The 42,971-nt window shown below is 45.9% G+C and carries 48 protein-coding genes and 2 pseudogenes; 14 read left to right on the top strand and 36 right to left on the bottom strand.

Going from position 1 to position 42,971, the window contains the following annotated elements; all coding sequences use genetic code 11:
* The 10 genes from H6A13_RS07470 to H6A13_RS07515 form a co-directional block, all read right to left on the bottom strand.
* On the bottom strand, positions 1-1,983 hold a 1,983-nt coding region (locus tag H6A13_RS07470), incomplete at its 3' end, for an ABC transporter permease (protein ID WP_204908994.1).
* Position 1,984: 1 nt separating this feature from the next.
* Complete coding sequence (locus tag H6A13_RS07475) at positions 1,985-2,671, bottom strand: ABC transporter ATP-binding protein (RefSeq protein ID WP_204908995.1); 687 nt, start codon at positions 2,669-2,671, stop codon at positions 1,985-1,987.
* A gap of 99 nt (positions 2,672-2,770) precedes the next feature.
* A complete protein-coding gene (locus H6A13_RS07480; RefSeq protein ID WP_204908996.1) occupies positions 2,771-3,700 on the bottom strand; it encodes a sensor histidine kinase in 930 nt (309 codons plus the stop codon).
* Complete coding sequence (locus tag H6A13_RS07485) at positions 3,693-4,373, bottom strand: response regulator transcription factor (RefSeq protein ID WP_204908997.1); 681 nt, start codon at positions 4,371-4,373, stop codon at positions 3,693-3,695. The genes H6A13_RS07480 and H6A13_RS07485 overlap by 8 nt, the downstream gene beginning before the upstream one ends.
* A gap of 28 nt (positions 4,374-4,401) precedes the next feature.
* Complete coding sequence (locus H6A13_RS07490; protein WP_204908998.1) at positions 4,402-5,289, bottom strand: XRE family transcriptional regulator; 888 nt, start codon at positions 5,287-5,289, stop codon at positions 4,402-4,404.
* Positions 5,290-5,377: 88 nt separating this feature from the next.
* The gene (locus H6A13_RS07495; RefSeq protein ID WP_204908999.1) at positions 5,378-7,000 is read right to left on the bottom strand and encodes a recombinase family protein; all 1,623 of its coding nucleotides are present in this window, start codon (positions 6,998-7,000) and stop codon (positions 5,378-5,380) included.
* 100 nt (positions 7,001-7,100) lie between these two features.
* Complete coding sequence (locus tag H6A13_RS07500) at positions 7,101-7,295, bottom strand: hypothetical protein (RefSeq protein ID WP_002334813.1); 195 nt, start codon at positions 7,293-7,295, stop codon at positions 7,101-7,103.
* Positions 7,296-7,367: 72 nt separating this feature from the next.
* A complete protein-coding gene (gene mobV, locus H6A13_RS07505; protein WP_204909000.1) occupies positions 7,368-8,312 on the bottom strand; it encodes a MobV family relaxase in 945 nt (314 codons plus the stop codon).
* A 182-nt stretch (positions 8,313-8,494) separates the two neighbouring features.
* A complete protein-coding gene (locus H6A13_RS07510; protein WP_204909001.1) occupies positions 8,495-8,890 on the bottom strand; it encodes a replication initiator protein A in 396 nt (131 codons plus the stop codon).
* Positions 8,891-9,001: 111 nt separating this feature from the next.
* On the bottom strand, positions 9,002-9,415 hold the full coding sequence (locus H6A13_RS07515) for a cysteine-rich VLP domain-containing protein (RefSeq protein ID WP_204909002.1): 414 nt from the start codon (positions 9,413-9,415) through the stop codon (positions 9,002-9,004).
* A gap of 338 nt (positions 9,416-9,753) precedes the next feature.
* On the opposite strand from H6A13_RS07515, the gene H6A13_RS07520 reads away from it, so the two are divergent.
* The 4 genes from H6A13_RS07520 to H6A13_RS07535 all read left to right on the top strand — a co-directional run bounded on the left by H6A13_RS07520 (position 9,754) and on the right by H6A13_RS07535 (position 12,892).
* The gene (locus H6A13_RS07520) at positions 9,754-10,551 is read left to right on the top strand and encodes a helix-turn-helix domain-containing protein (RefSeq protein ID WP_002578724.1); all 798 of its coding nucleotides are present in this window, start codon (positions 9,754-9,756) and stop codon (positions 10,549-10,551) included.
* Positions 10,552-10,575: 24 nt separating this feature from the next.
* Entirely contained in the window at positions 10,576-11,346 is a 771-nt protein-coding gene (locus H6A13_RS07525; protein ID WP_002578723.1) for a nucleoside phosphorylase, read from the top strand.
* Between the two features lie 24 nt (positions 11,347-11,370).
* Positions 11,371-12,147, top strand: coding sequence for an aminoglycoside nucleotidyltransferase ANT(9) (gene ant(9), locus H6A13_RS07530; RefSeq protein ID WP_204909003.1), 777 nt, complete (start codon positions 11,371-11,373; stop codon positions 12,145-12,147).
* Between the two features lie 199 nt (positions 12,148-12,346).
* A complete protein-coding gene (locus H6A13_RS07535) occupies positions 12,347-12,892 on the top strand; it encodes a P-loop nucleotide/nucleoside kinase family protein (RefSeq protein ID WP_002578721.1) in 546 nt (181 codons plus the stop codon).
* A gap of 739 nt (positions 12,893-13,631) precedes the next feature.
* Here the strand turns inward: H6A13_RS07535 and H6A13_RS07540 are convergent.
* The 4 genes and pseudogenes from H6A13_RS07540 to H6A13_RS07555 all read right to left on the bottom strand — a co-directional run.
* Positions 13,632-13,745 (bottom strand): annotated as a pseudogene (locus H6A13_RS07540) (helix-turn-helix transcriptional regulator); the annotation flags it as partial.
* Between the two features lie 110 nt (positions 13,746-13,855).
* A complete protein-coding gene (yaaA, locus tag H6A13_RS07545; protein WP_204909004.1) occupies positions 13,856-14,596 on the bottom strand; it encodes a peroxide stress protein YaaA in 741 nt (246 codons plus the stop codon).
* 23 nt (positions 14,597-14,619) lie between these two features.
* Positions 14,620-15,429, bottom strand: a complete 810-nt coding sequence (locus H6A13_RS07550) for a HipA domain-containing protein (RefSeq protein WP_204909005.1) — start codon at positions 15,427-15,429, stop codon at positions 14,620-14,622.
* A 5-nt stretch (positions 15,430-15,434) separates the two neighbouring features.
* On the bottom strand, positions 15,435-15,974 hold the full coding sequence (locus tag H6A13_RS07555) for a helix-turn-helix domain-containing protein (protein ID WP_204909006.1): 540 nt from the start codon (positions 15,972-15,974) through the stop codon (positions 15,435-15,437).
* 386 nt (positions 15,975-16,360) lie between these two features.
* Between H6A13_RS07555 and H6A13_RS07560 the strand changes: the two genes are divergently transcribed.
* Positions 16,361-17,635, top strand: coding sequence for an ATP-binding protein (locus H6A13_RS07560; protein ID WP_204909007.1), 1,275 nt, complete (start codon positions 16,361-16,363; stop codon positions 17,633-17,635).
* Between the two features lie 54 nt (positions 17,636-17,689).
* On the opposite strand, the gene H6A13_RS07565 is transcribed toward H6A13_RS07560, so the two are convergent.
* From H6A13_RS07565 to H6A13_RS07580, 4 genes are read right to left on the bottom strand one after another with little or no spacing between them, the layout of a single operon-like run.
* Positions 17,690-18,784 (bottom strand): aldo/keto reductase, encoded by a 1,095-nt coding sequence (locus H6A13_RS07565; protein WP_204909008.1) that lies wholly within the window; start codon positions 18,782-18,784, stop codon positions 17,690-17,692.
* A gap of 39 nt (positions 18,785-18,823) precedes the next feature.
* Entirely contained in the window at positions 18,824-19,321 is a 498-nt protein-coding gene (locus H6A13_RS07570) for a cyclophilin-like fold protein (protein ID WP_243424754.1), read from the bottom strand.
* Positions 19,321-20,172 carry a DUF3737 family protein gene (locus tag H6A13_RS07575; protein ID WP_204909009.1) on the bottom strand — a complete coding sequence of 284 codons (852 nt, stop codon included), beginning with the start codon at positions 20,170-20,172 and terminating at the stop codon, positions 19,321-19,323. Before H6A13_RS07575 ends, H6A13_RS07570 begins: the two co-directional genes overlap by 1 nt.
* Positions 20,173-20,186: 14 nt before the next feature.
* Positions 20,187-20,444 carry a hypothetical protein gene (locus tag H6A13_RS07580; RefSeq protein WP_243424755.1) on the bottom strand — a complete coding sequence of 86 codons (258 nt, stop codon included), beginning with the start codon at positions 20,442-20,444 and terminating at the stop codon, positions 20,187-20,189.
* A gap of 153 nt (positions 20,445-20,597) precedes the next feature.
* On the opposite strand from H6A13_RS07580, the gene H6A13_RS07585 reads away from it, so the two are divergent.
* Positions 20,598-21,491 carry a LysR family transcriptional regulator gene (locus H6A13_RS07585; RefSeq protein ID WP_204909010.1) on the top strand — a complete coding sequence of 298 codons (894 nt, stop codon included), beginning with the start codon at positions 20,598-20,600 and terminating at the stop codon, positions 21,489-21,491.
* Between the two features lie 539 nt (positions 21,492-22,030).
* Here H6A13_RS07585 and H6A13_RS07590 read toward each other — a convergent pair.
* The 15 genes and pseudogenes from H6A13_RS07590 to H6A13_RS07660 form a co-directional block, all read right to left on the bottom strand.
* Positions 22,031-22,837 (bottom strand): class I SAM-dependent methyltransferase, encoded by an 807-nt coding sequence (locus H6A13_RS07590; RefSeq protein WP_204909011.1) that lies wholly within the window; start codon positions 22,835-22,837, stop codon positions 22,031-22,033.
* Between the two features lie 24 nt (positions 22,838-22,861).
* Complete coding sequence (locus H6A13_RS07595) at positions 22,862-23,677, bottom strand: class I SAM-dependent methyltransferase (protein ID WP_204909012.1); 816 nt, start codon at positions 23,675-23,677, stop codon at positions 22,862-22,864.
* 13 nt (positions 23,678-23,690) lie between these two features.
* Entirely contained in the window at positions 23,691-24,209 is a 519-nt protein-coding gene (locus H6A13_RS07600) for a hypothetical protein (protein WP_204909013.1), read from the bottom strand.
* A complete protein-coding gene (locus H6A13_RS07605; RefSeq protein ID WP_204909014.1) occupies positions 24,206-25,060 on the bottom strand; it encodes a class I SAM-dependent methyltransferase in 855 nt (284 codons plus the stop codon). The genes H6A13_RS07600 and H6A13_RS07605 overlap by 4 nt, the downstream gene beginning before the upstream one ends.
* Positions 25,061-25,230: 170 nt before the next feature.
* Positions 25,231-25,443 (bottom strand): annotated as a pseudogene (locus H6A13_RS07610) (ABC transporter ATP-binding protein); the annotation flags it as partial.
* Positions 25,374-25,703, bottom strand: a complete 330-nt coding sequence (locus tag H6A13_RS07615) for a hypothetical protein (protein WP_243424756.1) — start codon at positions 25,701-25,703, stop codon at positions 25,374-25,376. The pseudogene H6A13_RS07610 and the gene H6A13_RS07615, both read right to left, overlap by 70 nt.
* Entirely contained in the window at positions 25,696-25,887 is a 192-nt protein-coding gene (locus H6A13_RS07620; RefSeq protein ID WP_204909015.1) for a hypothetical protein, read from the bottom strand. Before H6A13_RS07620 ends, H6A13_RS07615 begins: the two co-directional genes overlap by 8 nt.
* Before the next feature lie 863 nt (positions 25,888-26,750).
* Positions 26,751-28,220: an ISLre2 family transposase gene (locus H6A13_RS07625; RefSeq protein ID WP_204909016.1), complete on the bottom strand. Its 1,470-nt coding sequence runs from the start codon at positions 28,218-28,220 to the stop codon at positions 26,751-26,753.
* 122 nt (positions 28,221-28,342) lie between these two features.
* Positions 28,343-28,519: a hypothetical protein gene (locus H6A13_RS07630; RefSeq protein ID WP_204909017.1), complete on the bottom strand. Its 177-nt coding sequence runs from the start codon at positions 28,517-28,519 to the stop codon at positions 28,343-28,345.
* 75 nt (positions 28,520-28,594) lie between these two features.
* Complete coding sequence (locus H6A13_RS07635) at positions 28,595-29,992, bottom strand: AlbA family DNA-binding domain-containing protein (protein ID WP_204909018.1); 1,398 nt, start codon at positions 29,990-29,992, stop codon at positions 28,595-28,597.
* 74 nt (positions 29,993-30,066) lie between these two features.
* Entirely contained in the window at positions 30,067-30,525 is a 459-nt protein-coding gene (locus H6A13_RS07640; protein WP_204909019.1) for an ATP-binding protein, read from the bottom strand.
* Between the two features lie 8 nt (positions 30,526-30,533).
* Positions 30,534-30,974, bottom strand: a complete 441-nt coding sequence (locus H6A13_RS07645; RefSeq protein ID WP_204909020.1) for a DUF4869 domain-containing protein — start codon at positions 30,972-30,974, stop codon at positions 30,534-30,536.
* 109 nt (positions 30,975-31,083) lie between these two features.
* Positions 31,084-32,484 (bottom strand): tyrosine-type recombinase/integrase, encoded by a 1,401-nt coding sequence (locus H6A13_RS07650; protein WP_204909021.1) that lies wholly within the window; start codon positions 32,482-32,484, stop codon positions 31,084-31,086.
* Complete coding sequence (locus tag H6A13_RS07655) at positions 32,450-33,445, bottom strand: helix-turn-helix domain-containing protein (protein ID WP_243424757.1); 996 nt, start codon at positions 33,443-33,445, stop codon at positions 32,450-32,452. Before H6A13_RS07655 ends, H6A13_RS07650 begins: the two co-directional genes overlap by 35 nt.
* 83 nt (positions 33,446-33,528) lie before the next feature.
* Positions 33,529-33,750, bottom strand: coding sequence for a helix-turn-helix domain-containing protein (locus tag H6A13_RS07660; RefSeq protein ID WP_338043035.1), 222 nt, complete (start codon positions 33,748-33,750; stop codon positions 33,529-33,531).
* Positions 33,751-34,195: 445 nt separating this feature from the next.
* On the opposite strand from H6A13_RS07660, the gene H6A13_RS07665 reads away from it, so the two are divergent.
* From H6A13_RS07665 to H6A13_RS07700, 8 genes are all read left to right on the top strand, one after another.
* Positions 34,196-34,591, top strand: coding sequence for a plasmid mobilization protein (locus H6A13_RS07665; RefSeq protein ID WP_204909022.1), 396 nt, complete (start codon positions 34,196-34,198; stop codon positions 34,589-34,591).
* Complete coding sequence (locus tag H6A13_RS07670) at positions 34,560-36,215, top strand: relaxase/mobilization nuclease domain-containing protein (RefSeq protein ID WP_243424758.1); 1,656 nt, start codon at positions 34,560-34,562, stop codon at positions 36,213-36,215. The genes H6A13_RS07665 and H6A13_RS07670 overlap by 32 nt, the downstream gene beginning before the upstream one ends.
* Positions 36,212-36,538, top strand: a complete 327-nt coding sequence (locus H6A13_RS07675) for a hypothetical protein (protein ID WP_138303697.1) — start codon at positions 36,212-36,214, stop codon at positions 36,536-36,538. The genes H6A13_RS07670 and H6A13_RS07675 overlap by 4 nt, the downstream gene beginning before the upstream one ends.
* On the top strand, positions 36,525-37,292 hold the full coding sequence (locus H6A13_RS07680; protein WP_204909023.1) for an FAD-dependent thymidylate synthase: 768 nt from the start codon (positions 36,525-36,527) through the stop codon (positions 37,290-37,292). The genes H6A13_RS07675 and H6A13_RS07680 overlap by 14 nt, the downstream gene beginning before the upstream one ends.
* Positions 37,289-37,702 (top strand): dUTP diphosphatase, encoded by a 414-nt coding sequence (locus H6A13_RS07685; protein ID WP_204909024.1) that lies wholly within the window; start codon positions 37,289-37,291, stop codon positions 37,700-37,702. Before H6A13_RS07680 ends, H6A13_RS07685 begins: the two co-directional genes overlap by 4 nt.
* Before the next feature lie 81 nt (positions 37,703-37,783).
* Entirely contained in the window at positions 37,784-37,993 is a 210-nt protein-coding gene (locus tag H6A13_RS07690; RefSeq protein WP_204909025.1) for a helix-turn-helix domain-containing protein, read from the top strand.
* A 35-nt stretch (positions 37,994-38,028) separates the two neighbouring features.
* Positions 38,029-39,276, top strand: coding sequence for an IS256 family transposase (locus H6A13_RS07695; RefSeq protein WP_204909026.1), 1,248 nt, complete (start codon positions 38,029-38,031; stop codon positions 39,274-39,276).
* 271 nt (positions 39,277-39,547) lie between these two features.
* On the top strand, positions 39,548-39,970 hold the full coding sequence (locus H6A13_RS07700) for a transposase (protein ID WP_476703426.1): 423 nt from the start codon (positions 39,548-39,550) through the stop codon (positions 39,968-39,970).
* A gap of 520 nt (positions 39,971-40,490) precedes the next feature.
* Here H6A13_RS07700 and H6A13_RS07705 read toward each other — a convergent pair.
* From H6A13_RS07705 to phnD, 3 genes are all read right to left on the bottom strand, one after another.
* Entirely contained in the window at positions 40,491-41,495 is a 1,005-nt protein-coding gene (locus H6A13_RS07705; RefSeq protein ID WP_204909027.1) for an NAD(P)-dependent oxidoreductase, read from the bottom strand.
* A gap of 26 nt (positions 41,496-41,521) precedes the next feature.
* Positions 41,522-42,313, bottom strand: coding sequence for a phosphonate ABC transporter, permease protein PhnE (gene phnE, locus H6A13_RS07710; protein ID WP_204909028.1), 792 nt, complete (start codon positions 42,311-42,313; stop codon positions 41,522-41,524).
* Positions 42,314-42,971, bottom strand: a 658-nt coding sequence (gene phnD, locus H6A13_RS07715; protein ID WP_204909029.1) for a phosphate/phosphite/phosphonate ABC transporter substrate-binding protein, incomplete at its 5' end; no start/stop codon positions are given. It abuts the gene before it with no gap.

Raw genomic sequence — 42,971 nt, forward strand, 5'->3', positions numbered from 1 at the left:
GTATTCCACGTCATGGCTTTTTTCTATATGATACTGGACATATTCCTCCGGCGTGGCGTCTGTCACCGGCTCCCCGGTCCGGGAGTCCGCATAGTACCCCTCGTCCACATAGGTCACCGTCAGTTTGTCTCCCGGCTTTGGATAATGCTCCGTCATCTGGGGCGTCCCGTAATCATCGGTCTCCACCGGAAGAGCGATGGCTCTGCCCTCCGGGTCCCGCAGGGGTTCCAGGCTCCCTTCCAGGACCGTCAGCTTGTCCAGCAGGGCGTCGTCCATGCCCTCAGGCTGAAGCGATGCCTGGATCTTGTCTCCCCGTTTTTCCCGGATCTGAAGTTCCTGGTTGACCTGCTCTTCAGGCCCTGCAAATGGCAGGCTGCGGAACTGTTCTTCGTCAAGCCACACATTGGGCTTGACTCCAGGCACCGCCCAGGCCTGACCTGCGTCCGCTTCTTCCGTATTCTCCCGGATCTGCTCCACCGTCTCTCCTGTGAGGCCAGATTCCGGCCCATTTGCCTGGAACCGGAAGTAGTCCGTGTTCCCCACGATAAAATCCGCGCAGGTCTTCTGCTCCAGATACTTCTCCATGCTGAATCCGCCGGTAAACTGGAAGGTAAGGGCCAGCAGCACCACCGACAGAGACAGGGAGATCACCACCAGTGCGGTGCGCTTTTTATTCCTTCCCAGGTTGGCAAAAGCCATCCCGCCGATCCCGGCCCGGCTGCTTCTTCGCTCCTTCCGGGAAGAAATGCCGGTTTCCGTATATTTTACCGCCTCCACGGGAGAGACTTTCGCCGCCATCCGGCCCGGCCGCCCGCAGGAGAGCAGCACCGTCGCCACCGCGAACAGCGCAGACGCCGCGAAGATCAGGGGCGAACTGCTGACCTCTGTCCGGATCGTCTCCAGGCTGGTCCTGGCAAGGACTACCGGCACCAGGCCGGATCCCACCAGCCAGCCGGCGATCAGCCCCAGCGGACAGCCGATCCCGCACAGCAGAAGGGCCTGCTGCCGGATGATCCGCCGAAGCTGCCTGGGCGTCACCCCGATGGTCTTCAGAAGGCCATAGTAGCGGATATCCCCTGTCACGGAGATCTGGAAAATGTTGTAGATGATCAGATATCCGGTGAAGATCACCAGAAGGAGGAATGCCGCCATGGCAGCCAGAAGGCCGGGATCCAGTTCCGCTGCTGCCTGGGCCGTGGTATAGCCCCAGTTTACCCCGTAGTTCAGATAGGTATCCGCTCCCGGATCATCTCTCTGGTATCCCAGATCCTCTTCAATCTCTTCCATGGTGCCGTCAATATCCAGGCTGGAGGAGAGCATTACATTTAAGTCCCTCCGGAAGGGCTCCAGGCCCTCCCCTGTCATGTCCCGCTCCAGTTCTTCCATATAGGCTCTGGAAACATTGATGTAATGCACCGGCATGACAGGATCGTACTCCCACCATCCCACAAGAGTGAAGGTGTCCGTCCGCACTCCCCCGTTCTGCTTCTTGTCGGACACCTGGTAGGTGAGGGTGACCTCGGCTCCCAGTTCCGGCGTCACGCCCAGCAGTTCAAGCGCCGCGTCGTCCAGGATGATCTCCTTTTTCCCTTCCGGCTCCCGGCCTTCTTTCAGATCAATATAGCTCCACTTTGTATCATTTTCGTCCATGTAGCTGACTTCCGCCGGGACTCTGGCAAAGACGCCCTCCGCGATGATCCCCGCCACGATCCGCTCCCCGGCGGCTTTTACTTTCTTATGCCCTTTGATCTCCTCTGCCTGTTTATCCGTCACGTCCTTAAAGGTGCCGTGGGCATACCCGCCGATCTGTCGGAAGGTGTAAGTCTGATAGCTCTCATTTAACGACATCACAATGGTGAAAAGAGAGGTAAAGAGGACCGTGGTCAGCACGATGGCCACCACTGCGATCAGGTTCCGCTTCCCGGAGGCCCGAAAGGACTTGAGGCTCAGGTTCCAGATGGTTTTCCTGTTTTTGACCCGCATGCTACGCTTCCCTCCTTCCTCTGGAAGAAAGGATCCGCCCGTCCTCGATCCGTATGATCCGGTCCGCCATCTGGGCAATCTCCTCGTTGTGGGTGATCATGACGATGGTCTGCCCGAACTTCTGGCCGGACAGTTTCAAAAGTCCCAGCACATCCTGGGATGTGCGGCTGTCCAGGTTGCCGGTGGGCTCGTCGCACAGAAGGATCGAAGGCCGGGAGGCCAGGGCTCTTGCGATGGCCGCGCGCTGCTGCTGTCCGCCGGAGAGCTGCCCCGGGAGGCTTCTGGCTTTCTGCAGGATTCCCAGCGTATCCAGGATCTCCTCGATAAACGCCCGGTCCGCCTTTTTCCCGTCCAGTTCCACCGGGAGCGCTACATTTTCATAAACGCTCAGCACCGGCACCAGATTGTAGGACTGGAACACAAAGCCGATCTTCCGGCGCCGGAAAATGGTCAGGGCCTCCTCCTTCAGAGAAAAGATGTCTTTTCCGTCCACATACACCTTTCCTTTGTCCGGCCGGTCCAGGCCGCCCAGCATGTGGAGGAGTGTGGACTTTCCGGAGCCGGAAGTGCCCACCACGGCTGCGAACTGCCCCTGCTCCACAGACAGGCTGACCCCGTCAAGGGCCCGCACCTGATTTTCCCCTTTCCCGTATATTTTTGTAAGATTGACTGCTTTCAGAACTTCCATAACCTGCTCCCCTTTCAACTGAAAAAATCTGTATGAATGTACCGTTCATACAGATTATCTCATGGTATTCTTTCCAGAATCTTTCAGCGCCAAAAACAATTATGACAGTTCTGAAAGATTTCCCTTTCCCTGATTTGGCAGGAAAATGGAAAACACCGATCCCTGCCCTTTCCGGGAAGACACTTTGATATATCCTCCCTCTCCCGCCAGGATCTCCCGCGCCAGATAGAGGCCGACCCCCACGCCCTCCTGCTCCGCCGTTTCTTCTCCCCGGCGGAACCGGCCGAAGAGTTCCGGGATGTCTTCCTCGGCAATTCCCGGGCCGGTATCTTCTACCTCAATGGCCGTAAAAAGTTCGTACCGCCGGGTGCGCACTTCGATCCCGCCCCGGCTGGTATATTTGACCGCGTTGTCCAGGATATTGCCCACAGCTTCTGCCGTCCACTTCCGGTCAAACCAGGCCGTGGCAGGCCCGGAACAGTCGGTCAGCTTCAGACCTTTCCTCTCTGCCTTTTCCCGGTAGGCGCCTGTGACCTCTGCCAGCAGTTCCTTCACATCCTGCTCTTTGGGGTGCAGGGTGATGATCCCTGTCTCCAGCCGGGACATTTTGATCAGCGCCCCGATCAGGAAATGCAGTTTCTCCGCCTGCTTCCCGAGGGCGGTCAGATACTCCCGGTTCTCCGGACTTAACTCCCGCTCTTCCAGAAGCTCTGTATAAAGCAGCAGATTGGCAATGGGCGTCTTGGTCTGATGGGAAATGTCCGCGATCAGGGTCTTGATCTTCTCCTTCTCCTCCGCAGCCGCCTCTCTGGATCGCTCTACGGCGCTTAAGTAATCCGCCATCTCGCTTTCCAGCGCAGAACACACGCTCTCGTCAAACCTGGTCTCGCGGAACTGCCCGCTCCTTGCCGCCTCCAGCATCCGCCGGAGCCGCTCCGCGGTCCGTCTCTCTTTTCGATATGAATATATGGCAAACAGGACGCTGCCCAGAATGCAGGCTGCTGCCAGGATCATCATTCCTCTATCCATGCTGCTTCACCCACCGGTATCCGGTCCCGTAGACCGTCTCGATCCACTCCCCTGCCGCCAGCTTGTCCCGCAGCCGTTTCACCGTAACGGACAGGGCGTTCTCGTCCACATACTCCGCGCCGTCGGTCCAGATCCGGTCGATCAGCGTCTCCCGCTTTACGATCCGGCCCTCGTTCTCCACCAGGATCCGGAGCAACTTCTGCTCATTTTTACTTAGTTCCACCGGAGTCCCCTCCACCAGATACTCCATCCGGTCAAAGAGGAACCGGTATCTGCCGGATTCCCACCGGACATCCTGCCGGCTTTCCGTCTCCTTTTTCCGCCTCAGCTGCGTATTGACCCGGGCCCGCAGCACAGCCAGGCTGAAGGGCTTGGTGATGTAGTCGTCGGCTCCCGCCTCCAGCCCTGCCACGATGTCTGTCTCCATATCATTGGCTGTAAGAAGGATGACCGGAGCCGCCCCCTTTCCTTTGATTTCCCCCAGGAAATCAAACCCGCTTCCGTCCGGCAGGTTCACGTCCAGGATTACAAGATCCGGCTGCGCCTCCCTAAGGAGCCGGCGGGCTTCCCGGATCTTCCCGCAGCTTTGCAGTGTGCGGTCTTCACTTTTTAGCGCCCGGCAAAGGCCCAAAGCCAGAGCCGCGTCGTCTTCAATGATGAGAATGGTCTCCATAGGTTACTCCTCTTCTGATCATACGAAATTATAAGGCTTCCAATTGCGCCAGCAGTTCTTCCAATTCCGAACCTTCCCGAAGAAATGCGTATTCTTCGTTATTTGCTATCTCATCGGCAAATGTTTTTGCCAGCCTGCCTGAAAGCCAGGTGGAATCATTGCCATCTGCATTACGATATAAGGGGGACCTTTGTATTTTCCACTCTTTTTTCATGGACGGCAGCATTTTTTGAAGGATCGACAGACTCTCGTCTTTATCTTTTTTAACCAGGGCAAGCTGCAAATGAGCATTGTAGCACATCCATTCCGGGAAATAAAACTGACGGTTCAGAGATTCCTGCAAATCTGCCAGAAATTCTGCGTCCTTCTCCCGTTTTTCTTGTAATGCGATTTCCAGCATATTGATCAGATCCCTTTGAAGCTCAGCCACACCTTTTATGACGCGATGCTCCCAGATTTTTTCCGCGTCCTGATATCGTTCCTGGCGCTGATAAAGGATCCCTAACTGTTCTTCTTTATCTATTGCAGAAAAGGGCAGGGCATTGATCAGTTCCTCTGCCTTTGCAAAATCTCCCCGGTTGCGCGCATAGGAAATCAGCATACTGGTTGCGGTATCCCGGATCTCCGGAATTTCACTTGCGGCCAAACGCCTGTAAAAGGTTTCATATACTTCCTGATAGCGCTCACCGGAAGATACGTTATAAAGAGCAAGCGCTCCCTCCAAATAGAGAATCGCCGAATAGATCAGTCTGTCGCACGTAGGATATTCCCGTATTTTGTCCATTGCCTTCTGAAAAGCAGCCTCATAGCTCTGCTCCTGAACCGTCTTATCGAGGTCATTGACAAAATTTTCAATCTCTATCTCGGTCAGATCCTCCTGGAAAGAAAGCAGCGTGTTCAGATCGGTTTTCAGCAAACGCGCCAGAGCCGGCAGAAGGGTAATATCCGGATACGCAGCGCCCGTTTCCCTTAGTTAAAGATATTGTTGGGTATTTCAAGATGTGTCATTCGATTTTACCGATAAAGCGGTAGAAGATTTCTACCTCCTGTTCCCGGCTTCCGTCCTCACTTTTGACCGCTTCATGGACAAGGATTTTTTCAATCAGCGTATTCAGAAGTTCAGCCGTCAATTCTGTGGGATTGACATACTGTTTCATCAGACCTATCCACTTTTCAGCGTCAACCGCTGTCTGGGCGGCGGCCTCCATCGCTTTGTGAAGCCGTTCAATTTTTGCGTCCAATTCTCGCTGTTCGCCCTGATACTTTTCGGACAGCATATTGAAATTGTATTCTGTAATGCGTCCGGCAGACCAGTCCTCATACATTTTTGCAAACAGGGTGTCTACTTCTGCTTTGCGCTTCTCCGCCTTTTTCAGTTCGGCTGTCTGCCGCTTCCTTGCGGTATTGCGTTCCTTGTCGCTGGCGTTAAGTAGCCGTTTCAGAAGTTTGTCCCCGTCCTGCTGTGCCAGCACAGACCAGTATTGCAGACGGGAAAGGACATAGGCATAAAGCACATCATAGCGGATATAGTGCATGGAACACTGGTGCAATCCTTGCCCGTACTTGCTACAATGATAATGGCCGTAAGGCTTGCTGTTCTGCCTGTTCTCCCCATAGGCCAGCGACCAGCCGCAGTCCGCACATTTTACCAGCCCGGAAAATATCTGTGTTGTGCCGTTCTTCTGCCGTCTGCGCCTGTTGCAAATCTGCTCCTGTACTTGCCGGAACACATCTTCGGAAATAATCGCTTCGTGGGTGTTCTCCACACGATACCATTCCTCTTTTGGCTTGCGTACTTTCTTCTTGTTTTTGAATGAAATGTTGGTCTGCTTATTGTGGACGCTGTGTCCGATATAGGTTTCCTCTTTCAGAATACTTTTTACCTGCGCTATCGTCCACGCATAGGCTTTTTCCTCCGGCGCTCCGGCATAGATATTTGCGAAAGTGCCGTATCTCTGGAAATTCAGCCAGCCGGGAGTAGGTACTTTTTCTTCGACCAAAATCCGTGTAATGCTGGCGGCTCCCCGGCCATGAACGGCAAGGTCAAAAATCTTTTCGATAATCCACCTTGTTTCCGGGTCAATCAGAAGATGGCCTTTCTTATCCGGGTCTTTGACATAGCCAAGCGGAGCATAGGCTCCATAGTGTGCGCCATTTGCGAACCGTGTCCGCATGGCCGCCTTTACCTTTTTGCTGGTCTGGCGAGCGTGCATTTCATTCAGAATGTTGAGGAATGGGGCAAGCTCATTCTCTCCGTTGATGGTGTCCACATTGTCATTGACAGCGATATAGCGGACTCCTTTGCTGGGAAAGTAGATTTCCGTGTACTGGCCGGTCAGAATGTAGTTTCTGCCTAAGCGGGATAAATCCTTCGTAACAACGCAGTTGATTTTCCCGTCCTCAATGTCATCAATCATTCTCTGAAAATCCGGCCTGTCAAAGTTCGTTCCAGACCATCCATCGTCGATATATTCATCTATGACATTCAGGCTATGCTCGGCGGCATATTGCCGGAGCATCATGCGTTGTGTCTGAATACTCCCGCTTTCTCCTTGCAGTTCATCGTCCCGGCTCAATCTCATATAAAGCGCCGTGTTGTAAATCGTAGTATTGTAAGGTTGTTTCACCGTTAAAAATCCTCCTTCTAAAGAAACAACCCACGCTTACAATACTTTTGCTCTATGGCAATTATATCATAAGCGTGGGCGTGTTATCAATGATGGGCTATCAGGTTGAAGCGGCTTTTTCTGCGGTATGCCGCACCACATCTACAATCAGATCACCGAGGGGCTTCCCGCCTGCGGCGAAGTGTTCGGAGATTTTTATACGGTTGTTCCCACATACAAAATACTGCGTGCCGTTCTCTGCTTGTATGACCTGCCCTGTCCGGGGTGTAAAAATATCGCTTTCGCTTTTTGCCATCTAGTGTCCTCCATATTCAGTTTTCAAGGTACAATGCCGCACAAAGGCGGCGAAAATTTCTGCTTATATCTATCACCTTTCCTTTACCGTGTGCCGCTGCTGACGTTTCAGTTCCGCCAGTATATCCGGCGGGATACGGTCAACCAGCCGCTGTAAATTGTCCAGTTCGCTTTTCAGCTTTGCCCGTTCCATCGTATCTTTCATCTTGCCGCTTTCACTGGCCTTTGCCCTTGCTTCCAGCTTTTGATTTTCTTCCAAAAGGTCTTTGATCGTGACCTTGTACTTTTTCAGCTGCCCGGAGAAGTTCTCCATCTGCGGAAACCACTTTTTCAACAGGGAGAGGGCTTCCTCTTTTTTCTTTCCGGCGTTCAGCGGGTTAATGCCGTCAAGGGCGGCTTCAATGGCTCTGGCCTGTTTGGAGAGGGAAACCGCCTGTTTGAAAAGCCGGGTGGGGATATGCTTCCGGCCTGTCTTGCTGGCACTCTCCCCACGCTCCAAGTCGGGATATTTCTCCACCATATAGGCGTGAAAATCATCCTGCCACTTCGTCAGGTTTGCCCGGTTGCCGATAATCTCCTTTGCACACAGGCGGTTGTCCTTTGTCAGCGGAACAAAGGTCAAATGCAGGTGGGGCGTTTTCTCGTCCATGTGTACCACCGCCGACACGATATTTTCCTGTCCTACCCGTCCAATGAGGAAGTCCGCCGCCCTTTGGAAGAACGCCTGTATCTCCTTTGGGGATTTCCCCTTGAAAAACTCCGGGCTGGCGGTTATCAGCGTATCGACAAACCGTGTGCTGTCTTTCCTTGTCCGGCATCCGGCCTGCTCGATACGGCTCTGAATGAAGTGGTAATAGCGTCCCTCCGGCTTGACGATATGGAAATTGTATTTGCTCCGGCTTGTGTCAATGTCGGGGTTACTGGCGTATTGTTCTTTCTGTCTTTCGTGATGGGCTTCCAGCGGCCTTGCCGGGTTGCCCTTGTGCTTCTCAAACCGCAAAATTGCGTGTTGTGCCATTCTGCTCCTTTCCTCATTTCTTTCCTATCCGGGGTTTTCCACAGGGAAAATCCCGCAGAAAATAGCTCGGATAGGATTGGAATGGATAGAATATAAATCAATCTTTTTATCTTTGTATTTCTATATACCGTCCGGTTTTCGTACGTCTCAGGAGTGATTTCCGTACTTCATGGGTACGGTTTTCAGTCCTCCGGCGTACCAGAACCGGATTTCTTGAAGTCGGTGTTTGGAACCGCTTCATAGGATTTTGGGAAAATGCGGTTGGGTTTTCCACAGCCCTGCTTCTGGATCTCCACCAGTCCGGCGTATCGCAGTTCCCGCAGGGTATTCATCGCTTTCTGCCGCCCACAATGGAGCAGTGTGACCACTTCACAGATAGGGTAATACAGGAAAATCCGTCCGCAGTCATCCGCCCACCCATTCTTGCGGGATAACTCTGTCCGGCGCAGGATAAAGGCGTACAGAACCTTTGCCTCGTTAGACAGGGGCTTGAATGTGGGGGCTTCAAAGAGGAAATTCGGGAGCCGGGTGAAGCTGAACGCCTTTTCCGGCTGATGGATATAGATGGTATTTGTCATAGTTCGTTTTGTGGACGGTTAGAAGCCCGTTTTCCGGGGCGGGCGATACTTTATACCACCTGCCCCGGTTTGGGGCTTGCAAAGCCTGATAAATCAAGGCTTTTTTCGCTCCTAACTGTCCACAGCAGACCTCCTTTTCCGTTCACTTTCTGTTTTCTGCCGCCTGTGAACTCTGGCGGCACAGCCGGGGCAGTATTTTGCCCGGTTGGATTTGGGGACGAACACACCGCCGCAGACCGCACAGCGTTTCAAGTCCTTATCCCGGAAAATCTCCGCTTCCAGCGTCCCGTCCAGCGGCAAGACCGCCCAGCGGAACCACTTACAGCAGACCGAGAAAGAAACCGTCTGCGGGCAGGTGCAGGTGTCCCCATCATCAAGGACAATGCAGTTGCCGTCCTCACAGCAACAGCACTCCCGGCGTATCAGGCTGGCCGCCTGTTTCTTCTGGGCCGGTGTCATGCGGTAAAGGGAACCGTCCGGCCTGCGCTCCAGCGGCGGCAAGTCTTTATAGGGGTTATCTCTCATGCGTTCCCTCCATTTTGCTTTCCGTTGCCGTTCTCCCCGAAAAGGTTTCCTGCCCCATTCCTGCGGTGTGTTCCGGCGTTGGCACGCTCCCCGCAGCTTCGGGACATTTTGTCCCGAAGTCCGGTTCCTTGCGGTGCTTCCCCAGCCGGGGTATTCCTTTTCGGACGGTCATTCTGTTTTCAAGGTGCTGTCCATCGATGAACTACCCTAAGTCTACACGAAAAAAATGCAATCCCCGGAATTTTGCGAGAATTGCATTTTGATGAAGTTTACACTTTGGAAATTGCATTTTTGCAATCATCCTGTATAATGGAAGTATGCGGAGGAGGTGCGTGTCTATGGCTTTACCCGGAACACCCGGACAGCGGATTTCCGATTTATGCAACGGAAACCATATCACACAAAAGGAACTTGCGGAGAAGATAGGCGTTTCCGCTTCCCAGTTGAGCCGCATTGTCAGCGGCGAAACGAGAACGGTCAGCAGTGATATTCTCATAGGTGTGGCAAAGGAATTTAAGGTATCGACAGACTACATACTGGGCTTGTCTACCGTGAGCGTCCGCAAAAGCTACGATATTTCTGAATTAGGCTTGTCCGAGGGAGCCGTGAGGGGGCTCGTGACGGGTGCTGTTGATGTGCAAATCCTCAACCGCCTGTTGGAACACAGGAATTTTCCTAAGCTGATAGATTTGATACGGATTTATTTTCAGGACACAGCGGCAAAAGGCATAACAGCAAGAAACCAGCTTATCGAGATAGCAACGGCTTCCCTGTCCGACCTGATGAAAGAACACCCGGAACACCGGGCGGAAGCAAAGCAGGATTTACAGCTTTTGAACGCCCAGAAGATGGGGGAACATGAGGCGGAGATTGAGAAAATCAAAAATGTGTTCCTTGCTATCCTGCGGGATATTAAGAAAGACATTGACAACGGGGAACAGCCGGGAGAAGCTGTGACCGCCGCGATGTTCCAAGCCATGCGGGACGCATTGGCGGAACAGAAGCAAAACCCGCTTTCCATTGACGATGTAGCGGCGATGGTTGCCGGACAGATCGGACAGCTTACGCCGATGGATGAAGAAACTGCCGACCTGTTCAAGCAGTTGGCAAAAAAGATGATGAAAGGAATAGAATAATAGCCTGTTATTCGAGATAATAATATGCCATTAGTAAAGCATGACTACCCTGTTTTAGAGTACGATACCGCATCAAAAGCTGTTTTTCAGCCGGGAAATGGGAAAAAATGTTTTCCTGCAAAAGCAGTGTTTGCTTTTTTAGGAGACGAGGTTGAAAATTATGCACATACCCATGATGGAATACAGATAGATGAATTTGAAAGTGCAACAAGACGATATCCTATTTATGAATGTCTTTATAATCAGGAGAAAATATGTCTATGTCCGGCTCCTGTGGGAAGTGCTGCTGCCGTCCAAGTTTTAGAATATTTAATTGCAGGGGGTGTAACAAAGATTATTTCCGTCGGCTCCTGCGGCGTATTGGAAGACATCCCGGAAAATAGATTTTTGATACCTGTTTCTGCATTGAGAGATGAGGGAACATCTTACCATTATCTTCCTCCCTCCCGAGAAGTAGAGATTTCAAAGGCTGGTATAAATGCGATTGAATCTGCTTTAAGCCAAAAGAATATACCATATTGGGAAGTTAAAACATGGACAACAGACGGTTTTTATCGAGAAACAGTAGAAATGGTTCAGTATCGGAAAGAAGAGGGATGTCAAGTAGTAGAAATGGAATGTTCCGCATTGGCGGCGTGTGCAAAATTTAGAAAAGTTACATGGGCTATGCTGCTTTTTTCAGCCGATACTCTTGCAGACCCTCATAAATACCAAGAAAGAGAATGGGGAAAAACAAGTATATCCATAGCCTTAGAATTAGCCTTAGACGCTGTTTTATCAGTTGTTGAGGAGTAAAAATAAATACATATAGGAGTTACAATGAATATAAATGAATTTCCACAACAAGTAAATCAAGTTATTTCAATAGCAGAAACCATATTACAAGGTCAAATATTGGGGATATATTTATATGGTTCAGCAACAATGAATGGGCTGCGTCCAGATAGTGATATAGATATACTGATAATTACTAAACAAGAATTGAGTAATTCAATCAGAGCAGATCTAACAAAGCAATTATTGAAAATTTCTGGCTCCGTAGGCTGTATTGAAAAAAGACCTTTAGAGGTAACTATTATCAATCAATCTGATATTGTTCCGTTGCAATTTCCGCCAAAATGTCAGTATATGTATGGTGAATGGCTAAGGGGAGAGATGGAAGCAGGAGAATATCCGCAAGCCTGCAATGACCCAGATATAATGATTTTATTATGGCAAGCAAGAAAAAATAGCATAACTTTGAAGGGGGCGGAAAGCAAAGAGCTTATTCCCGCTATCCCATTTCACGAAATTAAAAAAGCAATTCGGTTTTCTTTACCTGGTTTGATTTCCAGCTTTAAGGGTGATGAAAGAAATGTGTTATTAACCTTATCACGAATGTGGTTTACTTTAGTAACAGAAGAAATCACGACAAAAGATGTTGCCGCAAAATGGGTAATTTTAAAATTGCCGGAGAGATTTCCCCCCCTGCTAACAACGGCAAAGGAAGCTTATTTGGGAAATTTGTCTGATGAATGGGAGACAGTAGAAAAGGAAGCGATGGTACTTGTAGAATATATGAAAAAACAAATTGAGGAATTACTTAGAACAGAGTAGCAAAGTTAGCGGGGCCAATCAACGGTCAAGATGAACGGCGCATAAATGCGCCGCCGTTGACAGTCCCGCCCGTCTTTGCTGATGGGCAATCAAGGCGGGAAAGCCCTAAAATGGCTTCCCGCCCATTTCAATCTTGAGAGAAGAAACGCTCCAAAATCAGAAAGAGAGCGGTAAATCTGAATTGCGAGGGAGAATGTAGATGAATCAAGGAAGAATTATTGTGATTACAGGTTCGCCGGGAACAGGAAAGACAACAACTGCGTCGATTGTCGCAAAAGAATCGAACATGGATAAATCTGTGCATATGCACACAGACGACTTTTTTCATTATTTAAGCAAAGGAGCAATACCGCCGCATTTACCAGAGTCCAACGAACAAAATTTAGTTGTCATTGAAGCCTTTTTAGAAGCTGCAAAGCGCTATGCCCGCGGCGGATATGATGTAATTGTAGATGGAATTGTCGGGCCGTGGTTTTTAGAACCATGGAGAGCCCTTGTTCGAGAAGATTATGAAGTACACTATATTGTTTTAAGAGCCAGTAAAGAAGAAACTATGAAACGAGCTGTGGAACGTTCAAAATTAGACAGAAAAACAAATGTTGAATTAGTAGAAACAATGTGGGAGCAATTTTGTAATTTGGGGATATATGAATCGAATGTTATAGAAACGACAACCTATTCTATCCAAGAGGCTGTTTTTGCAGTAAAAGAAAAAATTTCAAGTGGAGCCGCATTGCTATCTTAAACGATTTCTAAAAATCGAAATTTCATTTATCAGAGAAATAGCAAAGCCAGTCAACGGTCAAGATGAACGGCGCATTTCATGCGCCGCCGTTGACCGTCCCGTCTGTCTTTGCTGATGGGCAATCAAGGCGGGAAAGCCCTAAAATGGCTTCCCGCCCATTTCAATTATGAGAAAAGAAACACTCCAAAATCAGAAAGAGAGCGGCCAAGCACTTTGAGGGATTGGTCGCCTTGTTCACCCATTCAGCGGGACGGCGGGTGGCGGTCAAGGCCGGGTGTAAGCCCGTTCATTTCAGCCTTGACGGTTGCCCGCTGTCCTGTTACTTTTCCGGGAGTGTAGCCACAACTTCGGGACACTTTGTCCACAAGTCGGAGCGTAGGACGAGGGACGGGGGCTTTCATATACGCCCAGTCTGCTGTTGAAACCAGACCTGTGCTTACGGCTCTACGCCACGCAAGCACAGCCCTGTTTTCCTGCCGCTTCAAATGCCCTTGCCCTCCCCGGCGGCAACGGCATTTTCACGGCAACGCCGACAGAGCGTATAACACACTACACTTTGCTTCGCAAAGTCGTGTGCCAAATGGGGGCGTTGCCCCCTTTGGAAACCCCCACAAGAAAAGGCGGTACGCTACCCCTCCACGGGGCGCATACCGCCTTTTCTTGTTATCCAGCCCTCCGGCTGTATCGGTTGAGCAAAAGTCAGCGTGGGATTGATGTGGTATCTTTATCTAAGTGAACCCCCTTTCTCCCACTTACTGACAGCCGGTGTGGATACCCCTAAAAAATCTGCGATCTGCTCCTGCGTCAAAGATAAGGCTTTTCTCTTCTCCCGAATAATCTCATTGATTTTCATAACGGACACCTCCTTGTATTTCTACTCTCATGATAACAGAGTGAAATATAAGGAACAATAACGCCGTTGTTAAATGAATGGTTGAAAAAATAAACCAGGGATTAAAATGACTATTTGATAAATATAAATGTCCTCTCGTCAGACAGCTCCGCCCGGTATGTATATCCCAATCGGTCAAACCGCTTCATCTCCTCCGGATCCCGGATCCGATTCTCCGCCATATACCGCACCATCTCGCCTCTGGCCATCTTGGCATACACGCCTTTCTGCACGATCTTCTCCCCGGAAAATTCACCGAAGACGCAGGTGATATACACATCCTCCGGCTGCAGATATTTCTCAACACAGCGGGAATATTCTTTTGACGCCAGATTGATGAGGATCCGGCTCTCGTCCAGGACCTCCCGGTACAGGTGCTCGCCCCAGTACTCATACAGATCCTTCTTTCCGCCGATCTTTGCCTTGGCCTGCATTTCTAGGCGGTAGGGCGTCACACCGTCCAGCGGTTTCACCACGCCGTAAAATGCCGACAGGATCCGCAGATGTTCCTGCACATACTGAAGCTGCCCGGACTCGAATACGGCGGGCGCCATATACTGATATGCGATCCCTTCATAGGAGAGGATGGCCGGAGTCAGCCCGTGACAGAGATCCATGTGTTTCAGCCTGTCATAATTCTGCTCTGCGATCCTGTCGTTGCAGGCCCACAGCTTCTTCGCCTCCCCATAGGACAAGCCCTGCAGGAACTGAAGGATCTCTTCTGTCTGCTCCATAAAAACCGGCAGGCCCTCTGGCGCCAGGTCGTCCGTATTCACATTCATTTTCTTTGCCGGTGATAAGAGGATCTTCATGACTGCCTGCTTCCTTTCCTGTTTTACCGAAATAGATACTGATATGTGCGACGCTGCTGCAACAGGATGTCCCGTACCCGTATTTTAATTTCTGCCGGATAATAAGGTTCTTTCTCCAACAGCATTTCAATCTCTTTTATGCTGTAAGAAAACTTCAGGGACTGCCCATACAAAGCTTCCACAGCTTCCAACTGCTCCATAAAATTTCTGCTCAGTGTTTTGGCTCTGACCTGCGGGATAAGCGTGATAATATCCTCCCCCATCGGATAATCCATCTGTGTATCCGACAGAAGCGCGCAACCGTTATCAAACACCGGGCAGTAATGATAATGACCGTCTCTATCAAGCAGCACGGCAATATTATGCATATGTCTGTCCTCGTTCAGGAACAGCGCATCTATTGTCAACAGACGGCTTAGATAAAAACCAAAGTCTTTCAGGCCCGTCATCTGCTCCACCTGCTCTGTCAGAAAACGCGTCCTTTCCTCTACACCCTGTATCTGGAAAATGCTCACATACAGACTCCGCCCATACAGATTCTTGAACAATCTCTCCAACGTGATAAGCTGCCAGCCATCCGGGAGAAAATTTCTGCTGCGACAGCCCCTGTATATTGCTTGCTTATACCTAATTTCTTCCGTTTCATACAGAATATAATCATTTTCCTCCATATTGGAGTATCGCAGAAGCTTTGAGACTACATATTCCGCCAGGCCTTCATAACCGGTATAGTCTGCCTTGTACCATACCCCTTCCGATTCCCACTTCAACTGATTCCCTTTTGACGACTGATGCGCCGCAGTCCTCAAATCCTTTTCTTCCAGACGGATCATTTTCCTCACCTCTCGATCTCAATCCAAAAATCATCTTCTGCCATTTCCCCTTTGGTTTTCTGGATGATCATAAGCGGATCATAAAATGGAAGATTCAGCTCCTCAAGCAGGATTTTCATCTTGTCTCTCGTCCGCGGGAAACATCTTGATTCCAGAAATTCTTCATACTCTTCATATGTGGGGTGTTCATTTTTCCCAAACGCCCGGTACAAGGGATCTGTTACATAGTTTTTGATTTTTACCCGCTGTTCCCTGTCATTCACATCTATGATGGTGCACAGCCGGTTCTGATTCAAATATCTGAGCCGAAGAGGGAACTCTCTTTCCGGGATCTCCAGCTCTTCCAAAAGCCACGGGCGCTCCCGCAGGATGCAGAGCATGGCGGCAGCAGCTCCCGACACTGTCCCCCCGCTGCTTTCCCAGTGTTCCACCGTTTTAACAGAAACATTCATCAGCCCGGCCAGTTCTTTTTGCTTCATCTTCAATTGTCCGCGTATTAGTTTCACTTCCGAAGCACATACTGTTTTCTGTAAAGCAAATTCCATTGTCCCACCCCCTGTCTTTATGATTATAAATCGATTTCTTTCTTATAGAATATCATAAATTATACTAAAATCAAGGGGTATATAACAAAAATACTACTGATTTATAGTAGTAGTCTTTTTCTGCCGCGGTATCGTTTGTATCTTCTCACTCTTCTTACCTCCCTTGACCTGCTTCTATCTAATAAGACAATTCAGTTCGGTAAAAAGTTAGTTTTTCATGGAATAATTGCGGCAAATGTTTTGGCTAAACTAAAATCACAATTTAGTTTAGCCAGAGATACCATTGACAATCCGAAAAAAGTCTGGCTATAATAAAATCACAATTTAGTTTGGACGGATATTCTGAATAAAATTGACTTATACTATAACCGAAGGGAGAGATTGTCATGGCATATATCAAACGAGCTGCGGAAGATACGATTGCACGGGTGTCCAAAATGTTTCCTGTGCTGCTGGTAACTGGCCCCAGACAGGTTGGGAAAACGACCTTATTGCAAAGAATGGCAGAGGCACAGCAAAGTGAAGGCATAGAGCGTAAATATGTGACTCTGGATGATCCTGATGTCCGCTACCTGGCAAAACACGATCCTGCCCTGTTTTTACAGAGGTATTCTCCACCGGTACTGATTGATGAGATCCAGTATGCAACAGAGCTGCTGCCCTACATCAAAATGAGTGTTGACCGTTCTAAGAAAAAAGGTGATTTCTGGATCACAGGCTCGCAGGTTTTCCGCCTTATGAAAAATGTCAGCGAAAGTCTGGCCGGACGGGTTGGAATCGTGAACCTGCTGGGATTATCCGATGCGGAAATCTATCATGAACCGAGCGAGCCTTTCCAAACAGAAGCCGGGTATTTGATGGAGCGTTTGCCCGTAAAAAGAAAAAGAGATTTAAATGAGATCTACCGCCGGATATTCAAAGGTTCTATGCCGGAACTCTATGCAGATGAAAATGTGGACTGGGAGACTTATTACCGCTCCTATGTTGACACCTATCTGCAAAGGGATATTCGGGATCTGGCACAGGTCGCGGACGAAATGCAGTTTTACAATTTTATGACGATTGTTGCTGCACAGACCTCAAAGCCTGTTGTCTATGAGGAACTGGCGAATGCCGCAGGCGTTTCAGCTCCAACGGCAAAAAAATGGCTCTCTATTTTGGTGTCGTCTCATATCATTGCGCTTGTACAGCCTTATCACAACAATGCGCTCAAACGGGTGGTAAAGATGCCACTGCTCCATTTCCTGGACACCGGCCTGGCAGCGTACCTTTTAAAATGGGGCAATCCCGAAGCACTGGAGAGAGGCGCCATGTCCGGGGCATTCTTTGAGAGCTATGTTTTTTCAGAGATTTATAAGAGTTATCTTAACGCAGGAAAAGAGCCGCCTGTTTTCTATTACAGGGATAAAGACAAGAAAGAAATCGACCTGCTGCTATATCAAAATGGTATGCTTTCCCCGATAGAGATCAAAAAATCGGCGTCACCGGGCAAAACCGCGATTAAAAACTTCAAGGTATTGGAACCCGTTACCAGAGAACCGGCTTTCGGAGGATTGGGTTCTTTGAAGGTCGAGATTGGAACCGGAAGTGTGGTCTGTATGGCAAATGATCTGCTGCCTGTGGACGAAAAGAACTGGTATGTACCCGTTTGGCTCATTTAATCCGTATTTTGCAGAAAAAACGAGAACCGAACAGCTCTCGTTTTTTCACTATTTTTACTCTCCAAAATAAGCGGAAATCTCCTTCATTCGCCGGCTTTGGCTAACATGGAAGGGACAGCGGGCGTCACAGTGGCCGCAGGAAACGCAATGCGATGCCTTACGCCCCAGATGGGCGTAGTGATCCCGGGCCAGCCCGTCACCGGCCTTTGCCAGATCGTAATACTTGTTGATAAGCCCCACATCCAGACCGGCAGGGCAGGGCTGACAGTGGTTGCAGTACACACATACGCCGTTTGACTCGGCAGGCGTGAAACTGCCAAGGATGGAATAATCCTTTTCCGCTTCTGTGGCGGTGAGAAACCCGAGAATCCGCTTCAGATCTTCCCGGTTCCGCACACCGGGCAGTACCGTCAATACACCTGGACGATCCAAGGCGTACTGCATACACTGGTACTCCGTCAGGGCCTGGCCGAAAGGCGATGTTTTTGCGTCCAGCAACTGCCCGGCGCTAAACGCCTTCATCACCGAAATGCCCACGCCCTCCGCTTCGCACCGGCGGTAAAGCGCAGCCCGTTCATCCCCGCTGCCGATGGCATACTCCCCGTGGCGGTAGTCGTAGGCGGGGTTGATGCTGAACATCAGCATATCCAGGATGTGCATATCCAAAACTTTCTCTGCCACAACAGGCGTGTGAGAGGAAAGCCCGATGTGCCGGATAACGCCCTGCCGCTTCAACTCCTCTATGTAGGCGATGGTTCCATGCGCCTCTGCCTTTTCCAGGTCGGAAAGTTCATCAATACAGTGGATAAAACCAAAGTCAATATAATCCGTCTTAAGAGCTTTCAACTGCCAGTCGACAGAACGCCTGATCTCATCCAGGTCCAGTGTCCAGCCGTATTTGCCGCCGCGGTAATCCGCACCGAAATGGATCTGATAATACACCTTATGCCGGCAGCCGGATACCACCCGGCCATAGGCGGGAAAGGGCGTGGCATCCCCGGCGGCCATGTCAAAATAGTTGACGCCGTTTTCCAGCGCCATGGCGATCGTCTTTTCCGCTTCCTCTCCGCCCGAAGCGCCAAGAGAGCTGTTTCCCATGCCGATGATACTGATCTGTTCCTCCCCGTGGGGCAATTTTCGATACTCCATAAAATCCTCCTTGCTTGCCTTTTATTCTCTCAATAAGTCCTAGTCCTCCACTGATAAGGTTACCGTCACATCGCCGCTGCCCAGCGCTTCCTCCCAGCCGGTGAGGTCATCGATACGACCGATCCTTGTATAACTCCAGGAGTTGGAACCATAGAACATAACGATCTGATTTCCCTGATATAGCACAATATCTCCGGTCTGGGTCGTGGTCTGGCTGTTGCTTGCAGGAAGGCTCTGGCCCAGCGGCCCCACCTTTTCAAAACCCGCATAATCACTGAGCTGTAAGGTAACAGGGCCGTTCTCCATCATCTGGACAAGAGCGCTAACCGCGCTGTTTTGTTCCAATGTGGCAATAAAATCCTGGCCGTTTACATTGACGTTCATTTTCATTTCGCCGTTTTCCTCCTCAACCCACTCACTTTTTTTATTCTCTGCTTCCTGCGATGGCGCTGATGATTCCTGGCTCCCGCATCCGTCCATCAGTACGGATGTGCTAAGTAATAGAAACAACAGGAAAAAAACCTTTTTCTTCATCATCAGAAGCCCGCCTTTGGCTGTATCTGCACGGTGCCTGTCCCCTCTTCGATATCGCGGATGATCTCACCCACTGCCGGGACAGTGATCCGGCTGCCGCGAAGTGGATTTTTAACGCTGAGAACCGGCGTGGTGACCGTTGCTTCCACTTCGCTCCGCTCAAAGGCCAGGTCGCAGCCTTCCATTTCACAGTGAATGAGCTTCAGTCCCTTGCAGTAGCACAGGGGCTGTGTCCCGATAATCTTACAGTTTTCAAAAGTAATATTCTCGCTGTACCAGGCCAGATACTCACCTTTTACTACGCTGTCACGCACTGTGATGTTTTTCCCGTGCCAGAAGGCGTCTTTCGTATCAAAGGTGCAGTTCTCAAATACAGCATCCACGATATACTGGAAGGAATATTTGCCTTTCATCCGCACATTGTTAAAATGCAGATTGGAAGAACGCATCATAAAATATTCGCTTTCGACGTCGCAGTCCTCCATTTCAACATTCCTGGCCGACCATCCGAACTCCGGGGAGATCACATCGCAGCCACGCATCAGAATGTCCGAACACTCACGCAGGGCCTTGATCCCGTGAAGCTTTGTATTCTCGATGGTCATGTGGTCAGAGTACCACAAGGCCGCCCGGCAGGCCTGCGTCATCCTGGAATCTCGGATGACAAGGCCATGGTCATGCCAGAAGGGATAACGCAAATTGAAGAACCCGTGTTCCACCTGCACGCCGCTGCACTCCTTAAAGGCGCTCTCGCCATCAGCCGGGCCGTCAAGGGAGCAGTTTTTTACCAAAATATCGTGGCTGCCGTAAAAGGCACGTTCCGCGTCAAAGGTCTGATCCTGAATCACTTTCATATGAAAACCTCCTGTTATTCCTCTTTCTTTGTCTCCATCTGATAGATAAGATAGTCCAGGCAGTCGATCCGCCTTTGATTGCGATGGAGCTTCTCCAGCAAATGCTTCCTGTGACCGGAGAGAAGCCTGCGCTGCTGTTCCCCATCCCCGCTGTCCTGAAGCGCCATAAACATTTCTGCCATTTCATCGGTACAGCCGGCATCCTTCAGATTCTGCAAGACAGTATAGGCATACGGATTTTCATTTTGAGCCATGGATTGTTTTTTCTGCATTCTCACTCACCACCACAGATCAGCACAAACTGAATTTCTATAAATCAAGTATAGACGCCAGAAGATTATATATCAAATACTTATTCTTTATCATGTTCCATAATTGACAGTTATACTATTGTCCGCTATACTGACTGTCAGGAGGCGGTTTCGATGGAATTTCGTTTATTGGAATACTTTCTGGCAGTGGCCAGAGAACAGAATATCACTGCTGCGGCAGAGTCTTTGCACATCTCTCAGCCGGCTTTATCCACGCAGCTTAAAGCGCTGGAAACAGAGCTGGGCAAGCAGCTCCTCATTCGCGGTGTAAAAGGCTCCCGCAAAGTTGTTTTGACAGAAGAAGGGATGATCCTGCGCAAGCGGGCGGATGAAATGATCTCGCTGATGCGCCGCACAGAAGAAGAAATCACCGGCTCCGACGAAAACATTGCAGGGAATGTTTTTATCGGAGCCGGTGAAACGGAAACAGTTCGTTTGTTTGCGCAAGTTGCTAAAAAACTGCAGCAGAGATATCCGGATATCCGGTATCACATCTCCAGCGGCAATGCGGAGCATGTATTGGAATATCTGGATAAAGGACTGATCGATTTCGGACTGCTTTTTAAGGAGATCGATCCGCAGAAATATGAGGCCATCCCGATCTCTGTCAAAGACACCTGGGGCGTTTTGATGCGCAAAGATTCTCCGCTGGCAGAAAAGGAAACGATCTGCCCGGAAGATCTGTGGGATAAACCGCTGATCGTCTCCCACCAAAAAGGGGATGACTCCTATCTGAATCAATGGCTTCAGCGGAAAGAATCCGAACTGCATATTGTGGCTACCTACAATCTGCTTTTTAACGCCTCGCTGCTGGTAGAGGAAGGACTCGGATACGCTCTGTGTTTTGATAAGCTCATCAACACGCGGGGAAGCAGCCTTTGTTTCCGCCCGCTTTCACCCCGGCTGGAAGCGCGGGGATTCATCGTCTGGAAAAAATATCAGGTGTTTTCCAAGGCGGTAAATCTTTTTTTGCAATCTCTGCGGGAACTGCTTGAAGTGAAAAAATAATCCTTTTACACAGTTATTTCCATTCTATTCCTTTTATCACATTTAAGATCATTTCCCGGTTCTTTTCATGCAGATAAACTTCGTTCAATTTTGACTTGCTGTATTGCAGATAGGTATTCCTGGTCTTTTCTGTCAAAAGATGTGAGAAAAATCTTTCCCAGCTAAAATACGTTCTACTGTCAATATAGACTTCCGGATTCTCTAATATATCCTGAATTAGAATAGATCCGATACAGTTGCTGATATGCTTTTTTTGTATCGTGATATTTCCCGGAACAGTGAATTCCGTATATTTCTTCCACGCTGTATGGCAGAGTGTATAAATTTTCCCTGGTGATCAAAACAAAATAGTTATTTGAATTTCGGATCTTCTCCGCAAATCTTTCTGTCGTGATAAAGACATTTTCTTCGTCTATGAAAAAGATTGTTCCTTTCCCATTTTAAATATAATATAGCCCTTTAAGTTAGTATAATCCGACCGGAAAGTTGTACCACACCTTGGAAAATAATCAAATCTCTCAGGCAGATTTCATTGAATTTTACAATTTCAACTGTATCATCTTCACCATACAGAGCCGATCTGAAACCGCCATGCTGAGCCTTGTAGACAAGTTCAGACCATTTCTGGGGATGTGACGATAGTAAGGTTCCTCCGCAATCACCTTCGCATTACCCCCGATCTTTGCTGCCAGTTCTTTTGCTGAATCCACATAAAAGAACATCTGCGCATCGGCATGGCCTACCTGCTTCATATACTTCTTTTGCATCATAGCCATGCCTTTTTTGTTCACGGTGTCAAAAACAACTTCCATATTTCCAAATTGTCCCATCGTACGCAGAAGGGCAACGACCTTATTTTCTTCAAAATAATGAAACAGCCCGCCTGCAGTAACGAGAATAGGAGCATCGGGAAATTCTGTACGAACTTGTCTGATCCAGTCTTCGGAAAAGGCATCTCCTGCAAGATAGGTTTCTCGTTCCAATTCCGGGAGCAGTTCCCGCCGGTAGTCAATGACATGAGGCAGATCCACGGCATACCAGTGTGTCTTTCCGTTATCACATCGGTGATATGTTGTCTCCAGACCACAGCCCAGCTGGACAATCACACCGTCCGGTCTGCGTTCCAGAAAAGACCGAATAAACCGATCCATATTGGCAGACCGGGAAGCAGAGGCCAAGAGAGTATACTGGTTCTGCATATTCTTTTCAATCAAGTCTGAAGGCAGCTTCTTTTTCAATTCCAATGCTTTTTTATCATATAAAATTTGCGGACAATACTCACTGGCATAGATTCTGCCCAGCATAGGGACAAACAGGGTATCTTCTACAACGCCTAATTTCTGCATAACCAGTCCTCCTTTATAGTGAGATTATTTCCGGCCTACCAGGAGTCTGGAAGATCCCAGCATCATCATAGCTGCTCGGCGGTGTGAGCCGAACGCCTCTTGTGCAGTATCAATGAGACGAACATCCTGATACCCCATATCCCGCAGTTTCTGCGCAAAATCTTCCATGTCACCGTACATCTTTGGTTTCATATCATCGTTGAGTGCAAAGACGCCGCCTTTTTTCAATACCCGCAGGCTTTCCAGCAGCAGTTTCTGCATATCAGCACCCATAACATTGTGATAGACATAGTTGCTGATGACTACATCAAAGCTCTCATCGGGAAAATCCAGCTGCTTTGCATCACCGTGCTGAAATACACAGCGGGAAGCCACGCCCTCACTGGCAGCATTCTTCTCGCAGAGTGCTTTGCTGTAATTGTACACAGCGCCCCAGTAATCAACACCGATCACTTTTGCTTTCGGCCATGTCAGAGCCGCACGGATTGTCAGTGCTCCGGAGCCACAGCCTACTTCCAAAATCTTTCCCTGCCCATCATAGTCCAGATGGGAGAGAACAACCCTATGAACCTGTTCCATGATTCCGCCGCCGCCAAAGGCATACTGGCGCCTGATCCATGTGATCCAGACCAGCAGGGCCATCAGCGCCGCCGCAACAACAGAGAACAGAACACCGAGAACCGTGATGTGGAACACCGAAAAAGAGAGTACGGCCAAAACCACGGCCAGAGCCGTGATGCCGCCGATAATATAGAACACGGGATTGGACATCCAGCTTCCGTAGTCTTCCCCGTGAGTTCCAAGTCGAATATTCTCCTGTTTTAATTCTTTCTTGTTCATTACATTATCTCCTCTATATTAATAATCTCATCAACAATACTCCTATCCCTGCCTGCACCGCCGCCATCAAGGGACACAGGAGCAATGGCCATTGCAACAGATGCTCCGGCAATGCGTAGCTTTTCATCCACACTTTGAACCCATAGCCAGGGTCCCCTTCCGTACCAGGAATTACAAAACGGCGTTTCGCCCTTTTCTGGATGAGAAAGATATCCAGAAAAAACAGGTCGCACAGGTTTATCATCATCCACTGGATATATCCTGTCAGCGCCATCTGCCAAAACCCATGAGTGCCCCCTTCCACCATACTGACTGCCCCGTAGAGCAAGAGGGGCAGAAGCTCCCCAAAAAAGATCCATAGCCAGTAAAAGCGATTCTCCGCTTTTGAGGGCGGTTCCGGCGCACTCCTGATAATGGCAGGCGGGTAGCTGGGAAACATCAGTCTGGGATTGTACAGTGCTACGGCAGCAGCAAACAAATTAAAATAGGCTGCCATGGCAAATCCGTCTAATATCGTTCGCATCCAGTTCATCCAGATTCCTCCTTAAAACGCACTCGCACAATCTGCAAATGCAGCGGTCCGTCGGCGATTTTAGCCAGAAGGCGGTGAATGGATCTTACCCCCGATCCCTCCAGTTTCTGATAGCCCTGCATATACCCGCAGCTGGAAACAGAGAGCAATGGTGACCAGCTCTCCAGCTCTCCTTTGGCATCCTTTACGGAGAAATATGCACCGACATCCTTGATCCCCGCCTGTTTTACCCAGGTTTTCAGCATTAGTTTGACAGCGGTTTTGCCTGCTGCATCAAAAACCAGACGTCCTCCCGGAAAGTGTTCGGCCATTGCCTTAACCAACTGCTTCATCTGGTTTGTAGTAAAATAGTAGAATACACCGGCGGCAAACAGTACTGCACCATTCTCAGGATCAAACCGTACAGCTTTCATCCAGCTCAGATCTGTTAAATCACAAGCCAGATTTTCTTCCCGCTCTCCGGCAGGAAGCAATTGATTCCGCAGCGCAATCACATCCGGCAGGTCAATATTCCAGATATGGCACTGACCGTTGTCGCACACTCGTCCAGTGTTGTCCAGTCCACAACCAAGATTAATGACGGCAGCTTTTGGATGTTGATGGAGATAGTCCCGTATCTCCCACGCAAGGTCATTTTGGCGCATGGCTACTTCCAATGCACCAAAGCTATGCATGATACTTTCCGATTGTTTTTCTAATGCAGAAAAGTCATAATCCACTTTTTTAATCAACTCCCCGGCTGTTTGATCCTGAAACAATCCGGGAAATTTCCGAGAACAAAGCCATCGGGCGTATAGTGGAATGATCAATGTTTCCTGTAATGAATTCTTTTTGATTGTTGATTTGTTCATAATCTGCCTCTTCGGGTTAGTTATCGCTAACCTTTTTTTATTTATTTTAACAGATTTAAAAATCTTTTTCTACTCAAATTGCTCTTTCAATTCCTATAAGATATTTTTCAGAGGCTTCTTCACTCAAGTTTCCAGCTCTGGCTTTCTGTCTGCAGTTTTACCATATGAGTATACCCCTGATTGGAAAGCCTGTCACTGCCTTGCTGGATCGGATGATCGAGAATCTCATTCATTCGGGCAATGTTGGTTCGTGTACTGATGACTGCCGCAAGATTCTGGAGCGCGCCCTGCAGAGGGTCATATAAACGGGGTACTACCAGAAGGAACATAAAGAATGTAAGCACGGAGAGGCTTCCTTGCATGAGTAGAACAGCTCCCACCAGCGCAAAGCATCGTAGAGTCCTGCAATATAAGAGTGCGTAGCATATTCACAATCTTCTTTGTCCCGGCACTCCAAAAGGCGGTTACAGACTTTCCGTTGTTCTTCTGTCAAATCCAGCTGGAGATACTCCATTTCCGCAATGCCTTCATTTTCAGAGTCTTTCTGATAAGTCATGTCTGCTTCCAATAGTGAACGGATTGTTTTCTCCCTCAATGTTTCAACAGCTACTTTGAGTAATTCTTTTAGGTCTATTTCATTCATCCTTTCCTCCCACAATTGTTTTTATTTTCTTTAGAGGAGCATTGATTACCTTGAAAATCAGTTCATCCACGCAATCCGTATATCTGCCTTGTTGGATCAACAGATTTTTCAATTCTACAAGGCTTTGAAGCAAAAGGCTTCTATCATGGCTATCCACATAAACATGAAATGTTTTTTCTCTCATACGATGCACCTCCTTACAGCATCATTATACGAGAAGCGGAGTACCCCCTCAAATATGCCAGCAAAAGGACGAAATAAACTTCAAAAAAATGCCTTTTACTCGGTAACATTCGCCCATTCGATTAGCAAGGTTTTTTGCATGATTTTTCGGCAAATTAGCAGGAGAGGCAGTTTGATTAGCAAAAATCGAAAATTTTCTGCTAATCATTAGCAAGCTAATCGGTGACAAAAATCAATCGTTCGAGTTCACCATGGTCACTTCCGATTAGCAAAAATGCTTCCTGCTAATCGCTGTTTGTTATGTGTTCGATTTTTCTTGGGAAAAAGAAAACGCCGAAAACCTTGAAAAATCAACGTTTTCGGCGGAATTTTTGGCGTCGCTAAGAGGATTTGAACCTCCGACCTACCGCTTAGGAGGTCTCCTGACCACTGTCAATCCAAGTCATGTTCAGTTCACGCAAGGCTCGTAATAAAAGGTCTTTTACTACAGTTCAAATCGTTTCTGGTCAATTGCTGTCAGCCACTGTAAACCCGGAACAACCGGTAGATATTAGCCGGATATTGGCTGCGGCTAATAAAAGGTGTTCGGCTTACTGTCAACGGCTTCCTAAAGGATCGGCTACCATGCCCGTCTTAGCAGGAATGATATACAATATTCAATTGATCAGATTTACTATCTATACTATACCGTGTAATGGTCAGTTTGTCTACGTTTTTTCGACTACTTGACAGCGTAAATTTACCTTCGGAATTGATGGGGTAGAAATCACCCATGACGCGCTGATAAAGCATCAGGCTATAGTTCTTTTTTACTCTACATCCTTTTTTGTTATCTTGCAACCTCATTCCATTGATTTTTCATTTTCATAATCCCCATATATGTGCATTGAAATACAGCTTCTTTTTTGTTTCAAGCGATATGCTGTGGCTGATGCTCTCCATGTATTTCCCCACTTGCCTGTGTCTGTTCTTTTCTGAATTGAGGATCTCCCGTGTTGTGATATATGTTTCTTCTGCCCCGGCAGCTTTTGGCAGTGCTCTTTCCTGATACCTCACCAGCTCTAACATATCTCCGCCATTCAGATGATAAGCCCTTAACCGTGCCATTTTTTCTGCACCACAAATACTCCAGCCCATCGGCCTGGAACTCATTCGGGAAGCCAGCACATGGCTTACATGTCCTTCCGTACTGCTCCCAATCACTCCTTCTTTATGTCTCAGCCGCAGCCTGGCTGCTGTCCAGTTTGAAAGAATGTATTCTGCTGCTTTGTCTATACGCCTGATGTTCTCCTCCTTTTTCAGATATCCTTTCAAACAGTCTGCTAATTCTTTAAACTCCTTTTTGGTCCCTCTCCGGATCGTCCGGCGCAGCTTATCTGCCGCATCCCATCGGCTGTCTTTCATATGGCTTGTAAGTCTGGTAAGATATTTTTCCAGATGGAACTCGTCCAGCACATGGACTATCCCTGCGATCCGTTTCATGCCGCTCCTGATCCATCCGCCGCCATCAGAGTTCAGATAAATCTTTTTTACTTTTTTCAGATCATACCTTCTCTCCAGGTACTCATAGACTTCATCCCAGAACTCCTCATTCCCTTTCCCCGTATCCACACTGCAAAAGTAATGCGGGTTTACCAGCCTGTGGCGCTTACTTTTTGGCGCCTCTTTTTCAATCCCTTCGTAAACATAGATCAGTTTTGCAAGCAGGCAGTTATTCTTCTGACGGTTTTCATTTTCCATCAGATCTCCCTTTTCCTTACGAAACTGCAGTGAGATATGGTCTTCATCCGCGTCAATATACAGATACTCCACTTCCTTTTTCCTGCATGGTTTCTCCTTTTCGGGTGGAAACTCAAGCTGATGGATCTTATTTTTCACCGTCTGCCTGCTTACCTCTGCTGTCAGACTGCAGCTTTCCCCTCCGCGCCGGTAAGATGTCTGTACTGCTTCCTGAAACAGAAGGGCTTGAGCATCTTCTGTCATCCGCTCATGTTTCCCCAGACCAAGGATCCTGTCGATCAGATAGGAGCTTTCTCCTGTATGCTTGTTTGTAAACAGAGTCTTTTTAAAAGCTACCGTTCCCAATGAGGTGATCAGCTGTTTCCGGATGTGAGCCTCTACTACCCAGTCACGTCTTCGTATCGGACTTTCAATCAGCATCCGGTTCATCATTTCCAGAGAATCCTGTATCATCTTCAGCCCCAGCTGATGCAGTTCCGCTGTTAAACCAAGGACATACTCAGCCAGCTGATCTGGATGTTTCAGGAACTGATCTTCAAGTTTTTCAAATCTGTTGATGCATTCTTCTTCAAAATATCTTATACTGTTAAGCATAGAGGACACCTTCCTTTGTTTGTATTTTGGTTGTCAGCCTTAAATACTTTATCACAAAGGGGTGTCCTCTACCTTATTTTCCGAATAAAACTTTACGCTAGCTCGACTACTTCATTTTTGTCTTACAAATTGATATTTCCCATAATCTCTTTTCTTCCAAAAATCTTATCAAATCCCATTTTCTCAAACAGTAGATTTACTTTTTCTTTGGTGACCTGGTTCGCATTCAGTTTATCAATAGCATTATGAATTGAAATATTTTCCAAACTAATTAACGCTTTTTCCGGATCAATTAACACCTCTTTTTCCAGAACATTATAATTCATATTATAAAGAATAACAAAAAAGAGGTTGGAGTTGATCTAAAAAGCGGTCTAGCACTTCTCCTCTGAAATCTCCCAATGGCCATTTGATCCCCGTCCAATATAATTTACATGATCCATTTTTTTCAAATGGCGGTTTATCGTTCTGACATTAACGCCTGCCCTTTCTGCCATTTTTCTTGTACTGATCCTGCTGTCTTTTCTGATTAAACTTAAAATCTGATCATCTAAGTTGTCTTTGGTGACATTCGTGGTGACATCACTGGTGACATTTGTGGTGACATCCTGAGAGACATCATAATTCAGATTTGGCATCACCACTGTAAACTGATATCTGTCAGATCGAAATTTAGGCTTTTTGGTATCGTCATAATTCACCTGAAACTCATATCCACTGATGATTTTTTCAAAGCCGCTGCCTTTCCGTTCCATATATCCCAGCCGGTTCAGCACGTCTGCAAGAACCGGATTTCTTCTGGTCGATGGAACTGTAAGCGGATCACGCTCCTGGATCAGGGAGCCATCAGGCATCCCTCCCGGAGAGTATATCTCCATCCGGTCATCATAGATATCAATATGGACCTCACTTCCATTGATCAGGTAGTCACGGTGGGCCAGCCCGTTAATGAGTGCTTCATGATAACTCCGCTCCACGTATTCAGGCATTTCCTCACGGGAATTTTCTGTTTTTCTCCACATCACCCGATTATTTCGTTTTATAAAGGCCTCACCATTTTCGATCAGCGAAATAATGCTGCCGGAATATTCCGCATCATCCAGCGCGTCCATCATGCCGCCGCTCTTATTTATGCCATTCCACCTTGTACAAAACACTCTTGACCATCTGATCGGGCTTTCATCGGCAAGGAGCGCCCCTGCATTGGTCAGATATCCCTGTTCATCTGCCAGCCCGAAAGAAATCAGATCTTTCTCATCAAAGCTGTTTCCTGTCCACTTTTTATATCTCTCTTTCAATTTTGAAAAAGCATAGTCCTCTGCCTTATAAGAAGAAATCTGTGAATCATAGGAAGTATTCTTTCCCCGGAGGACAAGCCGCTTCAACTCAGTAGAAGTAGCTTTCACGCTCTCATTCCCGACACGGATATATGCTTCCAGCACTCCATCCCCGGAATAATAATAGGGTGTCTCCTCGCCTTTACAAATATCCAGGACGACTAATGTTTTCCCCTCTTCTTCACAAAATCGGAGCGTGAATTCCGGTATGGGATCCAGTCTGCTTTTTATGATTTCACTGATTCTTTCCGCATCCCTCTCCGGATTGGCAAGGCCAATAATATTCCCGTCATCAGAGATGCCAAAAATCAATACTCCGCCGGACGTATTGGCAAATGCGCTGACACTTTTGCACCAGCTTTTCGGCTTTTTTATCTCAAGTGCAGCCTTCTTATCATATTCTGTTGTTTCACCGATTAAGTTTCTAATATCCATAAGACACATCCTCTGCTTGACTCTTTAAGATGCTTCATCCACCTGATTTACTGTATTTATATCGAAATGCAATTCTAAGTTTCCGCCGGACCCAGCCGATACATCTGCTGATACATCCTTTTTGTGTCACGATATCGTCCGGAACAGCGCAGCCCATATATTTCATCTGTGCTATACGGAAGATGATACAGATTTTCTCTGATAACAATGACAAAATAACTGTCGCTTCTTTTTACAGCATCCGCGAACTCTTCTGTAGTGACAAAAACATTTCCGTCATCAATAAAAAATATAGTATCTGCTGCCTCCTCCACAGACCACTTCCAGTTATCCCTGTACAATACTTTGCATGGGACTTCACTGATCAGCTCTATTCCGCTGGAATCTTCATAATGCCGTGCCTGCCATATCATATCAATGAGTGTTGTTTTTCCTGTTGCACTGTCTCCACGGATTATGGTTATTTTTTCTTCTATTTCAAGCTCGTAATAAAGCCTGTTGTTTTTTACAATAATCTTATGCTTTCCCGTCATCTTCTCACCTACACGTACTTAGCGGCCACCGCTATAAAACGATCAAGATCATGAACCATTTCCCCATTGTTAAGAATTTTGATTTCAAAAGGCTCTTTTCCAAAATTCATAATATGCCGCAGATTAATTGTCAGATCCTTCCTTTTTCCGATTTCCAGAATCCATTTCGCACAATTGTTGCCACAAGCGGATGCATTAAAAATTCTTCCTGAATCATCAAAAGCCATCAAGATCAATGTTTTTACACCGCCTGATATCTCTTTTACAGAAATCGGGCCCAATACAGGACTCTCTATAAGATGAGGACCGATGACTTCTGATTTATCTACATCTTTTATCATTTCTACAGTCAGGGGATCTGTGATCCACTCATCATCATACGTATTATTAAAATAAGCAGGCGGATAATAGATTGCCTCTTCCATTTGCCCCAGATAGATGCTCAGCATAACATACCTCCATTTTTCTGTTGATCTTCTTTCTAAAAAATCAACAAACAAAAATAACTCAAACTAATACTTTCATTATAAGCAAATACAGATTCCCTGTCTATCTTGATCACACTTTACTGTTCATTTTTGATGCCATCGATACCAGCAGCGCAGCCATCTCCGGGTCAGCCAGCACTTTTCCAAGCAATTCCGGATCCACTCCCTCTGGCACCTGCAGCATATTCTCCGGCATCTTCTGGTGGATATCCGGATCAAGTTCTTTCTTTTCATAAAATGCTTTTTCAAAAAGTTTTGCATTTTTCCTCCTGTCATCATCCAGGATATGAGAATAAACATTCAGGATCATATTGGCCTGGGAATGACCGGAATCTCCCTGCGTAGCCTTGATATCACCACCATTCAGCTTCAGCTTATAAGTAACGCTGGTATGCCGGAGGCTGTGTGTAACTACAGAAGGCAGATTGTTTTCAGCAATAAGTTTCTTCAATCCATTCAAGATCACATCTTCACCGACAGGAAGTCCATAGGGGGTTGCCAGTACCAGGTTATAGTCCATATATTCATCCCCCATTACTTCTTTTTCCAGATCCTGTTTCTTCTTCCACTCGACAAGCATAAGCGCCACAGTTCGCGGGATGAAAACTTTTCTTTCGCTGCCTTCTGTTTTTGGCTTTTTTAAAATACGGACTGTTTTGTTGGATTTTCTGGTTTCTGGAAATACAAGGAGTACATCTTTTCCATCCAATGCTTTCAAAGCCTCCTTACTTACTCTCTGCAATTCTTTATTGATAACGATATAAGCCCGATCCTCATCAATCGCTTCCATGGAAATATCCATAGCGTCCCAGGAAAGCGCCGTGACCTCGCCGGGACGGAGTGTACCGGCAAAAATAATATTACAGGCCAGGACAACTCTCTCATCAACACATACATCCATTGCGTGCATCATAGTGTCTGCTTCCCATATCTCGCGCTTTTTAGGCGTATGTTTAGGAACAGTCGCCCGCTGGCAGGGATTTTTCTCCATCAGTTCCCATTTAATTGCCTGCTCAAAGCAGTTGCGGAGCAGCTTGTGAATCTCCCGTATCGTTCCTGTTGTAACATACTCGCTTTTTGGTTTTTTGGTCATCGGATTGACAACAGCCGGTGTCTCCAAAAGTGTCTGATAGTATTTTTCTATAAAATGCGTATTCAAATCCGAAAGTTTCACTTTACCTATCATCGGCTTGATATAATTCCTGATCAGGCCAACTTTTCCCTGATATGTAGACATTACCCAGGCTTTTGTTCCATAAATAAAAACATATTCATCGAGAAGATCCGACAGGTAGGTACACTTAGGTGCAACAAATGTTCCTAACTCCTGCTTATACTCAATTTCCTTCTTGCGTTTGCGGGCTTCCGCCTTTGTATCATATGTTTCCCATTTTTGCTTTCTTTCGCCCGCATCATTCTTATAATAATAGACAACTTTATACTTGTGGTTTCGTTCCTGTATGGACGCCATTCTTCTTTCTCCTTTCTTCCAGCCATGCTTCAAATTCTTTTCTGCAAATCCGTACCCGGTTTCCAATATGTATGATTGGAAATTCTTCCCTCTGGTACCAGTTTACAATCATGGATCTTGAAACCTTTGCCATCAGTGCTGCTTCTTCCGGAGTCAGATAACTAAGATTCCCATTACATCTCCGATCTCCGGTCTGCAAAAGTTTCTTTCGTCGGTAATTCGCCAATGCTATATTTTCTTCCATAGCAAGTTCTTTATAATCATTGCAGGGTGACAACTGATACTCATCCTGCTCATCAAGAAATTTCTGGAAGCTTTCTTTTGTGATCCGTTTCTGATCAGCAATAATAACTGTAGAAAAATATTTTCCATATTTTCTGCTTTTCAGCAAAGTATAAACAGTTCCTCTGCTAACACCAAGCAGTCTCGCCATATCCGGCATACTGATGGTTGCCTCATATAATTCTCTCTTTGCTTTACGATCCTCAGCTGTCTGATACTTCGTCTGTCCGTTGTACCAATTCCAAAATACATCTTTCGGTATCCGCTTCCAGTAATCGATCGTAACTGTCTCAAGCTTTTCCCTTTTAATCAGGTCATAGGCAACGCTTTCTTCAATTTCCAAAAGCTGCGCAATATCACGTACAGAAAAGGACCATTCTTTTAATTCCAGTCCCGGCTCTTCCCCGGTCACTTTCTGATATTTCACCTGATTGGCATACCACTTTTCAAAACTGGCAATATTGACCCGCAGCTTGCCGGCAATCTCTCTGGACTCAAATACATTCTTATGAAGAAGCCAGTACCGATCCGTCTTCTTAAGTCCTAACAGTTCTCCCATTTCCGCTACACTCATCCATTTCTTTTGAGGAGATGGTTTTCTTTTGTATGGACTATGGGATTCAATGGCCTCGATCATATCCTGGTATTCTTCTTTCATCCATTCTTCCTTTTTATTCATAATCAATTCTCCCTTCCTGCTGAAAGGATAACGGAAATATAAGAATAGCGTTACTATGTCGATGAACTTTTTTCATATGGAAATTATTCTTCAGAAGGCTGTTTATCCAGCCAGTCGTCAAAACTTTTCTTGGAGATCCGGTACTTTCCGCCGTCCAACTGGATCCAGCGAAATTCATTTCTTTTCAGAAGGCTGTAAACTGTCGGTCGGCTGACTCCAAGAATTTCCTGTAATTCTGCTACTGTGTAACACCTTTTCTCTGCCATCATGCATACCTCTTTCCATTCATTAATACGAAGGGCCATGATATTAGCCTCTTCATATATAGAAAGGAAATCGGGGAATTTTACAGCGTCTGTGATTAGCTTTTTTTGATTATTTTTGACAGTCCAAATAAAAAATAATTTGAAATTTTTCATGATCCACACTGTAAAACAAGCCCTTTTCGTTTCTATTAATGAGAGGGTTTGAATTTTCAAAGAGCAAGATCCACCCCGTAATACAAAAGCAGATTTTCTGACTTTTGCATTCTCCGTGGTCGGGCTCTTGATGGGGATTCCGTTTCCCCATACCCTCGGCAATTCCCATACATTTCTTTATCCAGCAGTGATCAAAAATGTATCGGAATTATATTGGCTTCCAACAGAATGTTGGGCGCAGCACTGAAATCTATCCGGAAGGGACAGCCGGCATTTCAGTGAATGGCACCGCTGTTGGCGGCTCCATTTATCACGCAGTGGAAGGAGGAGTATGAAAAAGATCAAAAAGAATAATGAACAGCTACGCACACACATCATCTGCCTCCGGTTGACGGATATAGAACTATCTGTATTAGATGACCGGGCTGAAAAATGCAGGATGACAAGATCAGACTTCATCCGGAACGTGATCTTAAACAGGAAACTGACTCCGAAATACCAGATTGTAATTGACAGCGAGGAGGTCAAATCACTTCTCGCACAATATGGGAAAATCGGATCCAACCTGAACCAGATCGCCAGGCATTTTAACAGTGGTGGGGAACGCTCTCTTGCCATGCAGGAGGAGATAGAACGTGCAATTGCAGAACTTTATGCGCTGCGGAAAGAAGTGCTTCGATTGGCAGGTGATTATATTGGCAGTTATCAAACACATAAAAAGTCATAACGCCAATTATTCTGACACAATGGAGTATCTGCTGTTTCAGCATGATGAGAAAACCGGCAAGATGCTTCAAAATGAACTGGGACAGAAAATTCTCCGGGATGAATTCTATCTGGACGGGCTCAACTGTAATCCTGATACATTTGATATTGAATGCAGAATGACAAATGAAGCATTTAAGAAAAACCGCAGGCGAAACGAATTAAAAAGTCACCATTACATCATCAGTTTCGATCCAGCGGACGTATCGGAATGTGGGCTTACTGGGAAAAGGGCACAGGAGCTTTGCCTGGAATTTGCAAAAAAGAATTTCCCAGGCTATCAGGCGGTGGTGGTTACCCACACAGACGGCGGAAACCATTCCGGCAACATCCATACCCATATCGTGATCAACAGTGTCCGCAAAAATGCCGTGGCACGCCAGAACTATATGGATAAGCCAAATGAAGAAAAGGCCGGCTATAAGCATCGGTCCACAAACCGATTTCTGGAACATCTGAAAAAGGAAGTCATGGCCATGTGTGAGCGGGAAGGACTACATCAGGTTGATCTTCTTTCTCCTGCTCCGGAAAAAGTGACAGAAGCAGAGTTTCGTGCAATAACCAGAGGACAGAAAAAACTGGAACAGATTAATCAGGAAATTGTACAGAAAGGTCTCAAACCAACGGCCACAACATTCCAGACAAAGAAGGATTTTCTCCGGAAGGCGATTGATGAATGCTCTGGATCAGCCAGAAATTTTAAAGAGTTTCAATCTCTTCTTCTGGAAAATTACAATATATCCGTGATTTTGCAAAGAGGAAGATATAGATATCTGCATCCGGATCGTGATCTCAGGATCACTGAAAAAGCACTGGGAACAGACTATGGCATGGAACACCTGGAAAAGAGATTTCTCCAAAACGATAATGGGATCCAGCCAGAACACAGAACAACTACACATCATTCTGTCCATGGCGATTACCACAAAGATCCAACTGCTATCTTCTACTATCGGACACATCTACGTCTTGTGGTTGATTTGCAGACAAATGTTAAAGCTATGCAGAGTGAAGCTTATGCCCGTAAAGTTAAGATCACCAATCTGCAGCAAATGGCGAATACCCTGATCTATATTCAGGAACATGGTTATGACACCAGAGAAAACCTGTCCAGGATCATATCGGAGGCAAGTGCAAAACTGAATGAGGCACAAGAAAGTTTAGATGAACTCTCTGCAGAATTGAAGACATTAAATTCGCAGATTCACTACACAGGACAGTACTTTTCATCTAAAGGAACATATACAGAATTCATACGATCCAGAAGCAAAAAGAAATTCCGCAGTGAGCATGCTTCTGAACTGCAGGCATATGAACAGGCCAGGGACTGGCTGAAAAGCTTCTATACTGACGGGAAAATGCTTTCAATGAAATCATTAAAATCCCGCAAACAGAACCTGCAGGATAAAATCAGTTCCCAGAAACAGGCATTACAAGAACTAAGAAGCCGCTGCACAGAACTGGAGACTGTTTCCTATAACGTAGATGCCATTCTTGACAGAACGGCAATGGAGACAGAAAAAGTTCCCATTCAATCAGCAGCACATCACAACTCACAGAAAGAAAGGAAAGAAGAATCATTATGACACAATCAGAATTTAGACTGATCTTTGCAGATCAGGTCAATAAATGCGAAGAAACATTACGGATGAAGAAAAAAGAATATACCGGCGACCGCGAAGACAGACTCAGCGCTTTCCGGATCGCCGCTTCTCTTCAGGACTGCACGCCCCAGCGGGCTCTTGTCGGGATGATGGCAAAACATATCGTATCTTTATATGATATGTGTTATGCCAAGAATACTTCCTTCACAAAAGAATTATGGGATGAGAAGATCACCGACAGCCTGAACTATCTCTTCCTGCTGGCAGCGATCATCAAAGAGGAGGGTACTTATGAACAGAATTGAAACAAAAATCCTGAACTGCTCCGCCGTTAGCGAAGCTGAAAAGACGATGGTATTTGCAGCCAGGCTGACACAGCGCGGGCATCTGATCCACAACATGGAAGATCTGATCCGACTGTACAATCAGTCCTTTACTAATGATACCGTAAAAAATATGGGACAACTCCCGCATCCTGCCATACAGAAATTTGCCGTGATTACAGTAGCTGTAGTAGGCGCCAGCCGGAGATTTCTTTCCCAGATCACCCGGCACCAGAATGAGGTAAAATTCATGAGCGCATCCCTCCAGTACAGCAACTATTCCGGGGAAGCAGATTTCGCAATACCCTATGAGATCCTCACCGCACCGGCGGCTATCAAAGAATTATATGAAAAAAGCTGCCAGACCGATATGGATAATTATGAGCGCCTCTGCAAAACCGGCATCAGCCACGACTCGGCAGGATATCTGACACCACAGGGGTTAAGAAATGTTCTGCTTATCAGTGCGACCCCTTACCAGTGGAAACATATGATCGGGCAGCGTTCCTGCAGACGCAACACGGATGAAATGAGAATCGTGATCCTGAATATTTGGAAGGATCTGTATGATTTAAGCCCGGTACTTTTTCTTCCGGAACTGACAGGTCCATTCTGCCAACGTGGAAAATGCCTGGAAGGAAAAATGAGTTGCAGAAATCCTCTTGAACGATCCCTTACTCCGGCTGATATTATCTTACGGGATTATCCGCTTCTCATGGGAGGTGAACTCTCATGAAAATACGACTGATTGATTTTGGAGTCTCCAAAGAACATTGTCCCTTCCGACCTCATGAAAATGATGCCGGAGCGGATGTATATGTTCCCTTTGACTGTACTCTGAACCCCGGTGATATCATAAAAATACCACTGGGATTTGGACTGGAAATCCCTGACGGATACGCAGGATATGTGTTTCCCAGGAGCAGCCTGGCCGTCAAAGGTCTGGTATGCGAACTGCCGCCCATCGATTCCGGATATCGTGGTGAAATCCATGCCATTGTCAGCAATGTAAGCAATATCCGGCAGACAATCAAGAAGGATACCCGAATTGGCCAGCTGGTCATCACTCCTGTGATTATTGCCGATTTTGTACTGGATCTTGGCACTGAACGTGGCACCGGAGCCTTTGGCAGTACTGGAAAATAAACTTTTACAATCAGAGACGCCGTATATATCGGCATCTTAATACCAACCAATACACAACACACAGAGAGGAGAATTATTATTATGATCACTTTTGGAGAAAAAATTAAGCACTTAAGAAACAAAAATCATCTTACACAGAAGCAGCTTGGTCTTGCACTCGGCTTTTCCGAGAACTCCGCTGATATCCGTATCGCTCAATACGAATCCGGGGAAAGGAAGCCAAGGGAAGATATTTTGCGAAAAATGGCTAAAATGGGAGTATCCCAAAGTTTGTGTAAACCTTCAAACTGATGTAAGATAGACTTACCAGTTTGGAGGTTTATTTTATGGCAAGGAAAAAGGATACCCCACAAAAAGCAGCTCTTCGAGAAATGATGGGCAACTACATGAAAGAAAACAATGTTAAAGTCAAAGATGGGACAGATGTTAACTCCATCATGCGGGATATGATGTCCATCATTCTGGAAGGTGCTCTGGACCAGGAGATTGACGAGGAATTAGGCTATTCTAAGTATGATTATCGTAACAAGGAAACGGATAATTCCAGAAATGGACATTCTCAGAAAACAATGCATACCAGCTATGGAGACATGGAAATCGACATCCCCAGGGACAGGAAAGGCGAGTTTGAACCGCAGATTGTCAAGAAATACCAGAATACTGTCACTCAGGACATGGAGGAAAAGATCATCTCTATGTATGCCAAAGGAATGACCACGAATGATATTGAAAGCCATATGCGTGAACTATACGACATCGAAATCTCTGACAGCACCATCAGCCGGATCACTGATAAGATTCTTCCCATTGTGAAAGAATGGCAGGAAAGGCCATTGGAAGAGATTTATGCCGTGGTTTTCATGGACGCCATCCATTACCATGTGCGCAATGAAGGCCGGATTGTAAAACGTGCGGTTTATATCGCCATTGGGATTGACATGGAAGGACATAAAGACGTGCTTGGCATGTATGTGGGCCAAAACGAAAGCGCGAAATTCTGGCTTTCCATTTTGAACGGGCTAAGGAACCGCGGGGTAGAAGATATCCTGATTGCATGTGTGGATGGGCTGACAGGATTTCCTCAGGCAATCGAGGCGGTATTTCCTCAGACAGAAATCCAGCAATGCATCATTCATCAGATCCGGAATACAACGAAGTTCGTTTCCTATAAGGAGATCAAGCCCCTGATGGCTGATCTAAAACGTGTATATGCGGCTCCAACAGAAGAAATCGCATTAGCAGAGCTGGACAGTTTTGATGACAAATGGAGCGGAAAATACCCGAAAATAGCGAAATCCTGGAAAGATAACTGGGCGAATCTTTCGACTTATTTTAAGTACCCGGAAGCGGTACGCCGTCTGATCTATACTACCAATGCAATTGAGGGATTTAACCGCCAGCTCCGGAAAGTCACAAAATCCAAGACAGTGTTCCCTTCCGATGAGAGTCTTTTAAAAATGCTGTATCTGGCCATGATGGATATCACGAAAAAATGGACAGGCCACCGACAAGATTGGGGACAGATCCATTCGCAGCTGGAGATTTTCTTTGAAGAAAGGCTATCCGGATTATAAGCAGTTTCCCGTCTAGGAGGGCTGGGTTAGCCAGCCCTGCTTGACATGTCTGGGAACTGCATTATAATACAAGAAAGGGCAGAACCTCAAAAAATTGGCTCTGCCTAAAGTAACTAATGACATATCTTATATCAGTTTTTTCAGTTTACACAAAACTTGAAACGGTCTCGTTCCTGTACTTCCTAAGGATGATTTGACTAAACTCATTATTAAACAAGCGATAGACCAACTCAACTCTGCATCAAGCACTGTCGAAGAGTTACGCACGCTTATGGATCATACAGCAGCAAAACTACCTGAATATCCAATCGTTATGGCTATGAAAGGTGTCGGTCCTTCTTTGGGTCCTCAACTAATAGCCGAGATAGGTGATGTTTCTAGATTCACTCATAAAGGTGCCCTTACTGCATTTGCGGGTGTGGATCCTGGTGTAAATGAATCTGGATCTTATGCTCAGAAAAGTGTACCAACTTCTAAAAGAGGCTCTGCTGATTTGCGAAAAACTCTCTTTCAGGTAATGGATGTTCTTATCAAAACAAAACCGACAGACGATGCTGTATATTTATTCCTTGATAAAAAACGAGCACAAGGAAAACCTTATTATGTCTATATGACAGCTGGTGCGAACAAATTTCTTCGTATCTACTATGGGCGTGTAAAAGAATATCTTGCCTCACTCCCTGAATCAAACTAATTAAATTTATCACCTATTTTTTGACCAGCACTATTGTGGTGGTCTTATTGTGATGCCAATTTTTCAACCTGTATAAATTTTTCAATGTTCTTTTAATTTAGCCTTGACTTTTTATTTGCAGGCTTCTTTAAGCTGTTTAATACGTGCTATCTTATCATTCATATTCTAATACCTTCACCGGATATGCTATCACTTAACCGTTATATTTCGGTTCTGGCTCTTGCAATTTATCTAAAATATAAAACCATCTTTCGCATTATATAAGAACCGGTATTTCCCTTTCGTGTTTTCATTAGGTGGCATTATAGCATCTGACAAGACAGATGTCAAATCAAGTGCCAAAACAAATAAATTCAACATATTTTGGGTAATTAAAAATCGGAAATGTTCAAAAACTTTTTAGGTCTTTGGAACATCTCCGATACTATACTCATATATACACATTATACGAATAAGATATAATATATAATATATGTCACGTGGTATAATGTTTTATTATAGATATTTTCATACATATGTATTAGTTCATATTAGCTTCTCCAGAAGTAATCAACTGTTCTGTTTCTTCTCCCTTTAACACTGACAGCATTCCCTTGGCTGTAGATATTGATAACTCTTTTCTTGTCTCTACAGTTCCGGTTCCTAAATGAGGAGTAAACACTGTTTTTTCTGTTTTTTCAAGCAATCCGCTACTAATGTATTGCGGACATTCTTTAGCTAGTTTATCCTCAAAAGCAAACACATCAGAAGCATATCCTGAAATTTTATTTGCATCAAGCGCTTCCTCTATAGCTTTTTCATCAACAATCGAACCTCTGGCAACATTAACAACAAAGGCACCTTGTTTCATATAACTTATGTTATCCCTGTTGACTAAATGGTAACTGTTTTTATTCAAATTTGCGGTTATCATAATAAAATCGCATTTAGAAAACATTTCTTCAAGTTTTTCACATTTATGTGCCCCCCATGATACTGATTCAACAGTAGGGTCATAATAGTATGTCGTCATGGAAAAACCTTTCGCTCTCTTTGCTATTGCTTTGCCAATTTCTCCATAACCAATAATTCCTAAATTAGAATGATTAAAACTCCTTCCCAAATTTTTTTTAGGCTGCCACCCTCTAGTCGTCCCCTTCCTTACTTCACTGTCTCCAATTAAAATGTTTCTTGCATTTGCAAGTGCAAGTCCCATTGCCATGTCTGCAGTATCTTCGGTCAGAGAATTTTTATTAATTGTTACTGCAATTCCCCTCTTTGCACACTCCTCCACATCAATATTATCAAAGCCCTTTCCAAAACTGCTAATCACTTTAAGGTTATTACATGCCTGAATAACTTCCTTGTCTATTGTATCTGTCATAAAAATGACAACTCCGTCTTTATTCTTTGCTCGTTGTATTAACTCAGTCTTACTAAGTGGCTTTTCTGAGTTACAAAAATCCAAATCGCAGTATTCTTCTAATATATCTCTTCCTTCCTTCGGCATCCATCCCGTAATTAATATTTGTGGTCTGTTATCCATTTAAAACTATTCTCCTTTATAATATTCTATGCGTCTATAAGATGCTTTCTTATAACATTTCCAAAGAAATCCACAAGCTGTACCAGAGCAAATACAACAATTAAAATAGCGCATATCTTTTTATATTGTATCAATCTGAGTGCTGCTATAATCTGAAATCCGACTCCTCCAGCTCCTATAAGCCCAACTACTGTTGAAGCTCTGAAATTGTATTCCCATCGATATAAGGAATAATCAATACTGTGGGAAAAAATCTGCGGTATTACACTAAATATAATTACATGAAATTTTGATCCACCACATGCAGAAATAGCCTCATTCAATCCTGCATCCGTTTTTTCTATTGCCTCCGCATAAAATTTTCCAAGCATTCCTATAGAATGAAATCCCAAAGCAAGAATTCCCGGCAAAATCCCAAAGCCTGCTGCTGCAACAAATATTACACCCATAATAAGTTCCGGAATTGAACGCAGTGCGCTGAAAAATGCTTTTACAATCGTTCCAATTATTGAATGTGGTGTAATATTATGTGCAGCTAAAAAGCTTAATGGAAAAGCTATAATAACTGCAAGAATTGTTGCAACTACACTCATTACAAGTGTCTCGACAATAGGCGTTCCCAATTCTTGTATGGAGGAAAAATCTGGTGGGATCATTTCGCCTATCATTCCAACAAAATTCATAAGTATATTTCCAGTGGTCAGATTTTCCCAACTCACTATTGGTGTATAAATCAGAGAAAAAATTATGATAATTGCACCAATTAAGGCACAGATAGATAATGTTTTATCTTGTTTTTTCTTTTTCTCTTGTTTCATTTACATATCCTCCAAATCTACATCTAGAAGTTCAACCATATTACGAATAATGTCATAATCAGAATCTTCTATTTTTGCAAATCCTTCTGCCTTTAAACTCTCAAGAATTTCCTCGTCATCAAGATTATAAAATGCATTTTTAATTTTTTCCTGAAGATCTTGATCTAAATCTGTACATATTGCCCATGGGTAGTTTGGATAGTCATCAGATTCATCAATGACCTGTACCTTATTTTCATCAATCATTCCTTCTTCAATCAGCTTCTCATAAATTGGTTTACTAAGACCTCCTGCCTGTGCATTTCCATTTTGCACTGCAATTGCTACCGCATCATGCGCTCCTAAGAATTGTTCTTCATAATCTTCACCAGCCTTTAATCCCGCTTTTGTAAGCAATAATTCTTTTGGAATAAGATGACTTGAGGTAGATGCAACATCTCCATATGCCATTGTTTTGCCCTCAATATCACTTAACTGTTTCACTCCTGCTGCAACATTTCCAATAACAACTCCTCTATAAGTTGGTTTTCCATTTTCCAATTTAGCTGCAAAAGGCTCTACATTCTCCATCTTTTGTTTCAAAAGAACATAGGAAAGTGGGCCAAAATACCCTATATCAATATGTCCTTTTCTCATTCCTTCAATCATAGAAGAATAA

The organism is Mordavella massiliensis, assembly GCF_016902415.1.
GTDB lineage: Bacteria > Bacillota > Clostridia > Lachnospirales > Lachnospiraceae > Merdimonas > Merdimonas faecigallinarum.

Excerpts from the sequence above, each read along its gene's own strand:
- H6A13_RS07655 (WP_243424757.1), bottom strand. The coding sequence starts at position 33,445 with ATGAATAAAAAGGAAGAATGGATGAAAGAAGAATACCAGGATATGATC.
- H6A13_RS07705 (WP_204909027.1), bottom strand. The coding sequence starts at position 41,495 with ATGGATAACAGACCACAAATATTAATTACGGGATGGATGCCGAAGGAA.
- H6A13_RS07555 (WP_204909006.1), bottom strand. The coding sequence starts at position 15,974 with ATGGAATTTGCTTTACAGAAAACAGTATGTGCTTCGGAAGTGAAACTA.
- H6A13_RS07675 (WP_138303697.1), top strand. The coding sequence starts at position 36,212 with ATGACACAATCAGAATTTAGACTGATCTTTGCAGATCAGGTCAATAAA.
- H6A13_RS07685 (WP_204909024.1), top strand. The coding sequence starts at position 37,289 with ATGAAAATACGACTGATTGATTTTGGAGTCTCCAAAGAACATTGTCCC.
- H6A13_RS07695 (WP_204909026.1), top strand. The coding sequence starts at position 38,029 with ATGGCAAGGAAAAAGGATACCCCACAAAAAGCAGCTCTTCGAGAAATG.
- H6A13_RS07475 (WP_204908995.1), bottom strand. The coding sequence starts at position 2,671 with ATGGAAGTTCTGAAAGCAGTCAATCTTACAAAAATATACGGGAAAGGG.
- H6A13_RS07625 (WP_204909016.1), bottom strand. The coding sequence starts at position 28,220 with ATGCTTAACAGTATAAGATATTTTGAAGAAGAATGCATCAACAGATTT.
- H6A13_RS07595 (WP_204909012.1), bottom strand. The coding sequence starts at position 23,677 with ATGAACAAGAAAGAATTAAAACAGGAGAATATTCGACTTGGAACTCAC.
- H6A13_RS07510 (WP_204909001.1), bottom strand. The coding sequence starts at position 8,890 with ATGACAAATACCATCTATATCCATCAGCCGGAAAAGGCGTTCAGCTTC.
- H6A13_RS07645 (WP_204909020.1), bottom strand. The coding sequence starts at position 30,974 with ATGCTGAGCATCTATCTGGGGCAAATGGAAGAGGCAATCTATTATCCG.
- H6A13_RS07665 (WP_204909022.1), top strand. The coding sequence starts at position 34,196 with ATGAAAAAGATCAAAAAGAATAATGAACAGCTACGCACACACATCATC.
- H6A13_RS07570 (WP_243424754.1), bottom strand. The coding sequence starts at position 19,321 with ATGATGAAGAAAAAGGTTTTTTTCCTGTTGTTTCTATTACTTAGCACA.
- H6A13_RS07515 (WP_204909002.1), bottom strand. The coding sequence starts at position 9,415 with ATGAGAGATAACCCCTATAAAGACTTGCCGCCGCTGGAGCGCAGGCCG.
- yaaA (WP_204909004.1), bottom strand. The coding sequence starts at position 14,596 with ATGAAGATCCTCTTATCACCGGCAAAGAAAATGAATGTGAATACGGAC.
- H6A13_RS07500 (WP_002334813.1), bottom strand. The coding sequence starts at position 7,295 with ATGGCAAAAAGCGAAAGCGATATTTTTACACCCCGGACAGGGCAGGTC.
- H6A13_RS07650 (WP_204909021.1), bottom strand. The coding sequence starts at position 32,484 with ATGGCGTCCATACAGGAACGAAACCACAAGTATAAAGTTGTCTATTAT.
- H6A13_RS07575 (WP_204909009.1), bottom strand. The coding sequence starts at position 20,172 with ATGAAAGTGATTCAGGATCAGACCTTTGACGCGGAACGTGCCTTTTAC.
- H6A13_RS07700 (WP_476703426.1), top strand. The coding sequence starts at position 39,548 with ATGGATCATACAGCAGCAAAACTACCTGAATATCCAATCGTTATGGCT.
- H6A13_RS07660 (WP_338043035.1), bottom strand. The coding sequence starts at position 33,750 with ATGGCCCTTCGTATTAATGAATGGAAAGAGGTATGCATGATGGCAGAG.
- H6A13_RS07580 (WP_243424755.1), bottom strand. The coding sequence starts at position 20,444 with ATGCAGAAAAAACAATCCATGGCTCAAAATGAAAATCCGTATGCCTAT.
- H6A13_RS07525 (WP_002578723.1), top strand. The coding sequence starts at position 10,576 with ATGCCATTAGTAAAGCATGACTACCCTGTTTTAGAGTACGATACCGCA.
- H6A13_RS07690 (WP_204909025.1), top strand. The coding sequence starts at position 37,784 with ATGATCACTTTTGGAGAAAAAATTAAGCACTTAAGAAACAAAAATCAT.
- H6A13_RS07480 (WP_204908996.1), bottom strand. The coding sequence starts at position 3,700 with ATGGATAGAGGAATGATGATCCTGGCAGCAGCCTGCATTCTGGGCAGC.
- H6A13_RS07550 (WP_204909005.1), bottom strand. The coding sequence starts at position 15,429 with ATGATCCGTCTGGAAGAAAAGGATTTGAGGACTGCGGCGCATCAGTCG.
- H6A13_RS07605 (WP_204909014.1), bottom strand. The coding sequence starts at position 25,060 with ATGAACAAATCAACAATCAAAAAGAATTCATTACAGGAAACATTGATC.
- mobV (WP_204909000.1), bottom strand. The coding sequence starts at position 8,312 with ATGGCACAACACGCAATTTTGCGGTTTGAGAAGCACAAGGGCAACCCG.
- H6A13_RS07560 (WP_204909007.1), top strand. The coding sequence starts at position 16,361 with ATGGCATATATCAAACGAGCTGCGGAAGATACGATTGCACGGGTGTCC.
- phnE (WP_204909028.1), bottom strand. The coding sequence starts at position 42,313 with ATGAAACAAGAGAAAAAGAAAAAACAAGATAAAACATTATCTATCTGT.
- H6A13_RS07565 (WP_204909008.1), bottom strand. The coding sequence starts at position 18,784 with ATGGAGTATCGAAAATTGCCCCACGGGGAGGAACAGATCAGTATCATC.
- H6A13_RS07485 (WP_204908997.1), bottom strand. The coding sequence starts at position 4,373 with ATGGAGACCATTCTCATCATTGAAGACGACGCGGCTCTGGCTTTGGGC.
- H6A13_RS07520 (WP_002578724.1), top strand. The coding sequence starts at position 9,754 with ATGGCTTTACCCGGAACACCCGGACAGCGGATTTCCGATTTATGCAAC.
- H6A13_RS07590 (WP_204909011.1), bottom strand. The coding sequence starts at position 22,837 with ATGCAGAAATTAGGCGTTGTAGAAGATACCCTGTTTGTCCCTATGCTG.
- H6A13_RS07680 (WP_204909023.1), top strand. The coding sequence starts at position 36,525 with ATGAACAGAATTGAAACAAAAATCCTGAACTGCTCCGCCGTTAGCGAA.
- H6A13_RS07585 (WP_204909010.1), top strand. The coding sequence starts at position 20,598 with ATGGAATTTCGTTTATTGGAATACTTTCTGGCAGTGGCCAGAGAACAG.
- H6A13_RS07615 (WP_243424756.1), bottom strand. The coding sequence starts at position 25,703 with ATGAATGAAATAGACCTAAAAGAATTACTCAAAGTAGCTGTTGAAACA.
- H6A13_RS07600 (WP_204909013.1), bottom strand. The coding sequence starts at position 24,209 with ATGAACTGGATGCGAACGATATTAGACGGATTTGCCATGGCAGCCTAT.
- H6A13_RS07635 (WP_204909018.1), bottom strand. The coding sequence starts at position 29,992 with ATGGATATTAGAAACTTAATCGGTGAAACAACAGAATATGATAAGAAG.
- H6A13_RS07640 (WP_204909019.1), bottom strand. The coding sequence starts at position 30,525 with ATGACGGGAAAGCATAAGATTATTGTAAAAAACAACAGGCTTTATTAC.
- H6A13_RS07535 (WP_002578721.1), top strand. The coding sequence starts at position 12,347 with ATGAATCAAGGAAGAATTATTGTGATTACAGGTTCGCCGGGAACAGGA.
- H6A13_RS07620 (WP_204909015.1), bottom strand. The coding sequence starts at position 25,887 with ATGAGAGAAAAAACATTTCATGTTTATGTGGATAGCCATGATAGAAGC.